This window comes from Moraxella sp. TY6, from assembly GCF_048551375.1.
Lineage (GTDB): Bacteria > Pseudomonadota > Gammaproteobacteria > Pseudomonadales > Moraxellaceae > Faucicola.
Map to the genome: position 1 here is coordinate 1 of NZ_JBLYZJ010000018.1, position 43,537 is coordinate 43,537.

Annotated in this window: 38 protein-coding genes and 1 tRNA gene; 12 read left to right on the plus strand and 27 right to left on the minus strand. The window is 43.2% G+C overall.

Going from position 1 to position 43,537, the window contains the following annotated elements; all coding sequences use genetic code 11:
* Nucleotides 1-143 precede the first annotated feature (143 nt).
* From mpl to ACK1U4_RS10825, 7 genes are all read right to left on the minus strand, one after another.
* Nucleotides 144-1,586, minus strand: a complete 1,443-nt coding sequence (mpl, locus tag ACK1U4_RS10795) for a UDP-N-acetylmuramate:L-alanyl-gamma-D-glutamyl-meso-diaminopimelate ligase (protein ID WP_419401736.1) — start codon at nt 1,584-1,586, stop codon at nt 144-146.
* Nucleotides 1,587-1,956: 370 nt separating this feature from the next.
* Nucleotides 1,957-2,994, minus strand: coding sequence for a YheT family hydrolase (locus tag ACK1U4_RS10800; protein WP_419401735.1), 1,038 nt, complete (start codon nt 2,992-2,994; stop codon nt 1,957-1,959).
* Between the two features lie 286 nt (nt 2,995-3,280).
* Nucleotides 3,281-3,877 carry an IMPACT family protein gene (locus ACK1U4_RS10805; protein ID WP_419401734.1) on the minus strand — a complete coding sequence of 199 codons (597 nt, stop codon included), beginning with the start codon at nt 3,875-3,877 and terminating at the stop codon, nt 3,281-3,283.
* 29 nt (nt 3,878-3,906) lie between these two features.
* A complete protein-coding gene (locus ACK1U4_RS10810) occupies nt 3,907-4,545 on the minus strand; it encodes a C39 family peptidase (protein ID WP_419401733.1) in 639 nt (212 codons plus the stop codon).
* On the minus strand, nt 4,542-5,483 hold the full coding sequence (locus ACK1U4_RS10815) for a hypothetical protein (RefSeq protein WP_419401732.1): 942 nt from the start codon (nt 5,481-5,483) through the stop codon (nt 4,542-4,544). Before ACK1U4_RS10815 ends, ACK1U4_RS10810 begins: the two co-directional genes overlap by 4 nt.
* Nucleotides 5,484-6,239: 756 nt before the next feature.
* Entirely contained in the window at nt 6,240-6,524 is a 285-nt protein-coding gene (locus tag ACK1U4_RS10820) for a hypothetical protein (protein ID WP_419401731.1), read from the minus strand.
* 88 nt (nt 6,525-6,612) lie between these two features.
* Nucleotides 6,613-7,041 (minus strand): hypothetical protein, encoded by a 429-nt coding sequence (locus tag ACK1U4_RS10825; protein ID WP_419401730.1) that lies wholly within the window; start codon nt 7,039-7,041, stop codon nt 6,613-6,615.
* A gap of 540 nt (nt 7,042-7,581) precedes the next feature.
* Between ACK1U4_RS10825 and ACK1U4_RS10830 the strand changes: the two genes are divergently transcribed.
* Nucleotides 7,582-8,286, plus strand: a complete 705-nt coding sequence (locus tag ACK1U4_RS10830; protein WP_419401729.1) for a pseudouridine synthase — start codon at nt 7,582-7,584, stop codon at nt 8,284-8,286.
* A 92-nt stretch (nt 8,287-8,378) separates the two neighbouring features.
* Here ACK1U4_RS10830 and ACK1U4_RS10835 read toward each other — a convergent pair whose 3' ends face one another.
* Nucleotides 8,379-9,020 carry a DUF2939 domain-containing protein gene (locus tag ACK1U4_RS10835; protein WP_419401728.1) on the minus strand — a complete coding sequence of 214 codons (642 nt, stop codon included), beginning with the start codon at nt 9,018-9,020 and terminating at the stop codon, nt 8,379-8,381.
* 238 nt (nt 9,021-9,258) lie between these two features.
* On the opposite strand from ACK1U4_RS10835, the gene dnaJ reads away from it, so the two are divergent.
* Complete coding sequence (gene dnaJ / locus ACK1U4_RS10840) at nt 9,259-10,416, plus strand: molecular chaperone DnaJ (RefSeq protein ID WP_419401727.1); 1,158 nt, start codon at nt 9,259-9,261, stop codon at nt 10,414-10,416.
* 70 nt (nt 10,417-10,486) lie between these two features.
* On the opposite strand, the gene ACK1U4_RS10845 is transcribed toward dnaJ, so the two are convergent.
* Nucleotides 10,487-13,540, minus strand: a complete 3,054-nt coding sequence (locus ACK1U4_RS10845) for an ImpA family metalloprotease (protein ID WP_419401726.1) — start codon at nt 13,538-13,540, stop codon at nt 10,487-10,489.
* 165 nt (nt 13,541-13,705) lie between these two features.
* Between ACK1U4_RS10845 and dapB the strand changes: the two genes are divergently transcribed.
* A complete protein-coding gene (dapB, locus tag ACK1U4_RS10850; protein ID WP_419401725.1) occupies nt 13,706-14,506 on the plus strand; it encodes a 4-hydroxy-tetrahydrodipicolinate reductase in 801 nt (266 codons plus the stop codon).
* Between the two features lie 215 nt (nt 14,507-14,721).
* Here the strand turns inward: dapB and ACK1U4_RS10855 are convergent, their stop codons facing one another.
* Both ACK1U4_RS10855 and ACK1U4_RS10860 read right to left on the minus strand, forming a co-directional pair.
* Nucleotides 14,722-15,327 carry a class I SAM-dependent methyltransferase gene (locus ACK1U4_RS10855; RefSeq protein WP_419401724.1) on the minus strand — a complete coding sequence of 202 codons (606 nt, stop codon included), beginning with the start codon at nt 15,325-15,327 and terminating at the stop codon, nt 14,722-14,724.
* Nucleotides 15,328-15,414: 87 nt separating this feature from the next.
* A complete protein-coding gene (locus tag ACK1U4_RS10860) occupies nt 15,415-17,292 on the minus strand; it encodes an ABC transporter ATP-binding protein (RefSeq protein ID WP_419401723.1) in 1,878 nt (625 codons plus the stop codon).
* 222 nt (nt 17,293-17,514) lie between these two features.
* Between ACK1U4_RS10860 and ACK1U4_RS10865 the strand changes: the two genes are divergently transcribed.
* Nucleotides 17,515-17,919, plus strand: coding sequence for a GNAT family N-acetyltransferase (locus ACK1U4_RS10865; RefSeq protein WP_419401722.1), 405 nt, complete (start codon nt 17,515-17,517; stop codon nt 17,917-17,919).
* A gap of 133 nt (nt 17,920-18,052) precedes the next feature.
* Nucleotides 18,053-18,128: transfer RNA gene (locus ACK1U4_RS10870), tRNA-Phe, on the plus strand.
* A gap of 229 nt (nt 18,129-18,357) precedes the next feature.
* Here the strand turns inward: ACK1U4_RS10870 and ACK1U4_RS10875 are convergent.
* Complete coding sequence (locus ACK1U4_RS10875) at nt 18,358-18,645, minus strand: oxidative damage protection protein (protein ID WP_419401721.1); 288 nt, start codon at nt 18,643-18,645, stop codon at nt 18,358-18,360.
* Nucleotides 18,646-19,339: 694 nt separating this feature from the next.
* Nucleotides 19,340-20,713, minus strand: a complete 1,374-nt coding sequence (gene argH, locus ACK1U4_RS10880) for an argininosuccinate lyase (RefSeq protein ID WP_419401741.1) — start codon at nt 20,711-20,713, stop codon at nt 19,340-19,342.
* A 124-nt stretch (nt 20,714-20,837) separates the two neighbouring features.
* Here argH and ACK1U4_RS10885 point away from each other — a divergent pair, with 124 nt between their 5' ends.
* From ACK1U4_RS10885 to hemC, 3 genes are all read left to right on the plus strand, one after another.
* Entirely contained in the window at nt 20,838-22,022 is a 1,185-nt protein-coding gene (locus ACK1U4_RS10885; RefSeq protein WP_419421671.1) for a histidine kinase, read from the plus strand.
* Between the two features lie 324 nt (nt 22,023-22,346).
* Entirely contained in the window at nt 22,347-23,084 is a 738-nt protein-coding gene (locus ACK1U4_RS10890; RefSeq protein ID WP_419401719.1) for a LytR/AlgR family response regulator transcription factor, read from the plus strand.
* Between the two features lie 171 nt (nt 23,085-23,255).
* Nucleotides 23,256-24,206 carry a hydroxymethylbilane synthase gene (gene hemC, locus ACK1U4_RS10895; RefSeq protein ID WP_419401718.1) on the plus strand — a complete coding sequence of 317 codons (951 nt, stop codon included), beginning with the start codon at nt 23,256-23,258 and terminating at the stop codon, nt 24,204-24,206.
* A 396-nt stretch (nt 24,207-24,602) separates the two neighbouring features.
* On the opposite strand, the gene ACK1U4_RS10900 is transcribed toward hemC, so the two are convergent.
* Complete coding sequence (locus tag ACK1U4_RS10900; protein ID WP_419401717.1) at nt 24,603-25,949, minus strand: NarK family nitrate/nitrite MFS transporter; 1,347 nt, start codon at nt 25,947-25,949, stop codon at nt 24,603-24,605.
* A gap of 195 nt (nt 25,950-26,144) precedes the next feature.
* A complete protein-coding gene (locus ACK1U4_RS10905) occupies nt 26,145-27,383 on the minus strand; it encodes an MFS transporter (protein ID WP_419401740.1) in 1,239 nt (412 codons plus the stop codon).
* 374 nt (nt 27,384-27,757) lie between these two features.
* On the opposite strand from ACK1U4_RS10905, the gene ACK1U4_RS10910 reads away from it, so the two are divergent.
* A complete protein-coding gene (locus ACK1U4_RS10910) occupies nt 27,758-29,689 on the plus strand; it encodes a histidine kinase (RefSeq protein ID WP_419401716.1) in 1,932 nt (643 codons plus the stop codon).
* Nucleotides 29,690-29,974: 285 nt separating this feature from the next.
* Nucleotides 29,975-30,652, plus strand: a complete 678-nt coding sequence (gene narL / locus ACK1U4_RS10915; protein ID WP_419401715.1) for a two-component system response regulator NarL — start codon at nt 29,975-29,977, stop codon at nt 30,650-30,652.
* A 192-nt stretch (nt 30,653-30,844) separates the two neighbouring features.
* Here narL and ACK1U4_RS10920 read toward each other — a convergent pair whose 3' ends face one another.
* On the minus strand, nt 30,845-31,666 hold the full coding sequence (locus ACK1U4_RS10920; protein WP_419401714.1) for a Crp/Fnr family transcriptional regulator: 822 nt from the start codon (nt 31,664-31,666) through the stop codon (nt 30,845-30,847).
* A 373-nt stretch (nt 31,667-32,039) separates the two neighbouring features.
* Between ACK1U4_RS10920 and can the strand changes: the two genes are divergently transcribed.
* Nucleotides 32,040-32,678 carry a carbonate dehydratase gene (gene can, locus ACK1U4_RS10925; protein ID WP_419401713.1) on the plus strand — a complete coding sequence of 213 codons (639 nt, stop codon included), beginning with the start codon at nt 32,040-32,042 and terminating at the stop codon, nt 32,676-32,678.
* 3 nt (nt 32,679-32,681) lie between these two features.
* Here the strand turns inward: can and ACK1U4_RS10930 are convergent, their stop codons facing one another.
* Genes ACK1U4_RS10930 through modA form a run of 3 tightly spaced genes read right to left on the minus strand, consistent with a single transcriptional unit; the run spans nt 32,682 to nt 34,747 of the window.
* Entirely contained in the window at nt 32,682-33,302 is a 621-nt protein-coding gene (locus tag ACK1U4_RS10930) for an ATP-binding cassette domain-containing protein (RefSeq protein ID WP_419401712.1), read from the minus strand.
* Nucleotides 33,299-33,988: a molybdate ABC transporter permease subunit gene (gene modB / locus ACK1U4_RS10935; protein ID WP_419401711.1), complete on the minus strand. Its 690-nt coding sequence runs from the start codon at nt 33,986-33,988 to the stop codon at nt 33,299-33,301. The genes ACK1U4_RS10930 and modB overlap by 4 nt, the downstream gene beginning before the upstream one ends.
* A gap of 3 nt (nt 33,989-33,991) precedes the next feature.
* Complete coding sequence (gene modA, locus ACK1U4_RS10940; protein WP_419401710.1) at nt 33,992-34,747, minus strand: molybdate ABC transporter substrate-binding protein; 756 nt, start codon at nt 34,745-34,747, stop codon at nt 33,992-33,994.
* 670 nt (nt 34,748-35,417) lie between these two features.
* Between modA and ACK1U4_RS10945 the strand changes: the two genes are divergently transcribed.
* Nucleotides 35,418-36,371, plus strand: coding sequence for a TerC family protein (locus ACK1U4_RS10945; RefSeq protein WP_419401739.1), 954 nt, complete (start codon nt 35,418-35,420; stop codon nt 36,369-36,371).
* Nucleotides 36,372-36,723: 352 nt separating this feature from the next.
* On the opposite strand, the gene lptG is transcribed toward ACK1U4_RS10945, so the two are convergent.
* The 8 genes from lptG to ACK1U4_RS10985 form a co-directional block, all read right to left on the minus strand.
* Nucleotides 36,724-37,779, minus strand: a complete 1,056-nt coding sequence (gene lptG, locus ACK1U4_RS10950) for an LPS export ABC transporter permease LptG (protein ID WP_419401709.1) — start codon at nt 37,777-37,779, stop codon at nt 36,724-36,726.
* Nucleotides 37,776-38,921, minus strand: a complete 1,146-nt coding sequence (lptF, locus tag ACK1U4_RS10955; RefSeq protein ID WP_419401708.1) for an LPS export ABC transporter permease LptF — start codon at nt 38,919-38,921, stop codon at nt 37,776-37,778. Before lptF ends, lptG begins: the two co-directional genes overlap by 4 nt.
* Nucleotides 38,922-39,074: 153 nt before the next feature.
* Nucleotides 39,075-39,476: an FKBP-type peptidyl-prolyl cis-trans isomerase gene (locus ACK1U4_RS10960; protein WP_419401738.1), complete on the minus strand. Its 402-nt coding sequence runs from the start codon at nt 39,474-39,476 to the stop codon at nt 39,075-39,077.
* The gene (locus ACK1U4_RS10965) at nt 39,476-40,090 is read right to left on the minus strand and encodes a GNAT family N-acetyltransferase (protein ID WP_419401737.1); all 615 of its coding nucleotides are present in this window, start codon (nt 40,088-40,090) and stop codon (nt 39,476-39,478) included. The genes ACK1U4_RS10960 and ACK1U4_RS10965 overlap by 1 nt, the downstream gene beginning before the upstream one ends.
* 13 nt (nt 40,091-40,103) lie before the next feature.
* Complete coding sequence (locus tag ACK1U4_RS10970) at nt 40,104-41,051, minus strand: D-2-hydroxyacid dehydrogenase (protein ID WP_419401707.1); 948 nt, start codon at nt 41,049-41,051, stop codon at nt 40,104-40,106.
* A gap of 26 nt (nt 41,052-41,077) precedes the next feature.
* Nucleotides 41,078-41,596 (minus strand): hypothetical protein, encoded by a 519-nt coding sequence (locus ACK1U4_RS10975; protein ID WP_419401706.1) that lies wholly within the window; start codon nt 41,594-41,596, stop codon nt 41,078-41,080.
* Complete coding sequence (gene tyrS / locus ACK1U4_RS10980; RefSeq protein ID WP_419401705.1) at nt 41,597-42,811, minus strand: tyrosine--tRNA ligase; 1,215 nt, start codon at nt 42,809-42,811, stop codon at nt 41,597-41,599.
* A gap of 264 nt (nt 42,812-43,075) precedes the next feature.
* Nucleotides 43,076-43,483: a spore coat protein U domain-containing protein gene (locus ACK1U4_RS10985; protein WP_419401704.1), complete on the minus strand. Its 408-nt coding sequence runs from the start codon at nt 43,481-43,483 to the stop codon at nt 43,076-43,078.
* Nucleotides 43,484-43,537: the final 54 nt, after the last annotated feature.

Below are 43,537 nucleotides of genomic sequence, written 5' to 3' on the forward strand. Positions count from 1 at the left end.
CTCTATTCATTTGTCGGCTCTTAGTGACTTGCTTTTTTTTATAATACCTTGTTTTTATTGAAGTGCGTAACTTCAGATAATAAATCACGATAATCTATCATGGGTTTTCTACAAAGGTTATATAACCCTAGGATAAAAGGTGATTACCTTTGCAAAGCTTTTACCAACCGCCCATGAATGCCTTCAAAACCCCCATTTGACATGATAATCACTACATCATTGTCACCAATATTTTGGACAATGTGATTAATAATATCATCGGTCGAAGTCATCACTTGCTGACGTTCAGCACCGCCAATCGCATCTGCTACCGACCAATCAAGGCTAAATGGCTGATACCAAATTACATGGTCAGCGATACTGGCAGATGGGGCAAGTAAGCCTTGATGAGTGCCTAGTTTCATGGTGTTACTACGTGGCTCAATCACCGCCCAAATCTTGCGATTTGGCTGATTAGCAAAGCGTTTTTTTGCACCGTCTAGTGTGGTTTCGATTGCGGTAGGGTGATGGGCGAAGTCGTCATACACTTCGATTGTGCCATTTGCTTTTTCAATAGTACCGACCAATTCCATACGGCGTTTAATCCCTGCAAAGTTGGACAAGGCTTCACAGGCTTTTGCCACAGGCACACCGACATGATAAGCGGCAGCAATGGCGACTAAGCCATTATTCACGCTATGTATGCCACTCATGGTCCAGTTTACCGTTGCCATTTCGCCATTTTCTGCATTAAGAGGGAAGTGTTTCACGTGGAACACCGACCCATCCGCTTGTACCAATTCGGCTTGCCAGTCAGCATTGGTATCATTGACCGCTGTCCGCCAAATCGGTGTCCAACAGCCTTTTTTGATAGTTTCTTCAAGGCTATCCGTCCCTGCTGGCATGATGATTTGACCATTTGACGGAATCATGCGAATCATGTGGTGGAACTGGGTTTGAATCGCCTCAAGGTTGGGAAAAATATCGGCATGGTCGTATTCTAGGTTATTTAAAATCGCTGTCTTTGGGCGATAATGCACGAACTTTGAGCGTTTATCAAAAAATGCACTGTCGTATTCGTCCGCTTCGATGACAAAATAGCCTTCTTTATCCGCAGTGGTATTTGCCCCTAGATAACTGCTGTGTTTAAAGGCATTTTGCAAGGCTTTATCCTCAGTATTGACCAGTGGCACACCGCCAATCAAAAACCCTGTATCTATCCCTGCATACTGCAAAATCCACGCAAGCATGGTCGTAGTGGTAGTCTTACCATGCGTGCCTGCGACTGCCAATACATGACGGTATTGCAATACATTTTCGGCAAGCCATTGAGGGCCCGAAGTATAAGGAATCCGCTCGTTTAGCATATACTCGACCGCTTCAATGCCACGTTTCATGGCATTACCGACAATCACCAAATCGGGGGCGGGCTGTAGGTGGCTGGCTGAGTAGCCTTGCATAATCTCAACGCCTGCATTTTCAAGTTGGGTGGACATGGGGGGATAGACGTTGGCATCCGAGCCTGTCACTGTATGCCCCAAGTCACGAGCGAGTAGAGCCAGTGACCCCATGAATGTACCGCAAATACCAAGAATATGAATGTGCATAATTTTGCCTATAAAAATAACTGCTTATTAGCATTAAAAAAAGAATAAGCTATTGTAAATGAAATCTCTGCACACGACAATTTTATGCAAGACTGTAAGGTGCGTTTTACGCACCATTTTAAGTGATTGATTTGTAAAGGTGCGTGGAACGCACCCTACCTTGATAAAAATTTTGTCTTGTGCAAAAAAATGAAATGATAAAGTGTTTGCAAAGTACAAATTTCAAAAGGTCAAATATGCACTGTTAGCTGTAATATAGTCGTTTAAATGGAAAATAAGATAGGTCTTGTAGGGGCGTATTGAATACGCCCAAATTCAACCTTGAAATAAAGGGCGTAAGCATTACGCCCCTACAAATACCTTTTTGGCTTTAATTTTGGGGTTTGGCATCATTTGACGATTTATCATTGCCCATAATCCACTCAAAAAACTTAAACGTGGTCTGTGGCAACCAATTCACGTGCAGTTTTTCACCCCATGCTTGTCTGCGTTGCAAACTCACAAACCCCACATGACCACCATGCTCACTATACAACAACCGCACACTGGGCGACACATCCGCTTGCGAGGCGATAATCCCCAAAAATGGGTCATCTTTTGCGGTGATAATCAAAGTTGGCTTGGTGATATTCTTTAGCACAGGCAATGCCGATGCCTTCACATAATAATCCGCCCCAGTACCATAACCATGTCGAGGGGCGGTATAAAGCTCATCAAACTGGTCAATGGTTTTGATATTTTTTAACGCATTCACCAATTCGGGGTCTTCGATTTTGGCAAAGGCTTTGGCAAGCAGGGGATTGAGCAAATAGGGCGTATAAACTCGCTTGGCAACAAAGCGGTGCATGGCTTTGGCAGAAGTCGTCAAATCCACAGGGGCAGAGATGACCACCGCCCCATCGCATAGGGCATTGTCACCCTGCTCACCCATATAGCGAGCCAACATATTGCCACCGAGCGACACGCCACTGGCGAGGATATGTTGATAGCCGTAATGCTGTTTTAGCCATGTAAAAACGTGTTGAGCCTCGGCAGTATCGCCTGCGTTGTAGTCGAGTTCGGCAGTATTGGTCACGCCACCACAGCCACGATAATGCACAATCACCGCATCCAAGCCCAAATTTTTGGCATGACTGGCAAAAGCAACGGCATAATGGCTGTCGCTACTGCCTTCCAGTCCGTGAAACATCATGGCAAGCGGTTTGTCAGTATTGGGCGAGCCGTCCGCATTGGCGAATACAAAGTCGTACGCCACTTGGGTTGTGCCTGTGCGGTCAGCGTGTAAATGGCGTTGGTAATTGGGTTTGGTGAGTTTGATAAACTTGGGTAAAATCGTCTGAACGTGGGGATTGGATAAAAAAAATGGCGTGCGAAATGGTTTTAGTGGTAATTGGTGTAAAGTTGGCATGGTCATCTTCTTATCGTATTGAAGTAAAAATTGACTTATTGTAAACCCATTTATCCTAAACAACAAAATTTATCAAAATGAAAACTAATGCAAGGAGTAAGATTCATCAACCTTCTTAAATCTCCCCCAACCCCCTCTTTACAAAAGAGGGGGCTTACTGCCCTAAATAAATTTAGAAGTTGTATTCACAGTATAATTTAAGCAAATCGTAGGGTGGGTTACGCATTCGCTAACCCACCCTACAACAGAGGGATTCTAATTAGTGAAAATCTATACAAATTTCTGATTAATCCATACTTTTAACAGTACCATAAAAACCAATATTATCACTCAAATCTTTGATATCTTGCTGTGCGACTTCCACCGTTAAACTGACATTTTTACCATAATCCACCGTCAAAATCCGCCCATTCACCGTACCCAGTTGATGACGCACAAACGACTCATTGGCAAAATCCGTGTCAATCGTCACCACCGCCAACGGTACATATTCCGCCAATGTCATGTTATCCACCACCAACTGAGCGGTACTGCTATACGCACGAGTTAGCCCACCTGCCCCCAGTTTGATGCCACCAAAATAGCGTACCACTGCAATCAGACAGTTGCCAATGGCTTTGTGTTGTAGCACGTTCAATATCGGTTTGCCTGCTGTGCCATTCGGCTCGCCATCGTCATCAAACCCTGCCGATGTGGTGTTATTGGGGTCGCCGATGATGTAGCCGTAGCAGATATGGCGAGCGTCTGGGTAGGCTTGGCGAAGCTGTTCCACGTGAAACAATAATTGCTCTCGGTCGTCAATCGGATAGGCAAAGCCGAGAAACTCGCTTTTTTTGATTTCTAACGTGGCTTGGCAGGGGGCGGTTAAAGTGGAATAAGACATTAAGAACAATCCCAGTAGAATTTTAAAACCTACATAAACCGACGAAACAAAATAGGAGTTTCTCTAAGTAGGTTCTGTGTGTCGCTAATGGCGGTAAATGTGCTATCACTGAGTTGCTTTTGGGTCTCGGTAGTTGGTAAAATCAGAAGTGCTTTACCTGCAGTGTGATTATCGGCAGTAAGCCAAAGTTTCTCAAACTGTTTACGTGTCAGTTTACGATTGCCCCAACTGGAATCTGATAAATAGACATTATGCTTATCAATGGCACGCACTACACTAAAATGGTCACTACGCTTGTGATTAACATAGACAATAGCAGGAATTTTGATTTTGGCAAGCGATTCATAATCCATCATCATACCATGAGCATTATAGCCATATTTTTCGCTCACTTTCGCCAAGTCCAAAAACGATGCCATTAGGTCATTTAATGCCATATCCTCCAAAATTTCGCTTTCGCTTTTGGGGTTTTGATAAAAGTAAGTCAGGATAGTAGATAACGATGATGCACCACAAGAATAATCAACATCTTGTTTGGTAACCTTACGATTTTTAATATCTTGCCAAGTAGTTTTGGTGCTTAATACTTGACCATTATGAATAGTGTATCCGCCAGCATAGGCGTTTACACCACATAAGGTAAATAATATAAAAGTAGCCCATCTCATTGGATACGCTCAATAGAATTGAGTTGGCGATATCTTTGTGATAAGGGGGGGGGTAACTCTCCAAGTTTGGTCGTCAATCCAAGCGACAATGTACTGCCACCTGTACCTGAAATTGGAGTGCGAACATTGGTAATCAAATTACTTCTGGCGGTAAGTGCATAAGCTAGCCCTAGATTTAGTGTGGTCTGGGTGCTGTTGTTCTCTAGTTTGCCTAACTCATTTTTGTCTGCCCATTTGTGGCGTACACCCACACCGCCTGTGAGTGTTATATCTGGATTGACCGCAAAGCCGACAGAGCCATTTAGCATGGCAATGTCGCCCAAATCTACACGTGTACCAACATCACTCTCACGGCTTGCTTGATGATGATAAGTGCCTGTCAAGCTTAGCACAATAGGGTCATTGACTGTGTAGACTGTACTACCAATAAGAGTAGATGCACCGTTTTTGCTTCTTAGTCCTTGTGTGTTGTTATAGATAGATAGTTCACCAAACATCAAGCTATCGGGTAGTTTTTTGTGGTTTTTGGTAAGTTGATATTGGGTGCTGATGCTGATATCGTTGAGGTATGAATCGCTTGTACTAGTCAAATCTATAGCACTTTGGTTACGAGTATTACGATAGATACCATTGCCTTTTATACCAATCTCTAATTTATCATTCATGCCATAACGTAGTCCAAGCCCCATGATGACACTGTCGGTATTGGTATGATTCTCGCCCAGCGATGGCAAATAAACCATACGCCCATTACCTAAATCTATGGGTTCAAATCCTTGTAGGGCAGTCGATGATTTTTGATGATTATAATAACTAAAGTCAGTGTCAAGTTTAAAACGGTTTTTATCCGCTAAGATATCGGAAACGGTTAAGGGTAAGTCGGCGTGAGCTAGTAGTGGTAGGATAGATAGGACTGATAATAGAAGTTTTAAATTCATAAAATACTCATGAGCTTTATTTGATTTTGTAAATGCAACAATCAATAAAAAAATAAAAATAGATAAACCAATAACCACAAAATAAATACCTTGAGTGCTTAAAATTGCACCAGATATACGGATTGGTTAGCAGAACCAAAGTAAAGCAAGGCTTTATGGTTTGTTTTGCATGCCAAATATGAGTATCTAATTAAGATAGCAGAGATGGCGATTAAGATAACAGATGAAATTAGAACATCACTTTGACATTCTCAGTGAGATCTAGCAACCGAATTGAAAAATTGGTCTAACAACTAGAAATTTTTTTAAAGATTTTTTCTTCATAAAAAAGATTCTAACTATTTTTTTTCTTTTGAAAGAAGTTCTACTAAATGATAACAAGCCACACTGATGATAAATAAATAACCAAAATAACAACCTAAATATACCAAAGCCAAGTTGGCATCAAGGTTGCCTGTTATTTTTACAATACTAATAGAACACCAAGTCAAAACGATTACTGATATCAAAAAAAATGATGACTCTAAGCATTTATTCTGAGAAATTTTCGGTATGTTTTTAAACCAACCGATAAATAAAGCAAGCGTAGCAATTAGATATAAGATAAGCATAACCAAAATTTTTGTAAAGAAAATGATTTTCTGACTACATCATAAACTTAATTTCAAGCAAAAACCTAGTTTTATAGTAGGTCTTATATCTTTTGGTAAAGTTAGAAGTGAAAAAATCTAATTTTACAGAAAATTTATTAAGTAATCAGGTATGCTCTTTCTTCTTAGAAAGACTAAGGAAAAAATGTATAATCAAAGATAACAATATACAATAAGTTATAAAAACTAAGAGATGCAAAAATACTAGCTTACCAGATAAACTTTCTATAAAATTTCTATATGGAAAATAACTAACAATCATAGCAAGAATTGCTATGCCATTTAACGTTCTATATATATTTGGTTTATCCTTAACTTTTGGCATAAATTTAATCCAGCCAATTATTATTCCAACGGTAAATCCAGTATAGGCAAGAAATAAATCAGACACATTAAGTCGTCCTTAAAAACTATTGGTAAGGCAGTTCACCATAAAAACCGAACTACCTTACTATTATCTAAATTAAAGTGATATTTAATTAACGCCCTGCATAGCCCACCGCACCAGCACCAACTGTAGCTACAGCTACTCCTCTCATACCATTAACCAAATGGGTTGCCTTTGAAACTGGATTTAATAAACCACTACCTGCACCAACAGCAACCGCAGCTCCATGAGCCTTCCAATTATAACTATTACTAGCAATTGCACTAGACATATAACTAAAATGACCACCTACAGCTCCAATTCCTGCACCTACAGCAAAATTTGCCCAAGCACCTTCCGTATCAGCCATTTGCTTATCAGTCATTGCCATTGCTTGTAGATTTTCTGCGTTATCAAAAGCGAACGATAAATCCGCTTGCTGAATAGTAGATACAGGAGTATTATAATTAGACGTTACATCTGCAAAAGCAGGTGTAATAGCTACAGTGGCAGTTATTGCTAAGATTGATAACTTTTTCATACGTTTTCCCTTTCATTAATGTTGTGAAAAACTACCAGTCTGTACTGATAGCTGATAACCATATCAAAATGATGATGTGTAGGAGCTTCATTGTTTTGGTATTGGTTATCATTTTCAATAATAGTTTGGGTCATTTACCTTGTCAAGGTTTTTTACCTTATTTTTCAATGCCTTTCATACTGATTCTCTTTGATTTTAGTCAATATTTTTCCACTCAGATATCATAAGTTGTTTTGAGTAATATTTGTGGTCAAAAACTTCACTTACATTGCTAATGCACTACATTTGATAAAGTTTTCCAAATACCTCGCATGGTAGAAAGAGGTGCAAGACAAGTGAAATCAAATCTCACGCTTCATCATTGCCAAGATATTATCTTTGTAGGGCAATAATGCGTCTGGCAAGTTATGCAAGTTTAAGTTATCCAAACTCATTTTCTAGTTCCTTTGGTTAGCATAATCAAAAAGCTTTGTTGCAAAAAACACTGATGAAATATGATACACTAATTGGCAAATTAGCAATGAATAAAAGTGCAAAAAAATGAGACTAGATAAATTCTTGAGCAAAGCCACCGAATTATCACGCCGTGACTGCAAAAAAATCCTCCACGCAGGCGAAATCACCGTCAATGGTGAGGTAATCAAAGACCCAAGCCAACACGTTGATGAAATCAATGACGACATCGAATGGGCGGGCGAGGCGTTATCCGTTGCCGAGGGCAATCGCTATATCTTGCTATACAAGCCAGAGGGCTTTGAAAGCACGCTCAAACCCAAAGAATACCCCATCGTCACCGAGCTGATTGACGTACCCGAATTGGGCAGTCTTCGCCTTGCAGGACGGCTAGATGTCGATACCACAGGGGCATTGATTTTGAGTGATGATGGCGGATTTTTGCACCGTATCACCAGCCCAAAACACCACGTTGCCAAAGTCTATGAGCTTACCCTTGCCGACCCAATGTCTGATGAACAACAAGCCTTTGCAATTAAAGAATTGGCAAAAGGCATCATGCTAGAGGGTGAGTATGACAAAACCAAACCTGCGGAATTGTCATTTACTGATGACACCCACGCCACGCTAATTTTGACTGAGGGTAAATACCACCAAGTCAAACGCATGATGGCGTATTTTGGTAATAAAGTAGTGGCATTGCACCGAGCCAGTATTGGGACGATTACCCTTGAGGGATTGGAAAAAGGTGAAAGTCGGTTTTTGACGGAAGATGAGATTGAGCAGTTTTGATGGCACAGTAATTTGACAGGGAAATACGATAGATTTGTAGGGGCGTAATGCTTACGCCCTATTTTCTTAAATCTTGTTTAAACATGTCAAAATTAAATCGGCAACTTAACCCCAGCCACTTTCCAATTAACAAAACCCTGCCGTTCCATATTTACCGTAATGGGATAACCTCTGACTTGTGTATTAACCGCAAAGCAGTTAAATCCGCAATAATTTGCCGAATCTTTTACTGTGACCGCATTGGGATTGGGCTGACTTAGTTGTTGTTTGAGCTTTTCGCTCAACTCATCTTGACTGCGAGCCATGATTAAATCCTTTACATCGATTTTATCCATCGCAACCGCAGTCAATCCGCCCAATAATTTGGCATTGCTATCAAGACTAGCAAGCGTTGTTTGACCATTTAACAGGTTGTTAACGCCATTTTCAGTCACAGTATTTTCCACCGCTCGATTCACCATTTTACTGACCATACTATCCGCATCGACATTTAGATTTAACGCTTGCAATATTGGTGAGGCGGTGACGTGTTCGACTTTTGCGACCAACACAGGTGTGAGTTGAGCTTTTAGACTTTGTTGTAGCTTGCCAAAATCAATATGGGCGGTGATGGCTTGGGTATCTTTGGCATCATACGCATTTTTGAGTTGATACAGTGTCCAGTAGGGCGAGGCAAAGACCGCCCCCACGAATACAATCAGCAGTAACATGGCAAGGGTAATAATTTTTTTCATGGATAATTCTTTTATTTAGCTCATATTAAATCTATAAAATTGCTTAATTTACTCAAAGTTCACTTGATAAATCGCCAGTTTATCACCATTAATACAACAAATTTTACCTGTTTTTCGTAATCATTTTTATATTGATAAGTGTGTTCAGCATAAGCCATCACCTACTTATATGGCAATGTTGGCGTGGCAAAATGTTTCACGTGAAACTTATCCTTGATACCTTTGGAGTTTGTCGAAAATGTCGAAGCGTGATTTTTATGAAGTGTTGGGTGTTAGTAAAACGGCTGATGAGCAAGAAATCAAAAAAGCCTACCGCAAGCTTGCGATGAAATACCATCCAGACCGCAATCCAGATGACCCAGATGCCGAAGAAAAATTCAAAGAAGCCTCTCTGGCTTATGAAGTATTGAGCGATAGCCAAAAACGCTCGGCGTATGACCGTATGGGACACGCTGCCTTTGAAAATGGCATGGGCGGTGGCGGTTTTGGCGGTGGGTTTGGTGGTGCGAACTTCCAAGATATCTTTGGTAACATGGGTGGGGGTAATTTCCAAGATATTTTTGCCGATTTATTCGGCGGTATGGGCGGTGGGCGTGGCGGTAGTCGCCAACGCCGTGGCTCGGACTTACGCTATATGCTCGAATTGACCCTCGAAGAAGCCGTGAATGGGGTCAAAAAAGAAATCACCTTTACCGCCCCTGCCCCTTGTGAAGCCTGTGATGGCAAAGGGGCAAAAAATGCCAGTGACATCGTGACTTGTCCAACTTGTGGTGGTCATGGCGTGGTGCGGATACAACAAGGATTTTTTGCGGTGCAACAAACTTGCCCAACCTGTCATGGCTCTGGCAAACAAATCAAAAACCCTTGTGATGTGTGTCATGGCTCGGGTGTCAACGAAAAATCTCGCACCCTTGAAGTCACGATTCCTGCAGGTGTCGATAATGGCGACCGTGTGCGTTTAAGTGGTGAAGGCGAAGCCATCCAAGGCGGTGAAAGCGGTGACTTGTATGTCGAAATCCGTGTCAAAAACCATGCGATTTTCAAACGTGAAGGGGCTGACTTATATATGGATGTGCCTGTGAGTTTTGCGGATGTGGCATTGGGCAAAGAAGTCGAAGTACCAACACTCGATGGACGCATCAATTTACGCATTCCAGAAGGCACGCAAAGCCATAAAATTTTCCGTATCAAAGGCAAAGGCGTGACCCCAGTTCGCACCAGTATGAGAGGCGATTTGCTATGCCGAGTGGTGGTCGAAACCCCAACCAATTTAAACAATGAACAAAAAGAACTGCTTCGTCACCTTCAAGCAACGATGGGTGAACATCAGCAATCACCGCAGAAGAAATCATTCTTTGATAAATTGAAAGATGATGTCAAGGATTTGTTTGATTAAGCCAAAATGTTTCACGTGAAACAAAAACCGCCCAAGGATGATTGGGCGGTTTTTTTATGATTAGGATTTATCAATTAATCGCATAAGGATAGTTATTTAACAGCCCTTGGCTTGGCACGCTGACCCATTGACCTTTTGCCAAATGGTTAGCCTGTCCTTTGGGTAAGGCATAAAAATCCAGCGGTGCAATCGGCATATTGAGCATGGCGACCGATGATTTAGCGGTATCCGAAATCGGTAATCCATACATATCAAAGACATTTCTCATGTCTTTACCGATGATTTTTGAGGATAACATATACACCAGTTCTGGGGTGTTAAAGCTTTTATCCATATATGCTCCCAATCCATATTTGGCTTTTTCTTCTGGCGTGGCGGTTTTGAGGTCGAGTGTATCAATAAGGCGATTGGCAGTATTTAATAAACGGAAAAACTCAAATACCCCTTGGCTATCAGGAATGGCTTTGGCTTGGTGATATTTGGTATATAGCAATGCCAGTTGCACGGTCATGGCTTGTTTGGCATTGGCGTTGGTGTAGCCATCGCCTGACCATAAGCGTTGTTCCATATCTAGGCGTAGGGCTTCCCCTGTTTTGCCTGTGGCTCGGCTATCATTGAGTTGTTTATACAAATCCCAATGAGCAAAGTTATAGCCATTATCGTCTTCAGCGTAGATTTCATTTTTGCGAAGCATGCTTAACCCTGCCAAAATATTATTATCACACTCTGTACCACAGCCAATGGTGTTGCCTGTTTGACTAGATTTAAAGGTCATGGATAGCACACGTTTCACAGTATTATGACCCAATTCATGTACCCAGCCCCAGCCTGTGTCGACCCCATAAAACGCATCAATCGGTTGACCTGAGCATAATGCCCCACACGCAGACAACCACCCAACCATATGCTGTACCGCAGGTGGGCGGTGGATATCACCCATACAATCCCACCCCAACTGATTACAATAGGTTTGTGTCGAATAGTCCAATGGGATATTGTTGTAGCCATTGGCGAGATGATTACTGTCAAAAATGACGGTTTTAAGTTTTTGGGCATATTGTTGCGGAGTCGATATGCCGATGTTATTGAGGGCTTTGCTGTTAAGCTGTTGAATTTCACCGCCCACAAATTTGATACTACTCCAACCAAATAGATTGTTTTTGAGGGCAGTGGTTGCCTCATCAATGTCTTGCTGGCTCATATTTTGGGTAAAATCAAAATGGGCATATTTGGCAACCCCTCTGATTTTTAACGTCACAGTTTGTGAGGGTTTGGCATTGTTAAAATTTAGCATCAAAATGCCACCAAATGGGCTGTTAAAATGGCTGATTTGGCTTGATAAAGGCACGTTGACGCTATTGGGTTTGGCAGGATGGTCATAGCGGTTGGGGGTATTGATATTTCTGACGGTGCGTAAATAGCCTGTTTGCAAACTTAAATTCGCCCCACCTGCATCAACGACTTGAATCTCCACCCCTTTAGCAGGAATAGACGCTCGTCCGATGGCAGTGATACCGCTACTTTGTGGCAGTGTCAACGTGATGGTTTCCCATTCGGTGGACACACTCAAATCATTGGCAGTACGTGGCATATAATCGCCTGCACCTTGGGCAGGGGCAATGCTGGTTTGGCGGTTAAAATCCACCCATGTATCCGCTATCAAGGTTTTGAGGGTGCGTGGATAATTGGCAATGTCATCATTAATAAAGCCATCATAGACCGCCGTTTTTCGCCAACCATCGGCTAAAATCAGCATATCTTTTGCAGGTATAATGTTTTGTGAAAATAGGCTAAATCCTAACTGATTTTGTTGGTTAAAAAATGCCTGTAATTGACCAATCGTGGTTTTGGCTTGGTTAAACTCATCCACGGTAAAGGGCGTGTTATTGAGAATTTTTGTCAATAACTGTGAGGCATTGGCAAGCCGTTCGGTTTTTGCAAGAATATTGCCCAAGGTATTGGCTTCAGAGGACGTCAGATTTTTGGGGTCTGCCCAATAATTACCTGCATAACCCTGTAAATCCACCCCATAATGACGAATAAAGTTATCTCGTCCATCATTATTTGCCCACCAACCACCACTGATATACAGTAATGGCTTTTGACTGCGTTGATATTGGCTAAAGAGCGATGCTAAGGCAGGTGTATCGGTCGGCACGGCATGACCACTGCCAATTAACAATAAATTAGCCGTTTGCCAACAGGTATTATTCGGGTCTAATAAATCACATTTGACCAATGTGGGCGTGATGCCATAGGTTTTGGCAAAATAATTCTTGATGTTGTTTTCATTATAGCCTGTATAAGCAATGGTAAAAGCTTCGCCTGTGGCTAGCTTGGTGTCGGCATTGCCCTTAATCAGCCAATTCAGTGAGCGTTGTAACAAAGGTTGATGCGGTTGGTATTCAGTATTATTAAATTTTGCTAAAATATCCACGCTATAGCCAAGGAAGCGTCCACCATTCACCTCTGCGATAGTGCTAATCGCCGAACCAGTATCACTCGTCAGCAAATCTCGGCTCATAAATGGGTGGGTGGCTTTAAGGGTATTACTATCATTGATACCTTGGAACGTCAGATTCAATACTTGCCCATTATTGGTTAAGATAGATTGAACAATGGACTGAAAATGGCTTTGTTGCTGTTGGGTCGCAGAAATAATCTGTTGTAATAGTACCGCTTCATCGGTTGCCCAATTATCAACGACCGCAAGGCTATCCCCTGTGGCTTCTGCAGTGGCAATACGCTGGGCTGGCGTGACAATGATGGGGGTCACTGGAGCAGGTGCAGGTGTTGGCGTAGGCGTTGGCGTAGGCGTTGGAGCAGGTGTTGGAGCAGGTGTTGGAGCAGGTGTTGGAGCAGGCGTTGGAGCAGGCGTTGGAGCAGGCGTTGGAGCAGGTGTCGGAACAGGTGTCGGAACAGGTGTCGGAACAGGTGTCGGAACAGGTGTCGGAACAGGTGTTGATGCAGGTGTATTCGGTGTAGTGGACGAGTTAATAGGGTCTATACTGGGTGTGGCTTTATTAGATGATGATGTACTATTGCTACAGGCAGTCAGACACAGACTTGCTGTGATGATTAATGATAACGGTGTTGGGGCTGAAAGCATTGCAGGAATACGCATTGGCTCACTCGACTAGATAGGTTGAATGGATTGATAATCATGGGTTAATAAAAGTAAAATATTAACGCATTTTGCTTATTGATACAAAAAATTGTGTGTGTAAGGTTTTTTAATCAGTTAAACTTAGTTACAAACCTTTTTGTGATGATATGTTAGGGAAAAAATATGATAAAAGTCGGTATTATTGGAGCAGGCGGACGTATGGGACGGATGCTGATTCAAGCCGTGGCACAAAACCCAGCCACTATTTTGGCAGGAGCGATTGAACGCACAGGTTCAAGCCTTGTTGGGGTCGATGCAGGCGAACTGGTCAATCTTGATAAAGCCAACGTAGCTTTGGTTGATGATTTGGCACAAGTGATTGATGATATTGAGGTATTGATTGACTTTAGCCTGCCCGAATCCACCACAAAAAATATTATGTTATGTGCCGAAAAAGGCGTCAACATGGTAATTGGGACGACTGGCTTAAATGATGGGCAAAATGCTGTTTTACAACAAGCCAGCAAAAAAATTGCCATCGTCTATGCAGGTAACTATTCAACAGGCGTGAATTTGACCTTAAAACTGCTCGAACTTGCCAGTAAAGCCTTTGGGGATACGGCAGATGTCGAAATCATCGAAGCCCACCATAAACACAAAATTGATGCCCCATCAGGCACAGCCTATATGATGGCAGAAGCAGTGGCAAAGGCTCGTGGGCAAAACCTCAAAGACGTTGCCATTTATGGTCGTGAGGGGCAGACTGGCGAGCGTAAACAAGGTGAAATTGGTATTCATGCGGTGCGTGGCGGTGAGATTGTTGGCGACCATACGGTGATGTTTATTGCCGATGGTGAAATTGTCGAAATCACCCATAAAGCCCGTGAACGTATGACCTTTGCCAGTGGTGCGGTGCGTGCCTCGGTGTGGGTCAATCAGCAAAATCATGGCTTATTTGATATGCAGGATGTATTGGGGCTTTAAGTTGACTAAGCTAGGACTTAAATTTTTGCAACCCATCATCGGTAACATCACCAAGGCAATAGCCTTATTGGGGTTAAGCCTTGTCAGTGTCACCCATGCCAATACAGTCCGAATCAATGGACAACCATTGGCTATGTGAATAATCAATCGCAAACCAATGGCAGTTATGGTAGCCGTAGCCAAAATGTGCAAACGCCGATTCAAATTATGGTGCGTTAATCCTTAACTGCTAAGGTAATGGTATAAGTTTTGCCTTGTTTGATTTTATCCGAATTGCCAAATACTTCGGTAAATGAGCGTTTCATAAAATCACGCAAGCCATTAATCGTCACCACATAAAATCTTGCCCCATTTTCCATCGCATTGTAGGCATCGAGCAAATACAGATAATGCTGTTCTTTACTGGCTTTGGCAGGCAAATTGCTCATCACAAGGCTAAATTTTTTGTCTTTAGCCACATCACGAAAACCATTGGATAGCTGAACGTGGGCGTTGGTTAAGCCATTTTTTTGGCAATTAATTTTAGCATATTCCACTGCCACAAAGTCTTTGTCGATGAGTAAATGCTCACCATTGGGACATTCACGGCTGGCGGTCATACCGAGTACGCCATAGCCACAGCCGAGGTCAATCGAGTTATCATCAGGCTTAAAGTCGATGTAATCGAGTAACATCAAGCTACCGTCATCGAGTTTTTCTGGGGAAAAAATGCCCCAAGTGCTAGTAAATTGAAAAGGTTTACCCAATACGTCTTGGGTAAATTGAATGTCATCACGCCAATGGGTGGATTTTTTGAGTAGGTCGGGGTCGATTTGGTGCATGGTGCAATTCCTAATAAAACAAGGGAAATTTAAACGGTTATGCTAATTGGATATGGCGAAAAGTCAAGTTAATTCGCCATGCCCCTGTTAATCATTATCTTCATCCATTTCCTCTCCCAAAAACCCACCACTTTGACGTTGCCACAAGCGAGCATACACGCCATTTTGTGCCAATAACTGCTCGTGACTGCCTTGCTCCACGATTTGCCCTTTATCCATTACCACTAGTCTATCCATCGAAGCAATGGTCGAAAGCCGATGAGCAATCGCAATCACAGTTTTGTTTGCCATAATATCATTCAAGCTATCGGTAATAGCGTGTTCCACTTCGCTATCCAGTGCCGAAGTCGCTTCGTCCAATAGCAGAATAGGGGCGTTTTTAAGCATCACACGAGCGATGGCGATACGTTGACGCTGTCCGCCCGATAGCTTCACGCCACGCTCACCCACTTGGGTATCTAAGCCTCGGTTACCTTTATCATCAGCAAGCAGTTCAATAAAGTCAAGAGCATGGGCTTGGCGACTGGCTTGCAAAATCTCTGCGTCACTGGCATTGGGGCGACCATAGGCGATATTTTCACGCACGGTGCGGTGCAATAGCGAGGTATCTTGCGTGACCATACCAATTTGCTGACGTAGACTCTCTTGGGTGACATTGGCAATATTTTGCCCATCAATCAAAATCGCCCCACTATCCACATCATAAAACCGCAATAACAAATTGACCAAAGTCGATTTACCTGCCCCAGAGCGTCCGACCAAACCGATTTTTTCACCTGCTTGGATATGTAAATTAAAATTATCCAGCAATTTACGCTCGCCTGCATCAGCGTCTGTCGCACTCACTTTACCATAATTAAAATCAACATTGTCAAACACGATATCGCCTCGGCTCACCACCAATGCCCCTGCATTGGGCTGGTCGATGACGGTATGCGGTTTGGATAAAGTTCGCATCCCATCTTGTACCGTACCGATATTTTCAAATAAACTCGCCGTTTGCCACATAATCCAATGCGTCAACCCATTCAGTCGAATCGCCATCGCTGTGGCGGCCGCAATCGCCCCAACGCTTAGACCTTGATACCCCCACAAATACAGCCCAATCGCCACAGTCGAAGCCACCAACAACACATTGATGGTATGATTGACCACCTCAAGGCGTGACACCCATCGCATTTGGTCATGCACCGTGTCCATAAACTGACCCATCGCATCCTTGGCATAACTCAGCTCACGGCGGGAATGACTAAACAGCTTCACCGTCATAATATTGGCATACGCATCAGTAATCCGTCCTGTCATCAACGCACGAGCGTCCGCTTGGCGACTGGCAGAGGCTTTGAGTTTGGGGATAAAATACGCCACCGTACTGACAAACAGCACCAGCCACAGCACAAACGGCACAAGTAGCCAACTGTCCAAACTGACCAAAATCACCCCACTACTGATAAAATACACCGACACATACACAAACATATCAGCAATCGTCATAATGGTTTCACGCACCGCAAGGGCGGTCTGCATCACCTTAGCGGACACCCGTCCCGAAAACTCATCTTGATAAAACTGCATCGACTGCCCTAGCATTTGCCGATGAAACCGCCACCGCATCTGCATCGGAAACACGCCTTGAAGTGTCTGAAAATGAATCAGCGAGCTTAACGCCACCAACAACGGACTGACCAACAACACCGCCCCCATCATCAGAAGCGTATTGCCTTTTTCTGCCCATAAAGTCGCAGGGGTATAATGCCCCAACCAATCCACAACCTTACCAATCCACGCAAACAGCAACGACTCATACACCCCAATCAAGGCGGTCAACACCATCAACGCCAAAATCCAACCACGCAAACCTTGGGTACACGCCCACAAAAATTTTAAAAAATTATCCGTGGGTAGGGCATAATCATCATGGGGATAAGGGTCAAGACGGCTTTCAAAAAAACGAAAAATTTGCATAAAAGTGCCTAATTCTAATTTGAAATTTTAATTATAAAAACTATAAGATAAATGACGCTATTGTAGCAATTTTAAAGGATTAGGAATGCCAGTGAATTGTAACCATCTGCAGGATATTGGTATGATAAAATAATATCATGCGGTAGGGGCGTAATGCTTACGCCCTATAACACGATATTTTGATTGGATTTAATATTCAAAAACCACCCCACGAGAATCCCCATGCCCCTAGAAAGCACCGCCATTCGCCATTTTGAGCAAAACCCACTTGCCCAAGACGACCCAAAACTGACCCTGCGAATCGAAAAACTCTACGACACCAGCCCAGAATTTACCACAGGAAGCGAAGCCATCGCTTTATTTGAAAAGAGCCTCGCCAAAGGTAACTTGTTATATTTGGGTATGTTTAACGGCAAGCCCATCTGTGCCATTGGCTGTTTTGACGATGGGCAGACTGATACAAAACGCTTGCAATATATTGTGGTACACCCTGCTAACCGAGGGCGAAGCATCTCTGCCAAATTCATCAAACAAGTCACCGACATCGAACGTAAAAAAGGCATTCGTCACTTTATAGCAGGCTGTGGGGCGATTCACCGTGTCCTCGCCATGTATGAATTGTTGTAAAAAACCGCTAAAAACAACTTTTTTCACATTTTTGATAAATAATACTTGACAGGGACGGCGTTTTTTAGTTTAATAACGCCTCATTGATGAGCGATATAAAAATTTAGATTGTATCTAATTTTTATCACCTTATGGCGCGGTAGCTCAGTCGGTAGAGCAACGGATTGAAAATCCGTGTGTCGGCAGTTCGATCCTGCCCCACGCCACCATTCATCAATTTAAAATCATCAACCCCACGCTGAAAAGTTTGGGGTTTTTTGTTGTCAAAGGGTTTTAGGTAAGGACGTAATGTTTACGCCCTGTTTAAAACTTTAAAGATTGGGTGTATGCAATACGCCCCTACAACATTATCAATCTATGACATAACTTTTGATAACGTTGGGTTTCGCACGCTCAACCCAACCTACATTCGATGAAAATGCGTCAGTTCTAAGGCATTTATTTTTGGGCTGTCCAACCTTTTGGGCGTTCGTAGTCGGCATTGTCCAAGAATTTGTTGCGTTGTTCGGTCAAAAACTTTTTGGCTTCTGGGTCTATCATGCTAAGGTGATTTTCGTTAATTAGCATGGTTTGATGTTCGAGCCATTCTTGCCATGCTTTGGCAGATACGGTATTTTGGATTTCCTCGCCCAATTTATTTGGAAACGGTGGTGTTGGTAATTTGGGTAAGTTTTGTTGGTATTTACGACACATGACCATGTGGTCGGCTGGGTTGTAAGTTTGCATGACGGTTTCCTTGATGGTTTTCTTCACAGTAATTTAGGACAAATTATACCAAAAAATGGCGGTTTTTCTTGTATTGAATCGGTCGTTTATGCGTCTTTAATGCGGATGGTCTTGTAACACCTCATGCAAGCCGTGTCATAGGATTATGGATAGCCGATTAGAGGGATTTTTCACCCATTAATAAACGCCCAAATGTTGCCATTTGGACGTTTTCTTGTTGCAATGTGCCGTAGGAAAATAGTTTTAGCTTCGTAAGAGAAAATTCTTTAAATAGAATTTTCTAAGTATGGCTATTTTCGTATTTAACCTCAGTTCGGTGTAAGATTTTACGCAATCATGTGATTTAAAATAAAATATTCTAAAGGTAAGGTGCGTCATACGCACCTATTGAAGATATTGATTTTGAATGGTGCGTAAAACGCACCTTACGAATTTAAACTATTTTAAAAATCATAGGTTTATCAATAATAATGGCGTTTGTTATATCGAACTCAGGTTATTTAAATTGGTGGGTTACGCCAAAAAGACGGCTAACCCACCCTACTTTACTCAACAATAACTCGTAAGCCTATCGCTACTTTATATGTTAATTTAATGCTCAAAATATTTCCATTCTTGGTAGCTTTCTGACATATCAAAAATATCGCCACAAGTGCGAATTAAACCTTTTAACTGTTTGGGTATTTGGCGTTTTTTACCTAAGATGCTCCATACGCTCACGCCCACGCTCAATTGCCATTTTGACTTGATTAGGAGCTGTACCACCAATATGGTTACGAGCATTTAATGAACCTTCAAGGGTCAAATATTCAAACACATCATCACCAATCAGACTGCTAAAGCCCTGCAACTCTGCCAATGATAATTCGCTTAAATCCACGCCTTTCGCCACGCCTAAACCAACTGCTTTACCCACGACTTCATGGGCATCACGGAATGGCAAGCCTTTACGCACCAAGTAATCCGCCAAATCAGTTGCTGTGGCATAGCCTTTCATGGTGGCAGACCGCATAGCGTCTTTGTTTGGCACAAGATTTGGCAACATATCACCAAATGCAAGCAACGAACCAGTCAGCGTATCGACCACATCAAATAGTGGTTCTTTGTCTTCTTGGTTGTCTTTATTGTAGGCAAGTGGTTGGTTTTTCATCAAGGTTAATAGCGTTACCAAATCACCAAACACTCGTGATGCCTTACCACGCACCAACTCTGGCACGTCTGGGTTTTTCTTTTGTGGCATGATGCTTGAGCCAGTGCAGAAGCGGTCAGGCACTTGCACAAAGCCAAATTGAGCCGACATCCACAAGATGATTTCTTCACTCATGCGAGATAGGTGCATCATCAAAATACTGGCGGTACTGGCAAATTCAATGGCAAAATCACGGTCAGACACGGCATCCAGTGAATTTTGACAAATTCCCTCAAAGCCCAAAAGCTGTGCGGTAAATGGACGGTCAATCGGATAGGTCGTCCCTGCCAACGCTGCCGAACCGAGTGGCATTTGATTAATCCGTTTACGTCCATCAAGAAAGCGTTCGCTATCACGCATGAGCATCTCAAACCACGCCATCACATGATGCCCAAAGCTGACAGGCTGTGCGGTCTGTAAATGGGTAAATCCGGGCATGATGGTGTCGGTATGCTGGCTGGCGAGTTCCAGTAAGCCGTTTTGTAGGCGTTTTAGCAAGCCCAAAATAATGTCAGTCTGGTCACGCAAGTATAGACGGATATCAGTCGCAACTTGGTCGTTACGGCTACGCCCTGTATGGAGTTTTTTGCCGACATCACCAATCAGAGCGGTGAGTCGTGATTCAACATTCATATGCACGTCTTCTAACGCCACCGACCAGACAAATTTGCCATCAGCGATTTCTTGTTTGACTTGATTTAGCCCATCCACAATTTGGGTTTTTTCATCTTCGGTCAAAATCCCTGCTTTGGCAAGCATGGTGGCATGGGCGATTGAGCCTGCAATGTCTTGATTGGCAAAGCGTTTGTCAAAATTCACCGAGGCGGTAAATTCTGCAACAAAACTGTCAGTGGCTTCACTAAAACGCCCGCCCCACATACTGGACGAGGTGTTTTGATTTGTTGGTGTGCTAGACGCAGTAGAAGGGCTTGTAGTATGATGGGGAATAATAGATGATTCCATAATAGATTCCTTTGGCTAAGGCTCAGACTTTGAGGTAGCAATGACCGTACCGCATAAAACTCCATTACTACCATTGCCGAAATTTTTAACAAGTAAATTTGACAAACATAGTAACGCAAACCCAAACGCCCCACAACTGATGAATCAACCATTGGGCAAAAAATTCTTTTTACCCACCTTTAATGACCGATATGCGATTTTATTTTGGCTGGGGTTGGTGGTTTTTTATGTGTTTTTATCGGTCGTGCTACAAATTGGACATTTTAACGATATACAAGCAGTATTTAAAGAAATCATCGAAACATTTGTGATGGCAATGTCCGTTGTGGGGAGCATCTTACTGTATGTGCATTTTTCAATTCCCAAATTTGATAGATATAACTATAACAGTGGTCAAATTACCCGTGAGGTGTTATTAGCAGGGCTATTTATTACCCCAATAATGACCTTAGTCGCACGTTGGATATTGCAAGCGACTTTGGACTATGACTTAGCTTTATGGGAGTTGGTTGCTCAAGTGGTGTTGAACACGTTTCTGAGCTTGTTAATGATAGGGTTGCTTAGTGTTTATTTTCGTATTCAGTATAACCACATTGTTAGTGTACAAAGCTTATACCGCCGAAAATTGATTGAGCAGAACGAACAGCTCAAAGCACGTATTACCCCACATTTTTTCTTTAACATGCTCAATACCATGCAGTATTTAGTCGAAGATGACCCCATCGAAGCAGAAAATATGATTCGCTGTGTGTCCGCCCTGTATCGAGCGAGTTTTGAAGAGATTCGAGAGGTGGCATTGTTGGATGAAATTGAATTATGTGAAGATTATTTGACCATCGAAAAATATCGTTTTAGTAATAAACTCAAAATTAGCTGGGTATTGCCTGATGAAGACTTACTGTATGATATGGTCATCGCTTCATTAACGTTACAGCTAGTCATCGAAAAAATGATTGTAAATGTGGTGGAGATGACCACGGAAGCCATCAATCTAAAAATAGCGATTCACTGGGAAAATGACATGGTCGCAATTGATGTGATTACCAGTATTCCTAATAGTAATCTCCAAGTGATTTATGATAATATACAACAAAAGCTGATGTTTAATAATCAGCTAGAGGTGTTACGCCAATTTTATGGTGAAAAATCCAGTATAGGTTATGTTTATACTGAGCAAGGATTGGTCACACAAATTCGCTATCCTCTAAAAGACGTTGCGTTTTAACGTCACCTACAGTGACTTATGTTGATACTGTGTTAAGCTATTTTTTATTTAAGCGATTTTTTTTGTTTTGGCTATATTAATTAGCATAATTTTGAGCCAATATATGCTATATTAGGAATATATCATTGTCACATTAGTGAATGGGTAAAAAATAAGCGGTAGTGTAATAAGTTTTAACGGTGGAATCTTGGCGATAGTCGGTTGTTTTTCCTTTTTTATACCACCCTATTTATGTTAGTCAGCTACTCATCCTTGTGATAGATTGTATTAAGTCTAACTAAAATAAACATAGTAAATGCCTTAATGAAAATAAGGAGAAGTAACATGAGAGTTGTGGTGTGTGACGATGAGCCACTCGCACGTGAACGCTTGACACGCATTGTTCGTGAGGAGGGGCATGAGGTAGTAGCACAAGCAATGACAGGTATCGAAGTCATTGCAAAAGTTAAAGAAACCACGCCAGACGTGGTGTTGCTGGATATCCGTATGCCAGAGATGGACGGTATTCGAGCAGCAAAAGAATTAAACGAACTCAATAACCCCCCTGCCATCATCTTTGTTACAGCTTATGACCACTATGCAATTGCTGCCTTTAAGTCACATGCGATTGGCTATTTGCTCAAACCTGCTAATAAAGAAGAGTTGGTTGAAGCCCTTAATCGTGCCTCAACACTCAACTCTGCCCAGCTCAATGAAATCCGCCGTCTTGAAGACCCCACCGCCCAACCGATGCGTCAGCATATCGCTGCTCGTACCCATCGAGGTGTGGAGCTGATTCCTTTATCGGATATCTACTTCTTTACTGCTGACCAAAAATACGTGCAAGTACGCCATAAAGGCGGTACGGTATTGATTGACGAAACACTCAAAGAGCTTGAGCAAGAATTTGGCGATGCGTTTTTTCGTGTCCATCGTAATGCCTTGATTAATCTTGATTATTTGGAAATGCTTGAAGCCATTGACCAAGGGCAATACCAAGTGCGTTTTAAAGGCTTGAATGATAAATTGGCGGTCAGTCGCCGTCATTTGCCGATGCTTCGAGATAAAATTCAGACCTTATAATCGCTGACAACCTTAATTTGTATTTGATGATATAATGCCTAATAGCTTGCCTGTTAGGCATTTTTTTAATTCAGATTTATCCTTGTAGGGGCGTAATGCTTACGTCCTTACCAAAATTCATGTTATTTGTATTTTATACCACCCTCATTTAACAAGTTGCCCGAGTTTTTTATGCTAACGACCCTTAACATCGCCACACGCCAAAGCCCACTTGCTTTATGGCAAGCCGAATTTATCCAAGCCGAATTACAAACTCTGTATCCACATTTGACCATCAACCTTGTCACCATGGTCACCAAAGGCGATAAAATCCTTGATACCCCACTTGCCAAAATCGGTGGTAAAGGCTTGTTTGTCAAAGAGCTAGAGCAAGCGTTATATGAAAAACGAGCGGATATTGCCGTTCACTCATTAAAAGATGTACCAATGGAATTACCAGAAGGCTTGATGCTAGGGGCATATTGCGAGCGTGAACAGCCGACCGATGCGTTTGTGTCGAACCTTTATGCAAGCCTAGATGAGCTACCACAAGGGGCAAAACTCGGGACATCAAGCCTACGCCGTCAATGCCAAATTCAGCAATACCGCCCAGACCTTGAGATTATCAGCTTGCGTGGTAATGTTGGCACGCGTTTGTCAAAACTCGATGATGGCGAGTACGATGCGATTATTTTGGCGACCAGTGGCTTGATGCGACTGGGGCTGACCGAGCGAATCCGCCATGAACTTGCCACCGATATCAGCCTACCTGCGGTGGGGCAAGGGGCGTTGGCGATTGAGTGCCGTAGTGATGATAGCGAAGTATTGGACTTGCTAAAACCACTAAATCACGAGGTCAGCCGTCTGTGTGTGCTTGCCGAACGTGCGATGAACCGCCACTTACAAGGTGGTTGCCAAGTGCCGATTGCAGGCTTCGCCCAAATTAATGATAGTCAAATTTGGCTACAAGGGCGAGTGGGCAGTGTGGATGGTAAAGTATTACTAAAAGCGGAACATCATAATGCGTTGGTTAATGATGTCGTGGAAAATGCCGAAATTGCCGAAGCGATGGGCATTGTGGTGGCGGAAAGCTTATTAGAACAAGGGGCGGATGAAATTTTGAAAGAGATTTATCAGTCATAGGGCTTATATATTTTTAACGTTAACCTTCGACAGGCTCAAGGCGAACGTTTTTTTCACTTTTGCGTAAATCCTATAATGATAACATTCAATCTTGTTGCGTGGGTTAGCGACAGCGTAACCCACGGACAATCAGATTATAGTGAATTAAATCAAAAATCAGACTGTAAAATTTTGGGCGTATGCAATACGCCCCTACGAAACTGTCTTATTTCTAGTTTAAACAAATCCCCTTCTTGCGGAATATATTCCTCACCTTTTTCAAAGGGGGACTTGCCCACCGTTTTAGTCTAAGTTATGGGGGTATAGCCCCCTCTTTCGTAAAGAGGGGGTTGGGGGAGATTTAAATGATAGAAACATCAATGACTTATAATTTTTCTTAACCCGAACTCAGGTTATTTAGCTTGGGAACTCAGCCCCTTTACGACTATAGTACCACCAAGTCAATACCATACAAATCACATAAAACACAATCAAGGTCACAAATGTGCCATTCGCTCCAAGACCCGAACCAAACATTTTGGGGATAAAGAAACCACCATAGGATGCGAAGGCTGAGGTAAAACCAACTACGGCTGCTGACTCTTTACGAGCATTCAATTGCCAATCTGCACCGCCAAGACGTTCATGGAATGTACGGAAAATCACAGGAATCATACGGAAAGTCGAGCCATTACCAATCCCAGTGGTGATAAATAGCACCATAAAGCACGCAAAATACCCTGCAAAGTTACCTGCTTTTAGGAAATACATCACCGCCATCACTGCCAAAGCCATCACGCCATAATTAATCAAGGTGACTTTTGCACCACCTAATTTATCGGCAAGCCAACCACCAAACGGACGGAATAACGCACCGACCAAAGGCCCTAAGAATGCCAATTTTAGCGGATTGACATCTGGGAAGGATTGTTTAATCAACATCGGAAATGCTGCCGAAAAACCAATAAACGAACCAAAAGTCGCAAGGTACAAGATACACATAATCCAGTTTTGCTGACGACCAAAAATCACTGACTGGTCTTTAAAAGACGCTTTGGCAGACGACAGGTCATTCATGCCAAACCAAGCCGCAAGAGCCGCTATGATAATCAAAGGTACCCACACAAACCCTGCATTTTGTAGATACATGGTCGTGCCTTTGGCAGTGGTTTGGGCATCACCGCCTAACACCCCAAAGATACCCACGCCAATCACCGCAGGGACTAAAAACTGCATGACCGACACGCCCAAATTACCCAAACCAGCGTTTAAGCCCATCGCTGTGCCTTGTTGTGATTTTGGATAAAAGAACGAAATATTGGACATACTAGAGGCAAAGTTCGCCCCACCAAACCCACACAATAAGGCGATGATAGCAAAGGTGGCAAATGGGGTATTTGGGTCTTGCAATGCAAAGCCCATCCAAATGGTTGGAATCAAGAGCGATAAGGTCGCAAGGGTGGTGAGTTTACGTCCGCCAAAAATCGGCACAAGGAACGAATAAAAAATCCGTAAGGTCGCCCCAGACAAGGCAGGCAAGGCAGTTAGCCAAGACAGCTGGGCTTTGTCAAAGTGAAAGCCTGCGTCTGGCATCCGCACCACGACCACCGACCAAATCACCCACACGGCGAACGCCAGTAGTAAGTTGGGAATGGATATCCATAAATTACGTGTGGCGGTCTGTTTACCACCATTTGCCCAAAAAATTTCGTCTTCAGGTCGCCAATCGTCAATACGGCGACCACCTTTTAGTTCGTTGTTCATAAGAGCCTCCAATATGCCCTTGGGGTGCGTTTGATTTGCCTCAAAAGGATTTTTTACCTTGTTAGCATAATGGTTTTTTGAGAAAAAAAATCTTATGCCAAGGGCTAGGTTTTAGGCGGATTATTATCCTTTGGGGGTAGATATGGTTTAAAATAAAAAAACCCACAAGATGAGCTTGTGGGTTTGGTCTATTATTTATGCTTGAGCTTTTTTCACCGCCATTTGTTCTTTATGACCTTTTTCCATCGTTGGACGCACTTCACTCATATAAATCCAAATAAGCGACACCCACACCACACCGAACATAATCATAAATGCCGAGCTACGCACACCTGTGATATCCACCGCCATACCGAACATAATGGGTAGGATAAAGCCACCTAGACCACCGAACAAACCGACCACGCCTGATACCGCTCCCATGTTTTGTTTATAATCATCGGATAAGTATTTGAATACCGAGGCTTTACCAATTGCAAAGGTGATACCGAGGGCAAAAATTAACACGGTGAATAGGGTTGAATTTAGCCCCAAATGGAAGCTTTTATCGCCAGTCACGGTTTGAATCACAAGGTCAGTCTGTGGGTAAGACAACACGAATAGAATCAACATGGATACCCAAAGCACCCACCAAGTCACGGTATGAGCCGAATAACGGTCTGATAACCAACCACCCAACGCACGCAGTACGCCTCCGGGAAGCGAGAAACAGGCTGCCAAAAACGCTGCAGTTTTGAGGTTAAAGCCGTATTCATCGACATAATAGTGGGTCATCCACAACGCCAACGCCACATAGCCACCGAACACAATCGAATAATACTGACTATAACGCCAAACGGCTGGGTCTTTTAGCACGGCTAACTGACTGCCGATACTGGCATTACTGGCGGTGCGGTGTTCTTTATTGTCAAAGGTAAAAAACCAAAAACCAATCGCCGTTACCAACATCATCACCGCATAGACTTTGGGTAGCAACTGCCAACTGCTAATGGCGATGATGCTAGGGGCGATGAGTTTGGTGAGTGCCGAGCCTGCATTCCCTGCACCAAACACACCCATCGCCAAGCCTTGATTTTGGGGTTCAAACCATTTGGCGACATACGCAATCCCCACGGTGAACGAACCGCCTGCCAAACCGACAAATAGACCTAAAATCAAAAAGTGCCAATATTCGGTGGCATACGACAAACAATAAATCGGAATCACAGTCGCTAACATCAAGATAAAAAACACAATTCGACCGCCGAATTTATCGGTCAACAGTCCAATCGGTAAACGCACCAGTGAACCTGTCAATACAGGAATAGCGGTCAATAAGCCAAATTCAGTTTCGCTTAGACCTAACGATTTTTTGAGGGGAATGCCTAATACTGCAAACATCATCCATATCATAAAACACACGGTAAAGGCGATGGTGGATGAGGTCAGTACCATATATTGTTTTGTTTTGAGACTTGCCATGATAATCTCCACTTTGCTATTGCGATGCACGTTGTGGTAAGATGGTTATATTTTAACCAATTTACTAAACGTTACAAACTTGTTATATCATTAATAGAACTATCATAAGCAACTAAGCATAAAATTTGATTGATTTAAATCAATACTTTTTGGGGTGAAAATCTTTACAATACCACTTATTACCTCCAAAGTAGTATGTTGCTTGATATAGATTTATTAAAATATTTTGATATAAATCAATAATTTAATAAAAATAAACGCCGTTACCCTTACCTTTTTTGACATACCACAAAAAAATAACTTTTTAGAGGTAGAGGGGTTAAAATTTCTTATAATAAAGGATAGCCGTGACTACATCCGCCCCAAAATCTCGTTTTCGCATCGCCCTTGCCAATTCGCTCCCTGTGCGAGCGTGGTTGGCGGTGTGGCTAATTATGGGTTTGGCATTGGGGACGGCAATTTTTAGCGGTATGTTGGCATGGGTCGCTGAGTCGGATGCCCATGCGGTAAATACCGCAGGTTCGATTCGTATGGCGACTTATCGGGCGAATTATCTGTTGGCAAGTGACTATCAAGCCCCTTATTATATCGACAAAACCTTGACCCTTGATGCCAATCAGCCGATTGCCCCACAGCTAAATAGTGATATGCAACAACGCCTTACCACGCTCAGTCATTATGAGCAGTCCCAAGGCAATAATGACCCCCAAATCCAACGCCAAATTGAGCATCTTCAGCAGATGTGGACGCATCAACTGTCACCTTTATTGTTGACCAATCATCGCCAAGGTTTTTATCCGTTAGCCAGTCAATACATTGATGAGGTGGATGAATTGGTCAAACATATTCAAGCCCGTAATGAACAACGCCAAACTTGGCAACAAAATCTACAAACCATCTCATTGCTTTTGACGGTGGTAATTATGTTTGTCGGTTTATATGAGCTACAACAAAATGTGTTGTTACCTGTGCAACAGCTTCGCCAAGCCACCCAGCAATTTCGCCAACGCAAATCCTTTGAGACTGTACAGGTGAATATCGCAGGTTATGAGGAATTTAATGAGTTGGGTGCGTCATTTAATGAGATGACCCATACCTTAGAGCTGTATCAAAATCACCTTGAACAGCAAGTCGAACGCAAAACTTACCACTTGACCCAAAGTAACCAAGCCTTGCGATTGCTGTATGATTTTGCCAAAGAATTGAGCAGTGCGACCATTACTTACCCCAAGCTACAGACGCTGATTGAGCAGTTTTCGCAAGTCATGCCACATTTGCATTTGACTTTATGCCTACGTCATGCCGATGTGTTGACCAAAGATGCCATCGCTTTGCACAGCACCCAGCATCAGCATGCCCAAGATGTGTGCGAGCCACGGCATTGTGAGCAATGTGAGTTTCGCCGAGCGGATACGTGGGTGTATCCAATTCACAGCCAAACCATCGAATGGGGCGAGCTGTTGGTGGTCAGAGCAAACCCTGCTTCTGTTGTGCCTGTTAAAGGGGATAAAATTCCGCTCATTAACATCAGCCATGACGCAGAGCCATCCTTTGACGAAAAAGCCTTGTTAAATACTTTGACTAATCTGATTGCGATGGTCTTCGCTACCCAACGTCAACGTGAACAAGAACATCAATTGCTACTATTTGAAGAGCGTAACACCATCGCCAGAGAGCTACACGACTCATTGGCACAATCCTTGTCGTACCTCAAAATGCAAATTGCCTTACTTGCCAATTTGCTCAAACAATTTGACCTGCCTGCCAGTGAGCAACAACAGCGTATCGAACAAGTGATGAACCAAACTCGAGATGGGCTAAACGATGCTTATAGCCAATTGCGAGAATTGTTGGTGACTTTTCGCCTCAAAATTGACGAGGGCAGTTTTGACACCGCACTGGCTCAAGCCTGTGAGGAATTTGCCGAAAAAGGCAATTTTAAGGTGAATTTGGACAATCGTTTGATGAGCCTGAATCTTACCGCCAGTGAGCAAATTGACCTGCTACAAATCAGCCGTGAAGCCTTATCCAACATTAATCGCCATGCCCACGCCAGTCACGTGCATGTCAGCCTTACCCAAAACCAACAGGGCGAAGTCATCTTACGAGTTCAAGATGATGGGGTGGGACTAAACCCAGACTTTGACCACCGTCAACATCATGGGCTAAAAATCATGCAAGAACGTAGCCATAACCTTGGCGGTGATTTTCACATTGACAATGTATTACCGCATGGCACAGCCGTGGCGGTGAAATTTTTACCGACCTTATTTGAATAAAAATTAATGAGACAATACCCCCTCTAACTCCCCCTTCGCAGGGGGAGAACCGCTCCCTCCCCTGTTAAGGGGAGGGTTGGGGAGGGGTTAAATAACAAATTTTAATGATAGTTCATAGCTTGGAAAGAAGTCTAATAGCATTCCGAATAAATTTTATGAGGTAGGGGCGTATTGCATACGCCCAAATTGGTAATATCTGTAGATTGGGTCGAAGTTGATAATGTTGGGTTTCGCATACTCAACCCAACCTACATTCTATAAAAACATACAACAAAAGGAGTTTTAATGAGTCTAAAAATTTACACCGCTACTAGCCCTGCTCGCCTATTGTTGGTCGATGACCATCCCATGATTCGCCGAGGTTTGATTGATTTATTAAGCTTTGAAACCGATGTCAAAGTGGTTGCTGAAGCCAACAACGGACAAGAAGCCATTGATTATCTTAAAGACAATAGCGTGGATTTGATTGTCCTCGATAATAATATGCCTGTGATGAATGGACTGGAAACTCTCAAAAAAATCCGAGAACTAGAAATTGATGCCAAAGTGCTACTATTCACCGTATCTGACAGTGGCAAAGACGTACAAGAAGCCCTTGAGCAAGGTGTGGATGGCTATTTGCTTAAAGACATGGAACCCGAGGACATCATCAAAGATATTCGTAAAATCCTACGAGATGAGTTGGTCATCACCCCAAGCCTTGCTCCGATTCTTGCCCAAGCCATGCGAAAACCCACCAAACCCGAAAGCAACTACGACCTTACCGAGCGAGAGCTACAAGTCCTGCACATGATAGCTGAGGGCTTGAGTAACAAAATGATAGGTAATAAATTGGGCATTGCCGAATCCACCGTGAAGGTGCATGTCAAACACATTTTGGGCAAAGTCGGACTGCGTACTCGAGTTGAGGCGGCGGTGTGGGCGGTGAGTGAATTTAACCAAAAAGGCAATAATAAAGATTAACTCAAGATAAGAAATATTAGCATTTTCCATATAATCCCCCTAAATCCCCCTTTTAAAAAGGGGGACTTCCCCCTCCGTTTTAGTCTGATTTATGGAGGTATAGCCCCCTCTTTCGTAAAGAGGGGGTTGGGGGAGATTTAAATAATATTAATATCAATGGCTTATAATTCATCTAACCAAAACTTAGATTAATTAAACCGTCACCAACCCCAACAACCCCTCAATATCCACCAAACAAATCTGCTCATCACGCCGTTCAATCAAGCCTTTTTGTTGTAAGGCGTGTAAGGTACGGCTCAAGGTTTCTGGGCGTAGCCCCAATTGATTGGCAAGCTGTTTTTGGGTGGTGGGTAGCCGAAATGGCTGATGGGGGGCAAAGTGGGTCAATAAATAATAACTCACTTTGGCATGGGCATTTTGAAAGGTCAATAAATCACTGCTTAATAAATGCTGATATAGCCTGCGACTGACTTGACTGGCAAACCATGTCACCAATCCCCCTAGCTCAAACTGGGCAATACTGCGAAAATACTCATTAACAGGCAAGGTGGCGACCACGGTGGACTGTCCGCTGGGTTGGGTGGCTTTGGCGGTGAGTTGATGCAGATTGCCTCGATTGAGTAGCAATTGTAGCTGTTTTGAGGTCGGTTGTTTGGACACCGCATAATGTGAAGTCTGCGATTGCCACTGATTGGTGGTAGCGGTATCGTATTGCCAAAGCACGCTTTCATTGAGCAGACTGGGTTTATCATACAATTGAATCAAACATTCCTGTCCATTTGGCAGTTGCCGATGACAACTCACCATCCCTTCCAACAAAAAATACAAATGACTCACAGGGTCATGTTGCAAAAAAATGGTTTGGTTTTTGCGATAATGCGTCAGCCCCATTTTGCCCAATAACAACTGCCGAACCTGTTGCCCTTGCTCGCTATTCGGCAATAACGTCAGCAAGGGATGTTGGCTCAGTTGTTGTTGATATAAGGGGCGTTGCTTATCAATATCAGCGGACATGGGGCATCATTACGTTTTATAAGGACTCTCCATTATACGGCTTTCCACAGGCTTGCCGATTATGCAAAGGTAGCAACCGTACCGCCCTAACTACTACTTTTAGCCAGTCAGTTATGCCACCTTTGATACATGGGTAAAAGGGTTGGGGTTTGTTAAGATAACTTGTGTGTAATATAAAATTTTCGTGATTTATCAGTGTTAATAATAAATCAGTAAATTTTAATCCCCCCTTGCGGAATATATTCCTCACCTTTAAAAAAGGGGGACTTCCCCCTCCGTTTTAGTCTGATTTATGGAGGTATAGCCCCCTCTTTCGTAAAGAGGGGGTTGGGGGAGATTGAAACAATAGCCAATATTCTTTGAGTATATTCCCATGACCCAAACCGATTCCCTCGATGAGCTACTTGCCAATAACCAATTTTGGTCAGAATCTCTGACAGCTCGTGACCCTGACTATTTTCCTCGCCTTGCCAGTCAGCAACACCCAAAATACTTGTGGATTGGTTGCTCAGATAGCCGTGTCCCTGCCAATGAAGTGGTGGGCGTGATGCCAGGTGAGCTATTCGTGCATCGCAACGTAGCCAATATGGTGGTTGCCACCGACATGAATTTATTGTCCGTGGTGCAGTATGCGGTGGAAGTGCTAAAAGTCGAACATATCATCGTCTGTGGGCATTATGGCTGTGGTGGGGTCAAGGCGGCGTTGGGGCATCAAGAATATGGCTTGATTGATAATTGGCTTCGTGCCTTAAAAGGCATGCGATACCAATATGAAGACATGTTCCAAAACCTCACGCTTGAAGAAGAAGTCGATTTGTTATGTGAAATCAATGTCAAACGCCAAGTGACCAATGTTTGTCATACCACTATCGTGCAGAATGCGTGGCATCGAGGTCAAAAACTGGCGGTACATGGCTGGATTTATGGGCTGGAAGATGGGCTGATTAATGATTTAAAGGTGAGTATTTCAAGCCCTGCTCAACTGGCTGATGCGTTTGTGTATAATCATTAAACCTCATAAATAATACACCGTCTGTGTTAGTTGTTGAATTTCACTTTTATCATGGCTAACATACAGCATCGGAATATCAGTGGTGGTGATAAGTTGCTGAAAAAACGGCAAAATTTCTGCTTTATGCTCACTGTCTAACGCCGATAAAGGCTCATCAAATAGCAATAAATTCGGTGAATATAGCAAGGCTCGCCCTAATGCTACACGCTGTTTTTCACCACCTGATAATTTGGTCGGCATACGTTGGGTTAGGTGGTTTAATTTAAGCAAATCAATAATTGCTTGTGGCTCAAAATGCCTGTCTGTTTGATGAATATGGCGATAGCCAAACAACAAATTATCCATCACCGATTTATGCGGAAACAGTTGGGCATCTTGAAACACCAACCCCACTCGGCGTTTTTGCATACGCAAGTTGACTTTGGTATCCGCATCAAACCACGTTTGCCCATTGACCACAATTCGCCCCTTGCTAGGCGTATGAATCCCTGCAAGGGTGTGCAGAATACTGGTTTTGCCTGTGCCAGAAGCCCCAAACAGCCCCATTACTTGACTGTCCGACTGCAACGCCACCGCCAGCCGTTTTTTACCAAGGCTCACTTCAAATTGGCAATCAAAAATCATCGCATTAACCGCCTTGTTTGTCGTTTGTTATACCACTGCGAAAACCACAACGCCAAAAACGCCACCGCAATCGAAAATCCCATCAAGCGAAACACCGCCACATCACTATCAGGCTGTTGTAACAGGCTATACATGGCTAATGGCAAGGTGCGAGTTTCGCCCTCAATATTACCGACAAAGGTAATGGTCGCCCCAAATTCGCCCAAACTGCGACAAAATGCCAAAATTGCCCCAATACAAATCCCAGACCACGATAACGGTAATGTCACCTGCCAAAATGCCTGCCAACGGCTTGCTCCCAAGGTTTGAGCGACCAATTCAAGGCGTTTATCCACCAACTCAATCGCCAATCGTACGGACTGTACCATCAGCGGAAAGCCCATCACCGCCGAAGCCAACACCGCCCCTTTCCAATTAAAAGCAAACTCTAGCCCCAACGGAGCAAGATGGCGACCAATTACCCCTTGATTGCCGAACAACAGCAACAGCACATAACCGGGAATCACAGGCGGTAGCACCAAAGGCAAAAATACACAGGTTTCAAATAGCGACTTGCCCCAAAACTCCTTGCGAGCCAATAGCCAACCCACCGCAATCGCAGGGATTAAATTCAGCAATAGGCTGACGCTTGCCACTTTATACGACAATTTAATGACTTCTAGCTCATCAGGGTGCAAGGTAAACATGGCTTATCGCACCACAAAACCATATTGGCGGTAGATGGCTTGGGCTTGTGGGGTTTGTAAAAATTGATAATAACGCTGGGCTTCGGCAGTTTGTTTCACCAGTCCGATGGGATAGACGATGGGGCTATGGGTGCTTTGGGGAAATGTGCCTAGCACTTGGGTATTTTTGCTGATTTTGGCATCACTGGCATACACAATACCCAACTGACATTCGCCCCTATCGACAAAATTTAATGCCCCTCGCACATCTTCGGTTTCGACCAAACGTGGCTGTACCGTCCGCCACCAACCGAGATTTAACAACGACTGTTTGGCATAACGTCCCACAGGCACGCTGTCAGTATTGCCTGTACAGAGCTTACCTGTCAAGACACTGGCGATGCTAAATCCGCTATCCATCCGAATTGCTGATTTGATGGGGCGAGATTTTGGGGCAATTAACACCAACTCATTACCAAGTAAGTTACGAACATTTTTTGGTGAAATTCGACCTTTATTCACCAAATAAGTTAACCATCTGGTATCCGCTGACACAAACACATCCGCAGGGGCCCCTTGCTCGATTTGTTTGGCAAGCATGGCAGAGCCAGCATACGAAGTTTTGACACGGCTATGATATTGTTGTTCATATAATTGGTTAATAGCATTTAACGCATTGGTCATACTGGCGGCCGCATACACAGTCACATCCGCATGGGCGGTCATGGTGGTTGCCCCCATCACGAGTAGTGCGACAGACAAGTTTTTGGGCGTTTTCATATCTTAACCTTTTTATGTTAAAACACTTTTTGAATCACTGGATAGCATGGATTAGCAAAGCATTACCCACGGTACATTGCCTCAAAAAGTAGGCTTAACAAGTGTTTGATTGATTGAGTCAGCAAATTATAGCGGAAAGCCACCATTTCAGCTATCGCCTAAAAGGGGTAAGTCAGCATCTATTGGTATTTATATATATGACCGCACAAAACCCCAAAAAACTGCAAAAAACTTGCGAATTTTTACAAAATATTGACGTTATTGATGATTTTTTAACACAAAATGCAAAAAATTTTTGCTACAATAGCCACATTCAAGGGGAGTAACTTCTTACCTTATCCGTTTGTGATTTATCGTCATTCCATGTCTTGCACCTGTTGCAAACATCGGTAAATCAGCTCTTTTGAGTCATAAAATAATTAACTCAAATCAGTAAGCCAGACCTTGACTATACTTTATAAATACGGTTTTGCCAGTATTGATAAGGTTTGGTCAAGGTTTTTTGCTATCTAAAACACCACTTTTGCCCAATTCTTATCAAATGGTTCAGATTAAAGATTTGATTGAGTTGGAGTATCTTATGTTATTAGCCAGTGTATTATCCACAGGCGTGCTATCCGCTAGCGTGCCTGCTAAGACTGCGGTAGAAGCCGTTGCTATCGGTAGCCCCATGCTGTATGCGGTGTTTTTTGCGATTGTCGCTGTGTTGCTGTTGGTGGACTTTTTTACCTTTAAAACCCCCAAAGACGGTGCGTCCGTATCGATGAAGCAAGCAGGCATTTGGAGCGCGATTTGGGTGGGCGTGTCGGTGCTGTTTGGGGCAGGGCTGTGGTGGTATATCAGCCAAAACTTCGGCAGTGCGTTAGCCACCCAAAAAGTCGGTGAGTTTTTTACAGGTTATTTACTCGAAAAATCCCTTGCCATTGACAATGTGTTTGTGTGGCTGATGATTTTCTCTGCCTTTGCCATCACGCCTGCGTTACAACGCCGTATTCTATTGTACGGGGTGTTGGGGGCGATTATTTTGCGTACCATTATGATTTTTGCAGGGGCGTGGTTAGTTGCTGAATTTAGTTGGATTTTGTATGTTTTTGGGGCATTTTTACTGTATACAGGGGTAAAAATGTGGCAAAACCACGATGAACAAGAAGACCCCAAACAGTCTGGACTGTATAAATTTTTGCAAAAACGCCTAAAAGTCACCGATGAGATGAATGGCGAAAAATTCACTGTGGTCAAAAATGGCGTGAAATATTTTACCCCCTTGGCGGTGGTATTGATTTTGGTGGAGTTATCGGATGTGATTTTTGCGGTGGATTCGATTCCTGCGATTTTTGCGGTAACGACTGACCCCTTTATCGTGTTGACAGCGAATCTATTAGCGATTTTGGGCTTGCGTGCGATGTTCTTTTTATTGTCTGGATTGGCGGATAAGTTCCATTTATTGCCGTATGCGTTGAGCGTGATTTTGGTATTTATCGGTGCGAAGATGTTGTTATTAGACGTGTTTCATGTGCCGATGGCGGTTTCGCTGGGCTTTATCGCTACCGTGTTGGTGATGACAGCCGTGCTATCAATTAAATATCCAAACTTGGGTAAAGTAGAAAAATCGGTGAATGGATAAACTGGTATAAATAGGACTTACGCAAAAATGCCATGTGTAGGTTGGGTGGAAGCATGACACCCAACATAAACCATTCAAGTTGTTGGGTATCGCAAGCTCTACCCAACCTACGATTTGGAAATGCGTAAGTCCTAAAATTGATATAAATGTATAATCGGTTAAATTAGAAATAAAACAGTTCGGTAGGGGCGTATTGCATACGCCCAAATTCACGATAATTTAACAAGGTACGCATGATGCACGTTGCTATTTTAATATTAAAATCAAATAATTACCGTGAATTAAATTAAAAACCTTTCTTTGACATATTGGGCGTAAGCATTACGCCCCTACAAAACCTTTTTGGGTTTGATTAATTCTTCGTTTTTATCAAATACACACCTAATAACGCACTCACCACAATCGGTAATAGCACCATGATAAAGGGTGAAAATCCTGTGCTTAAACTCACAAATCCCACCAAATCTTGAATATAACTAAACACCAAACCAAATAACAACGCCATTACAATCCGATAGCCCAAACTTTGGCTACGTAACGAGCCAAATACAAACGAACACGCCACCAATACCAGCGATAGCACCGCAAATGGCGATAGGACTTTTTTCCAAAATGCCACTTCATGCTCCAAAGAACGGCGTTGTTCTTTAGCCAAAAACTGACGGTGTTGCCAAAGCTCGGTAATCGACATATCATCTGGGCTACGAGTCAATAAATAAATCGACTGTGGTTCGATGGGCAGTGCCACAGTGGGGCTGGCAAGGGCGGATTTTTGGGTCGTGCCATCGGCTTGGATTTGTAGGCGTTGGGCATCAATGAGTTGCCATTGTTGCCCTTGTTGGTAGCGACCTGTGTTGGCTTGGGTGATGGCAGTGACTTCACCTGTGTTTGACAAATCCCAAATTCGCACATTTTTTAGTTGCCCTGTGGCATCGGCATAGTCGATGGCGACAATTTGTTGGTTTTGTTTTTGCCAATAGCCACTAATAGAGCTGGATAATAGCGGATTGTCTTGTTTCAGTTGTCTTGCCAAATGGTTGGTGGTGGGGAGTACAAATTGGCTTAACAATAACCCCAAAATTACAAATAACATCGCAGGCTGTAATATCCAACCCACGATTTTAAAACGGCTTAAGCCAGAGGCTTGCATCACAGTCAGCTCGCTATGATTGGCAAGCATTCCCAGCCCAATCACCGCCCCCATTAACGCCCCAATCGGCATATAGTTTTGCAAGGCTTCTGGGGCAGAGTAGGCAATATACCGCAACGCATCAAGGTAGGTATATTGGTCGGACAAACCATCAAGTTCAGCTAAATACTCAAACACCAATTTGAGTAGCCACAGCCCAAGTACCGCACCAATGATGGCAAACAGGGCTTGTTTTTTGACATAACGTGCGATAATCATGGGTTACCTCCCATTTGTGCTGAACTGGGGCTGGTAAGTTTTTGCCTACGATAGCGTAAACGGTGGGCAATTCGCCCTTGCCAATTCATTATCAAACCCATGAGCATAAAGCCAACAATCAACCACGCATAACCCTCCACGCCAACACGTTTTTTGATAATGGCGGTCTTGAGTGAAATCAACGCAATGGCACAACTGGCAAAAATCAAAATAGACGGTAACAGGCGTAACCATCGCCCTTGACGAGGACGCACTTGAGCCAATGGGGTCGCCAATAACGTGGCAATCACAATCAGCCACGGCATACTCAAGCGATAGCCGACTTCGGCTTGTACTTCGGTTTTGCTGAGGTTATCCAATAGTTTATACGTGGGTTGGGTTTCAATATTGTCTTCACTGATGGTGTCCATTGGTGGTTTGGCAAGGCTGAGGCGATATTGGGCAAAGCTGGCTTGATTATGCACTTGGCTATCAGCACTGATTTCATAACGCCTACCTTGATACAAGTCGAGTTGGGTCATGGGGTCATCAGGGTGGGTCGCCACTTGCATGGCACGTTGGGCGGTGATGATGACTTGTTTGTTTAACGCATTGCCTGCCTCATCGTGGCGGTCTTGAATTACATACAGATTTTTGAGTTCTCGTTTATCTTTGTCAAAACTATCCACGTACAGATGATAATCGCCACTGCTAATAAAAGTTTGGGAGCGAATCAAATCCAAGGCACTGCCCAATGATTGACTTTGCCAAATTTTTTCACTTTTTGCCACGCCCCACGGTTTTGCCCATAGGCTAATCCCTGCTTCAAATACAAACAGCCCCAATATCAATGGCAATAATAAACGGGTCAATCGCCCTCGGCTCTGTCCGCTCGAAAATAGTACGCTCATCTCATGGTCAACATACATACGCCCTAGTACCAGCATCAATGCCACGAAAAATGACAATGGCAAAATCAGCTCCATAAAGGTCGGCAAATTATAGCCAATAATCGAAAACAATAGCCCAACGTCTAGCCGTCCTTCAGCAGCAATGCCAAAGTAACGTATCAAGCGACCCCCCAACATCAATATCATCAAAAAAAACAGCACAATCAACGTGTTGCTGAGTACCTGCTGGGTCATATAACGGCGTAATATCACACATTCACCTGTTTATTTATTTTTATTTAAGTACCGAAACAGAATTATCTTATAATATTCAATCTTGTAGCGTGGGGTAGCGAAGCGTAACCCACGGAAAATTCAGTATAATTTAAATTTGTTCAGTTACTTATTATTAAAAGCGATATAAATTTACTCATCACGAGTTTTAACATCTAGCAGTTCAATCTCAAAGGTCAAATCCGAGTTGGGTGGGATTTTGCCAACCGCTCGCTCACCGTACGCAAGATGGCTAGGTACAATGAGTTTGCGTTTGCCACCGATTTGCATGGGGGTGAGATTGGCAGGGTCTTCGACTTGGGTATCATAGCCGATGGCTTTGGCATACTCACCGCCTAATACGCCGATATCCCAACCTTTAATCACTCGCCCTGTGCCAATGACGGCTTCAAAGGGTTGTCCTCGATGGTGCGATGAGTCAAACACCGTACCATCTGCAAGGTAGCCTGTGTAATGGGCGGTAATCAATGCCCCACGTACAGCGGTTTTGCCTGTGCCTGTGGTAAGGTCTTCAAATTGTAGTTTATTCATAATTACCCCAATTTTTTGGTTAAATTTGGTTTGATGGTTTGCCATACTTCGGCACTCATACTATACATCATGGTATCTGAAATCATGCCATCTTTATTTAGGCGATTACCACGAATAGTGCCGTCTTTTTTTGCCCCCAATCGCTCAATCGCTTGCTGTGAGCGAGTGTTGAGGATATCAGTACGCCAACCAATGGTCTGATAGTGTAAAGTTTCAAAGGCGTATGTCAAAAGCATGAGTTTGCAGGCGGTGTTGACATGGCTACGCCAATGGCTTTGAGCGTACCATGTATAGCCAATTTCTAGGCGTTTGGGGGCAGGTAAAATATCGTGAAAACTGGTCGTGCCGATGGCTTTGCCACTTGCTTCATCAATCACTGCAAAGGCAACACGGTCGGACATACTGTGGGCTTTTAGAATGTAATCATGCACGCCCTCAACCGTGGGGGTACTGGTATAAGGCAATTCCCATAATTTACCATCTTGGCAAGCCATAATTAAATCTGCTTCATGCGTTAATGTCAAAAGCTCAAGTCGAATACCTGCCAACGATAAAGAAAAATCTGATGGTATCGATAAAGCCTTATGGCTCATATCAAAAGAAAGATTGCTTCCCATCATGCTCACCTCCCTACTTACCAAAAGCTTTGATAAAATCCGTCACTTGCTCACACACAATATCCCACAATTTTAATTGAGCATTGACACTGCCCCACGCATTATGTGGGGTGAAAATCACCCTTGGATGATGAGCAAGGCTCAATAATGGGTCATCATCCGTCATCGGTTCGTATTCAAACACATCACTGGCATAGCCCATAAGCTGACCGTCTTGCACCGCTTGTGCTACGGCAAAGCTTTCCACCACGCCACCTCGTGCCACATTTACCAGTAATGGTTTTTTCGCCATTTTTGATAGCGTATCGGTATTAATCAGATGTTGTGTATCATCAGTCAATGGACAATGTAGCGTGATGATATCTGATTTGGCTAATACTTCATCAAAGGCGGTGTAGTCGCTATTTCTTGGCAGTTTGCCTTGATGTTCGGCAATCAGCACATTCATGCCAAATACTTTGGCAATCTCAGCCACTCGCTTGCCAATCGTGCCATAGCCGATGATACCGAGTGTCTTGCCCTCAAGGTCAATCAAAGGCGTGTCCAATAGGCAAAAGCGTCCATCGGCTTGCCAGTTACCGCTTACCACTTGATTATGGTAATGGCGAACCGCTCGCATGGCAGAGAGTATCAGCATAAAGGTATGTTCTGGTACGCTTTTGACGGCATACCCTGCGACATTTTTTAGGGCGATACCTTGCCTCTCGCAAGCGTCTTTGTCCACGTTGTTCATGCCTGTGGCGGTGAGTTGAATCAGCTTGAGCTTGGGTAATTGCTCGATGATTTCGGCGGTTAATTCGACTTTGTTGGTGATGATAATATCGGCATCACGGCAACGCTCAATGATGGTGTTTGGGTCATTGGGCGTTTTTGGATAGACTTGGTAATCGGTAATACCCTGTGGCATGGGTAAATCCAAATCTGCGGAAAAGGTGGCTCTATCAAGAAAAACTGCTTTCATTATTCAACCGTGCTATTTTTAAATTGCTAGGATTTTTCAGCAAGTTCCACCTGCCAAAAATCTCTACGCTCACCAATCTTATTATCAATCGCTTGATACATCATCAAATCTTTCAATGATTTATAACCTTTATCATAACCACAAATACATTTTCCTAATTGTTCAAGTGAGTTATTGATAAAAATTACTTCATCATTATTATCATGGTCACTCAAGTAAATTTGCCCATCTGCCATATCAACAAAAATAACATTGCCAGAACCATCAGCACCTATGGGGAAGTGATGACTTTGCAAATTGCTATTTTGCTGAATTTGCATAATGTCAGATTGGTGATAATTCTTAAAGCCTAAATAAGGTGAAGCTTGGCGTGGTAAACCCTGCTCGACCAAAAATTTGATTGAATCTTTTGCTTGATAATCATCTTGAAACTGCGAATCATCCCAATAGATAAATTCGCTTAATTCTTCTTTTAGCTCTGCTAATTCATCGGGGATACTTGGCAATAATATCGCCAAGTATTCTTGTTGAAAATTAAACGTCATTTAGCTAACCGTCACTTTGGCATACGCTTTTTTCCCTGCTTGAATGACCACGGTTTGCCCTGCAGTGAGTGAAAACCCTGCATCAACCACTTCCCCATCCACTTTCACCGATTGATTTTTCAAAAAGTCCTTAGCTTGGGCAGAGTTTTTCACCAACCCTGCTTGGTTTAACACTTGGCTAATGAACATCGGCTCGCCATTGCTCTCTAGCGTCACTTCTGGCAAATCCACAGGCAACTCGCCATCCGCCAAGCGATTACCTGCCGATTTATGGGCGTTTTCGGCAGACTCTTTATCATGAAAACGCTCAATCAACTCTAACGCTAGGATACGCTTAATCTCTTGTGGATTGCGACCGTCCGCCATTTCTTTAAGTAAAATTTCGACTTCTTCCATCGGCTTAAAGCTCAATAACTCAAAGTAACGCTCAATTAAGCTATCAGGCATTGACAGGATTTTTTGGTACATTGAGCCTGCACTGTCGTAGATACCGATGTAGTTGCCGAGCGATTTTGACATTTTATTGACACCGTCCAAGCCCTCAAGAATCGGCACGGTGATACAGACTTGCGGTTCTTGGTCATAGCGAGATTGCAAGGTGCGACCCATCAGCAAGTTAAAGGTTTGGTCAGTACCGCCAAGCTCGACATCGGCTTTCATCGCCACCGAATCGTAACCTTGTACCAATGGGTATAAAAATTCGTGAATTGCAATCGGCGTTTGCGAGGCGTAGCGTTTTGAGAAGTCATCACGTTCTAGCATACGAGATACCGTAAGCTGACTTGCCAAGCCAATCATATCGCCTGCCGACATTTTGCCAAACCATTCTGAGTTAAACATCACTTGGGTTTTGGCAGGGTCAAGAATTTTAAATACTTGTTCTTTATAGGTTTTGGCGTTTTCGTCAATCGCTTCTTGGGTCAACGGTGGACGAGTGGTGTTTTTGCCTGTCGGGTCGCCAATGCGAGCGGTGTAGTCACCAATCAAAAATAATACTTCATGCCCCAAGTCTTGAAAATGCTTGAGTTTGTTGATAAGTACGGTATGCCCTAGATGTAAGTCAGGGGCGGTTGGGTCAAAACCTGCTTTGATACGCAAAGGGCGGTTTAGTTTAAGTTTTTTGAGTAAATCATCTTCTGAAATGATTTCGTGCGTGCCACGGCGAATCAGTTTAAGTTGCTCTTCGGGTGGTAAAAAGTTGGTTGTATCGCTCATAAAATATACCTTACATTATCAAAATTAAAATTTTTGTTATGTTATCACGTTGCTAGGATTTCGTCATGTGATTGGCGGTAGGTTTTATATTAATCTAATCGGTAACGTAGTAGGGGCGTAATGTTTACGCCCATTTTAAAGGAAGGAATTTGAGCGTATGCAATAATCTCCTACTGTTAAACATTTATGAAATATGAAGATTTCAACCAAAAAAATAGCCCCATCATACGATAGGGCTATTGGCTTTCGATTTACGTTAAAGAATTAACGAACACGGCAGTTTTTACCAATAAATTCGCTAGCTGGGTCTTGGATGTTCACAGCTTGACGGTAGTTTTTGCTCGTGATAACACCGCTGTATAGGCTGAAGTTGTTATCATCACCAAATACTGTACCAACTGCATCAGTACGGTATAGGTTGACTGGCATAAAGCGAGTTTTACCGTTTAAATACGCCTGTGCATAGGTTGGTAAGCCCTGACGGTTAAAGCCGTAAGTCACTTTGACTTTTGTACCGTTTGAGCAAGTGGCGTTAACCGTTTTTTTGCTAACAGCAGATTTCATGGCTTTTGCACCGTCTTCTTGTGGCATTTGACCTGCAAATGCAGTTGACGCTGATAGGGCAATGGCAACGGCTGGGATTAATTTGATAACTGAAGTTACGCACTTCAATAAAAACAAGGTATTATAAAAAAAAGCAAGTCACTAAGAGCCGACAAATGAATA

Bases quoted from the DNA above. Each gene is read 5' to 3' on its own strand.
- argH (WP_419401741.1), bottom strand. From the start codon at position 20,713: ATGTGGGGCGGGCGTTTTAGTGAAGCCACTGACAGTTTTGTTGCAGAA.
- ACK1U4_RS10920 (WP_419401714.1), bottom strand. From the start codon at position 31,666: ATGTCCGCTGATATTGATAAGCAACGCCCCTTATATCAACAACAACTG.
- dnaJ (WP_419401727.1), top strand. From the start codon at position 9,259: ATGTCGAAGCGTGATTTTTATGAAGTGTTGGGTGTTAGTAAAACGGCT.
- ACK1U4_RS10825 (WP_419401730.1), bottom strand. From the start codon at position 7,041: ATGAAAAAGTTATCAATCTTAGCAATAACTGCCACTGTAGCTATTACA.
- ACK1U4_RS10815 (WP_419401732.1), bottom strand. From the start codon at position 5,483: ATGAATTTAAAACTTCTATTATCAGTCCTATCTATCCTACCACTACTA.
- ACK1U4_RS10835 (WP_419401728.1), bottom strand. From the start codon at position 9,020: ATGAAAAAAATTATTACCCTTGCCATGTTACTGCTGATTGTATTCGTG.
- ACK1U4_RS10800 (WP_419401735.1), bottom strand. From the start codon at position 2,994: ATGCCAACTTTACACCAATTACCACTAAAACCATTTCGCACGCCATTT.
- tyrS (WP_419401705.1), bottom strand. From the start codon at position 42,811: ATGAGCGATACAACCAACTTTTTACCACCCGAAGAGCAACTTAAACTG.
- ACK1U4_RS10965 (WP_419401737.1), bottom strand. From the start codon at position 40,090: ATGGGAAGCAATCTTTCTTTTGATATGAGCCATAAGGCTTTATCGATA.
- ACK1U4_RS10875 (WP_419401721.1), bottom strand. From the start codon at position 18,645: ATGCAAACTTACAACCCAGCCGACCACATGGTCATGTGTCGTAAATAC.
- hemC (WP_419401718.1), top strand. From the start codon at position 23,256: ATGCTAACGACCCTTAACATCGCCACACGCCAAAGCCCACTTGCTTTA.
- can (WP_419401713.1), top strand. From the start codon at position 32,040: ATGACCCAAACCGATTCCCTCGATGAGCTACTTGCCAATAACCAATTT.
- lptG (WP_419401709.1), bottom strand. From the start codon at position 37,779: ATGATTATCGCACGTTATGTCAAAAAACAAGCCCTGTTTGCCATCATT.
- ACK1U4_RS10830 (WP_419401729.1), top strand. From the start codon at position 7,582: ATGAGACTAGATAAATTCTTGAGCAAAGCCACCGAATTATCACGCCGT.
- ACK1U4_RS10855 (WP_419401724.1), bottom strand. From the start codon at position 15,327: ATGCACCAAATCGACCCCGACCTACTCAAAAAATCCACCCATTGGCGT.
- mpl (WP_419401736.1), bottom strand. From the start codon at position 1,586: ATGCACATTCATATTCTTGGTATTTGCGGTACATTCATGGGGTCACTG.
- dapB (WP_419401725.1), top strand. From the start codon at position 13,706: ATGATAAAAGTCGGTATTATTGGAGCAGGCGGACGTATGGGACGGATG.
- ACK1U4_RS10865 (WP_419401722.1), top strand. From the start codon at position 17,515: ATGCCCCTAGAAAGCACCGCCATTCGCCATTTTGAGCAAAACCCACTT.
- ACK1U4_RS10930 (WP_419401712.1), bottom strand. From the start codon at position 33,302: ATGATTTTTGATTGCCAATTTGAAGTGAGCCTTGGTAAAAAACGGCTG.
- ACK1U4_RS10885 (WP_419421671.1), top strand. From the start codon at position 20,838: ATGACCGTACCGCATAAAACTCCATTACTACCATTGCCGAAATTTTTA.
- ACK1U4_RS10810 (WP_419401733.1), bottom strand. From the start codon at position 4,545: ATGAGATGGGCTACTTTTATATTATTTACCTTATGTGGTGTAAACGCC.
- ACK1U4_RS10845 (WP_419401726.1), bottom strand. From the start codon at position 13,540: ATGCGTATTCCTGCAATGCTTTCAGCCCCAACACCGTTATCATTAATC.
- modA (WP_419401710.1), bottom strand. From the start codon at position 34,747: ATGAAAACGCCCAAAAACTTGTCTGTCGCACTACTCGTGATGGGGGCA.
- narL (WP_419401715.1), top strand. From the start codon at position 29,975: ATGAGTCTAAAAATTTACACCGCTACTAGCCCTGCTCGCCTATTGTTG.
- ACK1U4_RS10945 (WP_419401739.1), top strand. From the start codon at position 35,418: ATGCTGTATGCGGTGTTTTTTGCGATTGTCGCTGTGTTGCTGTTGGTG.
- ACK1U4_RS10900 (WP_419401717.1), bottom strand. From the start codon at position 25,949: ATGAACAACGAACTAAAAGGTGGTCGCCGTATTGACGATTGGCGACCT.
- ACK1U4_RS10805 (WP_419401734.1), bottom strand. From the start codon at position 3,877: ATGTCTTATTCCACTTTAACCGCCCCCTGCCAAGCCACGTTAGAAATC.
- ACK1U4_RS10975 (WP_419401706.1), bottom strand. From the start codon at position 41,596: ATGACGTTTAATTTTCAACAAGAATACTTGGCGATATTATTGCCAAGT.
- modB (WP_419401711.1), bottom strand. From the start codon at position 33,988: ATGTTTACCTTGCACCCTGATGAGCTAGAAGTCATTAAATTGTCGTAT.
- ACK1U4_RS10970 (WP_419401707.1), bottom strand. From the start codon at position 41,051: ATGAAAGCAGTTTTTCTTGATAGAGCCACCTTTTCCGCAGATTTGGAT.
- ACK1U4_RS10860 (WP_419401723.1), bottom strand. From the start codon at position 17,292: ATGCAAATTTTTCGTTTTTTTGAAAGCCGTCTTGACCCTTATCCCCAT.
- ACK1U4_RS10905 (WP_419401740.1), bottom strand. From the start codon at position 27,383: ATGGTACTGACCTCATCCACCATCGCCTTTACCGTGTGTTTTATGATA.
- ACK1U4_RS10890 (WP_419401719.1), top strand. From the start codon at position 22,347: ATGAGAGTTGTGGTGTGTGACGATGAGCCACTCGCACGTGAACGCTTG.